Here is a 57671-nt window from a genome sequence, read left to right on the forward strand (position 1 = left end):
TGTCGTCTGAATTCGTGGAGGTCCGACATGACGGTCACACAGCCCTCGCCGACCGAGTCCGCCGGCGCGGTGATCTCGCACGCCGACGACGAGATCGAGCTCATCCCGCCGGACTCGCTGACCGCCGAGCTCACCGGGCGGTTCACCTTCTTGCCGGTCAACGGCGCGGCCTTCGTGATGCAGGTGATGCACCCGACCATCGGCGACATCGTCGGGAAGTACTCGGTGTTCCGGACAGATCCGCTCGGGCGCGCCGTTCGCTCGATCGATTCCGTGCTGCGCTGGGTCTACGGCGGCACCGAGGCGATCGAAGAGGGCAAGCGACTGCGGCGGATGCACCAGCCCCTCCAGATGCGGAACGCGCAGGGTGCTCACATCAGCGCCCTGAACCCCGAGGCCTACCAGTGGGTCATCGCCACGGCCTTTCCCACCTCGTGCAGCGCCGCGCCGCTGATCCTCGGGCGGGAGTTCACCGCTCCCGAACGCGACGAGGTCTTCCGGGACAACCGGCGGATCGCGAAGATCGTGCAGGTACCGATGCGCGGCTATCCCGAATCGATCGAGGAGTTCTGGCGGTATTACGACGACATGGTCGAGAACACCTTGGTCGCGCATCCGGTGGCCCTCGACCTGATCGCCCAGATGAAGGCGGCGCCGAGGCTCGACGGCGCAGTCCCGCCCCCCGTGCTCCGGCTGGCCAACACGGTCGCGCGGGTCGCCGCCGTCCCGGTCCAGAAGCTGAACTACCTGACCACCGTCGGCGTCATGGAGCCACGCGTACGCGAGATCCTCGGCTTGTCGTGGAGCGCCGACGAGCAGCGTGAACTGGAGCGGATCCACTCGGCCATCCGGTTGTCGTACCGAGTCCTGCCCGAGCGGCTCACCTACTTCCCGCTGGCCTATCACGCGCGCCGCCACCACGCCGCCATACAGGCGATGAAGCGCCGCGAAGGCGCCGGTGCCGCCTACAAGGTCGCAGACCGCGCAGGCGCCCCCGCCGCAGGCCAGGGGCCGCCCGCGAAGTTCTAAACTGGGCTGGTGCCGTTTTCCGACGATGACCTCGACGCGTTCTATCGGGACATCGAGGCGCGCACCGCCGCGTCACCTCCTCGACGCCGTCGACGAATCGGTGTCGAGCGGCGTCGTGCCCCAGTGTGCCCGACCCCGGAGAAGGACTCGTTCTCCGCGGAGATGTCTGCGCGCGACAGTATTGCGCGAATTCGCCACCGTGTCCCTCCCGACGTCACTCTGCGTTGCTATGAATGTGTTTGCGGCTCATGGCATATCACGAGCCGGTCGCCACGGTGACCCGACTCGCGGCCGCCGGCGCGGTGATCGATCTGGCCACCGTCGACACGGTGGCCACCGCCGACGCGTATGCCCGTTTGCTGGGCGGTGTGGCGTCGACGTCGTCGTCCGTGGGCAACGGGTCGATCCGATGGCATGCGGTGAACGCGAACGACACCCACCGAGTGTCGTTCGGCGTCGCTGACCGCGTCGCGGCCGAGAGACTGCTCGACCGCCGCGGGCTGTCGCGCGATGAGCCGGTCGCGGTCACCGACGACGTCGGCTTGGTGGAGGCAGGCGACGGCGAGCTCGAGGCCATCGATCATCTCGTCTTCACCGCGCACTCCCGCGATCACGCGCTGGCGGTTTTCGGGGCCTGTCTGGACCTCGATTTCCGGCTCGATCGGGAGATCGGCGACGGCGCACGCCAACTGTTCTTCCGGGCAGCCGATCTCGTGGTGGAGGTGGTGACCGACTCCGCGCCGGCGGGTGATCCGCAGCCCTGCGCATTGTGGGGTGTCGCGTGGCGATCGCGAGATGCCGCGGTGACGCACCGTCGGCTGGCCGATCTCGGAGTGCCGACGAGCGAGGTCAGGACCGGACGAAAGCCGGGCACGCGGCTGTTCACCGTCCGTGATCGCGCCCTCGCCACCCGGACCGTGGTGATCGAGACGGAATCACGTCACGCGGAGTAAGCACGGATCCTGTCGACCTGCGTGGACCGACCGTTCGGACGTTTGCGAGATCAGATGGAAGACTGGACCCATGACCACTCCGCCCGCCGAAGCGGGTCCACGTCCCGCCGTCGTCGTGGTGTCCGCCGATCATGCCGACACCCTCATGTCCGAGTTCGAGCGATATCGGCGCGACTACGACATCACCTGCGCGAGTTCGGCGATCGAGGCGATCGCTCTGCTCGGCAGGCTCCGGAGTGAAGGGCATCAGGTGGCCCTGATCGTCACCGAATCCGAACTCTCCGACATGAATCTCCTCGAGGCGCTCTCGACGTTCCGCAGTATCGTGCCGACCGCCCGGCGGGTCGTCGGGATCCACTGGAGCCGTTTCCTCCAGGACAGTGAGACGCTGCGGCCTGCCCTGCAGAAGGGCAAGTTCGATACGTTCCTCCTCATCCCGCGCGGACCGCGGGACGAGGAGTTTCATTACGCGATCACCGAACTCCTGTCGGACTGGGGCGCGACCGTCGCAGCGCCGGAGGTCGAGGTGCTCCGTATCATCAGCCCCGCCCTCACGCCACTGACGATGTCGATCCGGGACTTCCTCGAACGAATGGGCATGCCGTACCGGACATATCCTCCCGACAGCTCCGCGGGACGAGCCGCCATCGCGCTCTGGTCCGCCGACGGCAACCGGATCCCCGCCGAGAGCAACCTGTTTCCCGACGACGGCACCGCCGCGCCGGGTGGGTCACACACCTCGGTACCCACGCCGCTGGTGCATTCTCTCCGGGGCGCCGCCGACGCGGTCATCTCGCCGGACTCGGTGCGTGACGTCGCGGAGATGCTCTACGGCCGCCCCTCCGACATCGAGCTCGAGACCATCGTCGACCTGGCAGTGGTCGGGGCGGGACCGGCCGGCCTCGCTGCCGCCGTGTATGCGGCGTCGGAGGGACTGAGCACCGTCGTCATCGAGTCGGAGGCCATCGGCGGGCAGGCGGGCACGAGCTCGATGATCCGCAACTACCTCGGTTTCCCCAGGGGTATCTCGGGCATGCGGCTCGCCCAGCGGGCGCGTACCCAGGCCGTCCGCTTCGGTGCGCGGTTCTTCACGGGCTGGCCGGTGGAGAGTCTCGTCGTCGAGGACTCCTCCGCGCCCTACCGCCTGCGGACCGAGGGCGGCGAGGTCTGTGCTCGGTCCGTCCTGATCAGCACCGGCGTCGCCTACCGTCGCCTCGGCGTCGCCGATCTCGAGGATCTCGTCGGCCTCGGCGTCCATTACGGCGCGGCGATGAGCGCGGCCCGGGAAATGGACGGACACGATGTGTTCGTGGTCGGCGGCGGCAACTCGGCAGGCCAGGCGGCGATCCACCTCGCCCGGTACGCGCGTTCGGTCACGATCGTGGTCCGACGACCCGATCTCACCTCGACGATGTCGCAGTATCTGATCGGGGAGATCGCCTTCAACCCCCGCATCACGGTGCGCGGCTCGAGCGAGGTCGTCGACGGCGGCGGTGCCGGCCGTCTGGAATGGATTACGTTGCGCGACAGGATCACCGGGAATCAAGAGCGATGCGCGGCCGCAGGTCTGTTCCTGCTCCTCGGCGCATCGCCGCACTGCGACTGGCTGCCGGACGACGTGGAGCGCGACGACGACGGCTTCGTCCTGACCGGTCGGGAAGTTTCGCACGATCGCTGGCTCGGCGATGTGCCACCGGCCAACCTCGCCACCAGCGAACCCGGCCTGTTCGCCGCCGGTGACATCAGGGCGGGCTCGATGAAGCGGGTGGCCGCGGCCAGCGGTGAGGGGGCCAGTGTGGTACCCCTCGTGCACACGTGGCTGGAATCGTTGCGACAGGTCCAGCCCTCATGACGACGACTGCGTTCCCCGCCGCTCGGCACGCGGCCGATCAGTCGCGAATCCCCCGATAGATCCCACGGCGCACGATCCATGGCTGTAGCACCGAATCGATCGACCATGCCGGGAACCGGAAGGGCCTGCCATTGGGCGCGAAGACCTCGAGTCCATCGGGCTGGACGCCGACGACCGATCCCCAGCGTCGGCTCCGGGGCCGGTAGCTGCGCAGCGGTCGCCCGGCGAACGATGCCGTGACGTTGTGCGCCACGAGCCGATCGGCCCGGTTGCGTGCTGAGTTGCGCAGCGGGTCGGTGGCGGCGACGTCCCCGACCGCGAAGACGTTGTCCTGGCCGTGAACTCGGAGATCCGTGGTGACCCGGACGAAGCCGCGATCGTCGAGGAGATCGGCGGGGAGCCATTCGGTGTTGGGCCGGACCGCGCCGATCGCCCAGATGACCGCGTCGGCGCGCGTCGGCTGCTGACCGGTGGACCAGGTGACCGGCTCGGCGGTGATCCGATCGACGGCCCCTCCATCCGGGATCACCGCGCGGTGGCCGGGGTGCACTGTCACCCCGAGTCGATCGAGCCGCCGGCGCACGTGATGCCAGACCCGTGGATGATGCTGGGGGAGTGCGCGATCGCCCGGAAAGTACAGATCAACGGTCTTGCCGGGCCAGACGCCCGCGACGTTGGCCGCCGCGCTGACCGCGGCGGCCCCGCCACCGATCACCGCCACCGACGACACAGCCGACAGCCGCTCGTGCGTGGATTCGAGGTCTGCGTCGACCTCGTCGATCGACTGTAGCGTCGGCTGCCGCCAGAATCCGTTACGCACCCCGGTCGAGATGACAAGGGCGTCATAGCTCTCGACGACAACGTCACCGTCGCCACCACAGACCGCGACGGTGCGTGCGGCCGGGTCGAGACCGGTGAGGGTGCCGTGGACGACGCGCACACCGTCGAGCCCGCGGAACCTGGTGAACGGAATCCAATAGTCCCGGCGCCACGCTTCCGGCCGGGCGATCCGGCTGCCGACCTCCTGTCCGCTCACGAGTCCGGGTTTGACGGAGACCCCGACGACGTCGTGGTGGCGGGCCAGGTGGATCGCGGTGAGGATGCCGGTGTCGCCGAGCCCGGCGACCACGATCCGCCGGGCGGAGGTGCCGTCAGCCATGCGACGCCGCCCGTGGCGGTCGCGGCAGGAAGCGGGGCACCCGGTCGATGACCGCCTGGTATCCGGGACGGCGCTCGAGGCTGCGCTTCTCCATCATCGGGATACTCGCACCCTCGAACAGCGCGAGCATGATCACCGCCCCGGCGAACAGCCACCACGCGTCGGTCGGTGCTGCGGCGACTCCGAAGAGTGCCAGCGCGAACCAGAACGAGAACTCGCCGAAGTAGTTCGGATGCCGGGACCAGCTCCACACGCCCCGATCCATGACGTCACCGGGTCGGCGGTGATCGGCGAACACACGCAGTTGCCGATCGGCGACGGATTCGAGCAGAACCGCGCCGAGCCCGACCACGAACGCCACGACGACGAGCCAGAACGGCCCGTCGGACGGCCGGGTCACCGCCACGTACACGGGGAGCATGCCGACGAACACCTGGAGGGTGGGGATGACGTGGATCGCGAAGAGATCCGCCGGCCACGACCACCTTCCCGCGCTCTCGCGGATCATGCCGTAGCGCCAGTCCTCGTGATGGAGACCCGGGAAGGTACTCACCCAGTTCGCCGTGAGCCGGACCGCCCAGACCATCACCACGATCGTCAGCATCCACGATCGGAGATCATCGATGCCGAGATCGCCGCGCCACCACCAGAAGACCAACATCAAGGGCGGTATGACGCTCCAGTAGGCGTCGTAGAAACTCGAGTTCCGGTAGTGGCGACTGAATCCGAAGATCACCAGAGTGGCGAGGAGGTCGGCGATCAGCGTGTCCAGCCACAGCGCGGACGTGGCGGGTCCCCAGATCAGCCACAGCGCCGCCACGGCGACAGCGATCACATAGGCGATCGTGATACGGACGAGGCCGTGGGCTCGTCGGCTCGTTTCAAGGGTCGACATGGTGCGCGACGCTCGACCGTCAGATCAGGGTCGCGAGTTGTTCGACGTCGGCGACGCTGCCGGGCGACACCAGCATGGTCGTCACACCGGCGGACTCCCAGCGGGCGACCTGGTCGCGGACGTGTGCGATGTCCCCGACAATCGCGGAATCCTCCACCACCTCGTCCGGGATGATGCTGGCCGCCTCGTCCTTGCGTCCGGCGCGGAACAGCGCGGTGACCTCGTCGACCACCTCGGCAAATCCCATCCGGCGGTACACCTCGGCATGGAAGTTCGTGTCCTCGCTGCCCATGCCGCCCATGTAGAGCGCCAGGAACGGCTTGATCGCCTCGTAACTGGCGGATCGGTCATCGGTGATCACGATCTGGGCGGTCGCGCAGATCTCGAAATCCTCGCGGCTCCGTCGTGCCCCGGTGCGCGCGAAACCCTCGTCGAGCCATTCGTTGTACGTGTCAGCCAGGCGCGGCGTGTAGAAGAGTGGCAGCCAACCGTCGGCGATCTCGGCGGCCAACGCGATGTTCTTCGGCCCCTCGGCCCCGAGCATCACCGGGATGTCGGCGCGCAATGGATGCGTGATCGGTTTCAGTGGCTTGCCGAGCCCGGTGGTGTCGTCGCCGGCCAGCGGCAGCGGATAATGCGGTCCCGCGCTGGTCACGGGCGCCTCACGGGCCCAGACCTGTCGCATGATGTCCACGTACTCGCGCGTCCGCGCCAGCGGCTTGGCGAATCGCTGCCCGTACCATCCTTCGACGACCTGCGGGCCGGAGACACCGAGGCCGACGATGTGTCGTCCACCGGAGAGATGATCGAGGGTCAGGGCCGCCATCGCGCAGGCCGTCGGCGTTCGCGCGGACAGCTGGAGCACCGAGGTGCCGAGGCGTACGCGTTCGGTCGTCGAGCCCCACCAGGCGAGAGGAGTGTAGGCATCCGATCCCCAGGCCTCGGCGGTGAACACGCTGTCGAAGCCTGCCGATTCGGCGGCCGCCACCAGTTCGGCGTGGTTCTTCGCCGGCCGCGCGCCCCAATATCCCAGCTGTAGACCGAGTTTCATATCGCTCCCGTGTTGATCGTCGCCGGCCGGAGGGGCCGATTGTCCTCAGCCTAGAGTGTCGTCTCCCAGCATCTCGCGCACATCGCGCGCCAACGCGAGGCACGACGTCAGACCAGGCGATTCGATTCCGAACATGTTGACCAGGCCCGGCATGCCGTGCTCGGTGGGGCCCTGGAGGAGGAAGTCGGCGGCGGGCTCACCGGGACCGCTCAGCTTCGGCCGGACGCCGGCGTAGGCGGGCGCCAGCGCGTGGTCGGGCAGCTCTGGCCAATACCGACGGATCTCGGCGTAGAACCGATCGGCGCGGTCGGGATCGACCCGATAGTCCACCTGGTCGGTCCACTCGACGTCGGGTCCGAAGCGGGCTGCACCTCCCATATCCAGGGTCAGGTGGACCCCGAGGCCACCATCGGTGGGCACCGGGTAGATGAGTCGACGGAACGGCACCGGACCCGCGGACAGGGAGTAGTAGTTCCCCTTCGCCAGCCTGCGTGCCGGGATCCGGTCCGCCGGGAACCCGTCGAGCGAACCGGCGAGATCCCACGCTCCGAGACCCGCGCAATTGATCAGCGCCCGGCACCGGAGAGACCCGGCATCGGCGACGTCGAGCGTCATCGGTGAACCTTCCCGAACCGACCCTGAGACCACGCGGCTGCCGAGCGCGACACCTGCTCCGGCCGCCTCCGCGTCGGCCCGCAGCGCCCGCATGAGGCCGTGGCTGTCGACGATGCCGGTCGACGGCGACAACAGCCCTGCGACGCCGACGAGGTGCGGCTCGAGTCCGCGCAGCCCCGACGCATCGAGCTTCTGCAGATCCGTGACACCGTTCGCGGCCGCATGCGAAGCGATCTCGTCCAGCCGACCGATCTGGTCATGCGCCGTCGCGACGATGATCTTGCCCAGGCGACGATGCGGCACCCCGCGGTCGGCGCAGTATCGGTAGAGGAGCTCGCGTCCGCTGACACAGGCGGACGCCTTGCGGCTGCCCGTCGGATAGTAGATACCGGCGTGGATGACTTCGGAATTGTGCGAACTCGTCTGCGTGCCAACGGCACTCTCGGCCTCGAGGACGAGTACCTCGTGACCGGCGCGCGCCAGGTCACGGGCCACGGCAAGGCCGACGACACCGGCACCGACGACGACGGCATCGACAGTCTCCACCACGATGTCGAGGGTAGTGAGCCCCAGCGGCCCTGAGAAGACTAGATTGGGCGACACCTGCCATCGTCGCTCGAGGGGATCTCTGTGAACCGGTTTCAGCAGACAGCATCGATCGTCAACAAGCTCGTGACACCGGTGCTGCGGCTCCCGGGTCTCAGGTCGGTCCTCGGCCGGTCGATCATGGTCCTCCGATACACCGGGCGCACCTCGGGCAAAGCCTTCGAGCTCCCCGTCGGCTACCGCCGCGACGGCGGCGATATCGTCGTCGGGGTGGCGATGCCGGACAAGAAGAGTTGGTGGCGAAACTTCACCGGTGAGGGAGGCCGCGTCACCATGGTGATCGACGGGACGACACGCACCGGACACGCGATCAGTCGCCGCGACGACAAGGGCCAGGTGCTGGTCCGGATCGCCGTGGACACCGACAGCTGAGCCGCACAACTCCCGAAGGACCCCCGATGACAGTCATCGACACACTTCTCAGTTCGCTCGCCGACGGCTCGGTCTCGGTCGTCGACCTCACCGCGCCGCTGAGCCCGACCACACCGGTCCTGCAGCTGCCGCCGCCCTTCGCCAACACGATCTCGATGTCCCTGGAGACCGTGAGCGACTTCGACGACAACGGACCGTTCTGGGGCTGGCACAACATTCACACCGGCGAGCACACCGGTACCCACGTCGATGCCCCCAGCCACTGGGCGACCGGCCGCGAGGGTAGTTCCGTCGACCAGATCCCACCGGGTCGTCTGGTGCGTCCGGCGGTGCTCCTCGACTTCACCGACGCGGTTGCCGAAGATCCGGACTTCCTTTTGGAACCAGAGCATCTCGACGCCCATGTTGCGGAGAACGGACCGCTGCCGGACGGTGCCTGGCTGCTGTTCCGGACCGGATGGAGCCGATTCAACACCGACGCCGGCCGGTTTCTCAACGCCGACGACGACGGACCGCACAGCCCGGGAGTCTCGGTGGCCGCCGCGCAGTGGCTGGCGTCGTCGCCGATCACCGGATACGGCGTGGAGACGGTCGGCATCGACGCCGGACAGGCAGCGGCCATGGACCCGATCTTCCCGGCCCACCACCACCTGCTCGGCGCTGACAAATACGGGCTGACGCAGCTCCAGAATCTCGGAGCCGTTCCTCGTTCCGGCGCGATGCTGGTCGTCTCACCGTTGCCGATCGTCGGCGGAACCGGCTCGCCCGCACGAGTTCTCGCCCTCGTCCCGGCCTGATCGGCCGACACCATGGCGTGCGTGGCGGACGTCGTCGCCCAGACCCTCGTCGAACTGGGCGTCGGGACCTGCTTCGGGGTGGTCGGTAGCGGCAACTTCGTCCTCACCAACGCCCTTCGGGCACGCGGTGTGCCCTTCGTGGCGACGCGTCACGAAGGGGGCGCTGCGTCGATGGCCGACGGGTACGGTCGCGTTGCCGATGTGCCGGCGCTGGTGTCGGTGCACCAGGGCTGCGGACTGACGAACGCGATGACCGGCATCGCCGAGGCGGCCAAGAGTCGCACCCCGATGCTGGTGTTGGCCGCGGACTCCGCGGCCGGCGCGGTGCTCTCGAACTTCAACATCGATCAGGACGCTCTGGCCCGTAGTGTCGGTGCCGTCGCCGACCGTGTCCACGGGCCCGGTTCCGCCGTTGCCGACGTGACTCGCGCATATCGCACTGCCGTGCAGGGCAGGCGTACCGTCGTCCTGAGTCTGCCGCTCGACATCCAGGCCGCCGAGCTCGCCGCGCCGGATGCTGCCGCCACCCTGCTCACCTGCGATCCGGTTCGGCCGTCCGCGGATTCCGTTGCGGCACTGCAGGAGTTGATCGAGGCGGCGGAGCGGCCGGTGTTCGTGGCCGGACGTGGGGGTCGTGCCGCCGGGGCCCAGATCGCCGAGCTCGCCGCGCGTGCCGGTGCGCTCGTCGCGACATCTGCGGTCGCGAACGGGTTGTTCCGTGGCGACCACTTCGATCTCGGAATCTCCGGTGGCTTCTCCACCCCACTCACCGCTGAGCTGATCCGTTCCGCCGACCTGATCGTGGGGTGGGGTTGTGCGCTCAACATGTGGACGATGCGGCACGGGACACTCATCGGCGCACAGACTGCCGTCGTGCAGGTCGACGACGATCAGAGCGCCCTCGGGGCCCATCGCCCGATCACCATGGGAATCCATGGGGACTGCGGCGCGACCGCGGCCGATCTGATCGATGCGATCGTGGAGGAGCGCACCGGATACCGGACCGTGGAGGTGGCGCGACGCCTGGCGGCCGGGCGACGCTGGAACGACGTGACCACGACGGACATCTCGACGGCCGACCGCATCGATCCGCGGGTGTTCAGCGCCGTACTCGATGGCGCACTGCCGTCCGAGCGCGTCGTCGCGGTCGACTCCGGCAACTTCATGGGTTATCCCAGTGCCTATCTACGGGTTCCCGACGAGAACGGTTTCGTGTTCACCCAGGCCTTCCAGTCCATCGGACTCGGCCTGTCCAGCGGGATCGGCGCCATGCTCGCGCGACCCGACCGGCTCGCGGTGGTCGCCGCAGGCGACGGGGGATTCCTGATGGGCGTCGCGGAGTTGGAGACGGCTGTCCGGCTGGGTCGGCCGATGCTGATCGCCGTGTACGACGATGCCGCATACGGCGCCGAGGTGCACCACTTCGGCCCCGACACCGACCTCGGTTCGGTCACCTTCCCGGACACCGACATCGCCGCGCTGGCCCGCGGTTTCGGCGCTGCCGCGGTCACGGTCAGAAGCCGCGCCGACATGGAACACGTTGTGACGTGGCTCGATTCCCCCTCAGGGGTGCTGGTCGTCGATGTGAAGATCGCTTCCGACGGCGGGGCCTGGTGGCTGGCCGAAGCCTTCACAGGACATTGAAGCCGTTGACACGAGACGGATGCCGACGAGTCGGAACAACGGGCCGGTAGTAATTGCCGAAAAGCCAACGGATAATGGCGTGGTTGTTGGCCTTCATTCGGTCCGGTTAGGGCCGTAAACGATCGCTCGGGACGGGGCAGAGGTTGAATCGTGCTGACTTGTAGAACTCGTTCAACCATGCAGCGAGATCATTCACTCGCGCATGCTCGGCTACGCCAAGGGAATGCGGCGGCGGGTCGGACGCACTGCCACGCTTGACCCCGTGGGGCACTGAGGTGTGGCCATCTCATCTCAGGTGGCCGATGCGGAGGCGTGCCGATGGGTGGCGGGCTGGAACAGTTCGATCAGATTGCCGGCAGGGTCGGCGAGCAGGATCTGCCGGCCGCCCGGGCCGCTGACCGGATGGCTGCGGAATGCGACGCCGGCGTCGCGCAGGCGGGCGCTCTCGGCATCGAGGTCACTGACGATGAGGTGGATGCGGTTGCCGCCCGGGCCGGTGGTGTCTGCGGGTGTGGCGCGGGCGCCGGAACTGGCCGGGCCGGACAGCAGGAGGCGCAGGGAGCCCCGGATCACGTCGGCGAAGGCGGGGGCGGGATTGGTGTGCAGGGTGAAGCCGAGGTGGCGGGTGTAGAAGTCGATGGCGGCGGGCACGTCATCGACGAGGTACCGGACGCTGGCGTATTCGCTCGGTGTGGTCATCGGTCACTCCTTGTCACGGTTGGGTGGTGAGGATCGGCAGTAGGTATCGGATGCGGCCGTCGATCTCGGCCGCGGTGGCCTGGAAGGCCGGATAGTTGGTGTCCTCGTCGGTACCACCTGGTGTCGCTGGGTCGGGGATGCTCCAGTGGACCGAGCGGATGTCGGCGCCGAACTGAGGGCAGACTTCCCGGGCCTTGTCGCACAGGGTGACCACCTTGTCGAACCGGTGGTCGGCGAGGGTGTCGAGATCGCGGGGACGCCGGCCGGTGATGTCGATCCCGAACTCGTCTCGCAGCACCCGCACCGCGTTGGGATGCATGTCCGGTTTGGGGCAGGTGCCGGCGCTGATCGCGTCGACCCGACCGTTGCCGTAATGGTGCGCAAGCGCTTCCGCGATCACGGAGCGGGCACTGTTGCCGGTGCACACGAACAGCACCGCCACGGGTGTCTTCGGGTCGAAAAGTGGGGGTGGGGGGGTCCGGCCGAGTGCCGGGTGCAGTGCGGCGCCGGTGCCGCCCAGCATCTGGCTGCAGCGGTCCAGGTCGAGGTGGTAGTAGCTATCGCGGCCGTCGAAGCTGCTGCGTGTGGCCCTCACCAGCCCGCCGTCGCGCAGCAGTCGCAGGTGGTAGGAGATCAGGCTTTGCGGCTCACCGACCAGCGTCACCATCTCCCGGACTCGGTAGTCGCTGCCGGACAGCGTCGCCAACAGCTGCCACCGCAGCGGATGTGCGGCCAGCTGCACGAACGTCGGGACGGGTTGACGCAACGGCACCACTACACGAGAATAACACGAGATACATCAAATCAGTTTGATCTAACTGGCGACGGCGATGGATGCGAGTGGAGCAGGGTGTCGAAACAACGATGACTGGTACGCCGGGCGGGCTGCACCGGCGCTTGGGGCTCACCGATGCGGTCGTTATCGGTCTCGGGGCGATGCTCGGGGCTGGGATCTTCGTGGCCCTGGCGCCCGCGGCCGGTGCGGCGGGGTCGGGGTTACTGATCGGGCTCGCGGTCGCGGCGGTGGTGGCCTACTGCAATGCAACCTCGTCGGCGCGGCTGGCGGCACGATACCCGGTCTCCGGTGGCACGTATGTGTATGGGCGCGAACGACTCGGCGAGTTCTGGGGCTATCTGGCGGGCTGGTGTTTCGTGTTCGGCAAGACCGCCTCCTGTGCGGCCATGGCGTTGACCGTGGGCGCCTACGCCTGGCCCGAGCAGGCCCACGCCGTCGCGGTCGCGGCGGTCGTGGCGTTGACGGCGGTGGACTACCGCGGCGTTCAGAAGTCGGCCCTGCTGACCCGGGTGACCGTCGCCATCGTGCTGGCCGTGCTCGCTGCGGTCGTCGCCGCAGCGTCGACCTCCGAAACCACCGAGGTCGCCCGGCTTGCATGGGGTTCCGACATCACGGTGGGCGGGGTGCTGCAGGCGGCGGGGCTGTTGTTCTTCGCCTTCGCCGGGTACGCGCGGATCACGACCCTCGGTGAGGAGGTCCGCGATCCGGCGCGCACCATTCCCCGCGCGATCCCGCTGGCCCTGGGCATCACCCTGCTCGTCTACACGCTTGTCGCGGTCGCCGCGCTGCTGGTGCTGGGTCCGAACGGGCTGGCCGAGGCGACCGCACCGTTGTCGAGCGTGGTGGCCTCGGCCGGGGTCGGCTGGCTCGAGCCCGTCGTGCGCGTCGGGGCAGTAGTGGCCGCGCTGGGCTCGCTGCTGGCCCTGGTGCTGGGTGTCTCTCGTACCACCCTGGCGATGGCACGGGACCGGCATCTCCCGTATTTTCTGGCCTCGGTGCACCCCCGGTTCGGGGTGCCGCATCGCGCCGAACTCGCCGTCGGTGTGGTCGTGACCGTCGCCGCAGCAACCACCGATGTCCGTACCGCAATCGGATTCTCGTCCTTCGGCGTGCTCGTCTATTACGCCGTCGCCAACGCCTCCGCATGGACGCTCACGCAGACTGACGGACGGCGGCTCGGGCGTGCCATCCCGGCATTCGGGCTGGTCGGATGTCTGATACTGGCGTTCATTCTGCCTGGGCGGTCGGTCCTGGCCGGCACCGCTGTCTTAGCGGTGGGCGCAGTGATCTACGCCGTGCGCCGCCGACTCGGCGCTCCGCCCGCGCCGACATCAGACGTGCCGCAGCAGTAAGTCCACCACCAGAAAAGAGCTTCACCGAGCCGGCCACAACTGAGGTGCAGTAGTCCGGAACGAGGCCCGTGAGGTCTTCGTGAGGGATCCGATCCACTCGGGGAGTCTCGGTTCCGGGATTTCAGTCGTCAGGAGTTGTTCCGGTACTTCACCCTGCCCCGGCTGACGTCGCGTTCGCCGATCCTGGCCGGGCCGCGGGCCGGCGGACTGGTTGGGAGTGAGGGTGGCTCAGGCCCGCGGTCATTTCGTCCATCGCGGCGATGAGGTGCACAGGAATCACCCCGGGCGGGGTGATGGTGTCGATGCCTTGTTGTTTGAGCACGAACAGGTCGACGCTGCTTGAAACCGGGCGGCGAGGTCGGTTATGTGCCGCACCGATCGGAACGGCCGCGACAGACGGGTGATCACCAGTTCGGCAGGGTCACCGATGGGTTTGGTGATGTATCGCAGTGTCAGGGTGGTGCCGGGATAGGCACCGATCAGACCCGGCCACATGTCCAGAGTCCTGATTTCGGACAGATCGGTAACCATGGACTACACGACATCCGGTGGCATTTCGACGATTACTACCGAAACCTCAACGACCACCCTTGAGAGCGCGTCGCGGGCGCAGTTCGGAGCGAAGCCACGCATAGACACCGTCGTGGTTCAACAGCGTGAAATGGTGCGCGCTCCCGACATGGAAGCCGTCCGATGGCCGCAAACCGATTGTGCGGTGACGACTCTGTCCGCGCCCGCTCTCGGCCAGCACCAGACCATCGCCCAGCAGTCGCCCCAGCGGGTGATCGGCGCGTCGGGTCACCGACGCGGTCGCGAACAGATGACGGACGTTCGGCGGCAGCGGAGCGTCGTCGGGGAGCGGCTGTCGGAGCACATCGCGCTCGACGTCACGCCACCCCTCTTCGGTGAGCGTGCCGTGAAAGAGGTCCCGGACTCCCGCACTGCGCCGCCGGAGCAGGTTGCCGAACGGATTCGTCGCGGGAAACCCGCCGAGCGCGGCGGTGGCCGCATGCACGCCTTTCGCCATCGGTGCGCCGAGATGCGGCGTACCCAGATACACCGTATGTCTCAGCAGGGCGGCCCAATACAGGTCTTCGCGGACGGCTCGCTCGCAGGCACTCCGGATGACGAGCCCACCCATGGAATGGCCGATCAACGACAGGTCGGTCACCGGCACCGGCCACAGCAGGACGAGAGCCGACAGGACATCGGCGAGTTCACGGCCGTTGTCGCTCACGTGGCGACCGGAGTTGTAGCGGATCCGGATCTCGGTGCTGGCGATGTCGTCGCTGAGTCGTCGGCCGTAGGTGGGGCGGCCGCCGATCTCCCAGGCGTACTCGGATTCCATCAGGCCGTGGAGGAACACCGTGAGGTGGCTGCCGGCATCGGGAAACACCGCTCGCAGGGCTTCCGCGGTGGGCGCCACCTCCCGGCCGTCGACACGAATCGTCATCGCGGCGGCCAATGGGGAAGTGTCCTGCGACAATTCGTCGCCGATGAGGCCGTTGAGGATGCCGAGCGAGATTGCTCCGCGGGAGGTCTCAGAGGGGGCGCGGCCGGCCACCGGAACCGCCGCGACCATGCCGGCCAGTCTCGCGACGAGATCGGCGGAACCTCCGGCGGTGGTGTAGGCCGCCAGCGCGAGCGTGTTGTGGACCATGCGGACCGGGTCGACTCGGCGTCCGAACGCCATGCGTAACCCGCCGAACACGCCGTCGGCGATGGATGTATGGACCTTGGCGACGCCGGTGGTCGCCCGGCGGAGTTCGGTCCCCGCGAGCACGGCGAGGGCGTCGAGTTCCTCCTGGCGACAGTCGACGGAAGCGGTCACGGATGGAGTGTACATCTGTGCACCGAAGAGCCGTGGGACGCGAGTCCTCGCTGCTATTGGTCCCAGACGATCTTGGCCAGTGCTTCCCGATCGGCGACGTCGAGCTTGATGGACGCACGATAGATGTGTCCCTCGACGGTCCGCACGGACACCGTGAGGCGTTCGGCGATCTCGCGGTTGGTCAGTCCCTGGGCCACCAATGCCGTGATCTCCCGTTCCCGCGCGGTGACCGGCAAGGGTCGGGCGGCCAGACGGATCGCAGGGCTGGTCGCGCCGTCGCAGATCTTGGAGAGGCGCAGGGCCCGCGCGCTCGACTCCGCGCGCTTCCCGCGACGCCCGGCGTGCTCGTGCAAAGCCACCGCCTGGGCCGCGGCATCGGCTGCCGACAGGAGCAGTCCGGCATGTTCGAAATCCCGACTCACATCGTCGAGTGCCGCCGCGTCCGCCTCGGCGACCGCCATTGCGTGCCGTGCGTACAGGCGCGCCACCGCTCCTTGCAGCGCGGGCGCGACGGCGGCGAGGCGGTCGGCGACGGTTCGGTCGCCGAATCTCGCGGCGTGATGCAAGGCCTCAGCTTCGAGAGCGAACTGCCCACTGTCGTGGGCGACATCGGCCGCCGAACGCGCGAGCTCGACCGCCGAGCGGTCACTCCCTCCTGCGGCGGCAACCCAGGCGCGGGCGATGATGCGTTGCGGTTCGTGCAGCGCCACATGCGATCCGACGTGCTCCTCGGCGTCGCGGAGCACACGCTCGGCCTCTGCCACATGGTTGAGGGCCGCGTAGGCCCGGGCCAGCAGCAGTCGCGCGGGAAGCCGCCAGGGCAGCGACGTCTCCGCGTTGAGAGCGGCGAGTGCCTGCTCGATCGCCGAGATCGCCTCGCGGAAGCATCCGCGGTAGGTCGCCACCAGACCGGACATGATCTTGGCGATGGCCCATCCGAGGAACTGTCCCGACGACGAGAACTCGGTGTAGCCGGCCACCCGCTGTTCGGCTGTGACGAGGTCGCCGACCATCGTCAGCGCGAGCGCGTCGCAGTACCGCACCATGACGCGGATCATCCCGTCGGTGGCCTTCTGCTCGGCTCGACACCGCTCCGCGATCGGTTCGTAGTCGTGACCGCGACCGGCGACCGGCATGGCCAGCCCGGCGGCGAACGCTGCGAAGTCGATGGCCTGCTTCGGTACGTCCGGCTGGGCCAGCACCCGTTCGGCCTCGTCGATGCCCTCAGCGATCCGGTTCTCGTGCACAGCCATCGCGGCGCCTGCGGCGTCCACGACCAACATGATCGCGGGATAGTCGACCTTGTCTCGCATCAGATCGAGGAGCCGATGGCTCTGCGTGACGTCGCCGATCGACCAGAACAACAGACTCATGCGGGGCACGCCCCACTGCACGAGTTGCAGCTCGTCCAGATCATCGGGGTCGAAGCGGGCCAGGATGTCGTCGGCCTCCATCGGACGGCCCTGCCAGAGCAGTGCCCGCGACAGGAGCTCGCCTGCAGCGAGTCCGCCGTCACGGTCGAATGCCGCTCGGGCCAGACGTTCTCCCAGCGGGAGATTGGCAAGGAAGAGCGCATCCTTGGCAGCCGAGATCAGCAGACCGGCGTCGATCTCCTGGTCACTGTCGACGCACAGCCGGGCCAGCCGAATTCGGTCGGCGGCAGATGCTACCTCGCGATCGCGTAGTTGAGAGACGATGCGGGAGCGCAGCTTCCGGCCGGCCATCGTGCCGATACGCCGACGGATGACGTCGCCGTAGAGCGGGTGGACGAACCGGACGTTGGTGGTCGCGCCGTCGCGCGTGACCCGGATCAGATTCTGCACCTCGGCCGCATCCAGGGCATCGGCGCCGACCAGCTCGATAAGAGTGTCGATGTCGAGGGGTTCGCACAGCGCCAGCAACTTGAGCGCCTCCATCACCTGCTCACCCGCGCGATCGAGACGATCGTCGAGCAGCGCGACGAGGCCCGACGGCACCGCGGTCGGGCCGCGGAGCTGCCACACCCCGTTGGTCTCCGACAAGGTACCCGCGTCCACAGCGCCTTCGACCATGTTCCGCAGGAACAACGGGTTACCGCCGGACGACTCCCAGATCACGTCCGCACTCAGGCCTTCGAGGGTCCCGCCGAGCACACGTTCGACCAGGGTGGTGCAGTCGCCTTTGCCGAGCGGCTGCAGTTCGATGCGCGTCAGATAGCCGTCCTTCCACAACGACGTCACCGCATCGGGAACCGGTTCGCCGGTCCGCACCGTCGCGACGATGCGGGCCGACCGCTCGATGGCGATCTGATGGAGCAGTGTGGCCGAGAGCTGGTCGAGCAGATGCGCATCGTCGACCCCGACGATGGTGTCGGGCTCGGCCAGCAGGGCTTCCCGCGCCGACACGAGTGCCGCGATCGGGTCACGCGATGCGATCGGCTGCACCCAGGGCGCGAACGCACCGAGCGGAATCGCGTGCGACGATTCCGTGCAGGCCGCCCATTGGACGGGCACACCGAGTGCGCCGGCGACGGTCCGCGCCAACGTCGTCTTACCCACGCCCGCGGCGCCCACGAGCACCACACCGCGGCCATCAGAACTCGTCAGCGCGGTTCGAATGGCATGGTCTTCGGCCGGTCGACCGAGCAGCTGCCAGCGGCCTCCCATGGGGGCCGAGTATAGATCGGACGACCGGTCAGGTGTGACTGTTCGGCGCAGTCCCTCGTCCTCGTCTGGCATACCGGTGAGGATGCTCATTCGGGCAGATCGCCGGGGCCGCCGGGTTCGCTCATCGGCGCGTTGTTGACCTGGTGGCGAAACTGGCTCGAGGCGTCATACACCTTCCGCTTCAGCCGGTTGATCGAGCCCAGCGGCCGATGCGCGTCGAGCCCGCGCCACGAGTTGAACGACAACACGTCATCGCCGTAGGCCCGCCGCTCGGGCGTGTAGGGGTCCTGCCGGCCGAATCGGACGGTCGCGACCGTCCGGTGTGGCGACACCTCCTCCGGCCAGTCGAAGGTCGCATCCTCGATCCATCGGCGGTCACTGCTCGCACAGAGTTGGACCCGCAGCTCGTATTCGGCGCTGTGGCAGGAGAAGAAGTCGACCACCATGTCCTGGAACGCGTTGACCCCGGTGCCGTCGGCCACGGGCACCCCTGCCAGCGCACGTACCTCCGGCGATGACGGGACGAACGCCATCCGGGCCACGTACTCGCCGTAGCGCAAGGGAGCCGACGAATAGAACGTGTCGCCCAGGATGTGGGTGTTCGGCCGGACGAAGACCGCAAGACTCTCCGGCAGCGGACGGCCGATGGGGCGCAGGACGCGCTTGTCGATACCTGCCAGGAGTTCGCTGCCGATCTTGAGTGCGGGATCCGAGAGACGGGCCAGTGCCCAGGCGGTGGGCATACCCCGTTTGTAGTACGCCTCGGCGTCGGCGAACAGGAAGTCCCGGTGCGTCACCATGATGAGGTCCTGAGTCGTCGCGGTGTCGTCGGGCAGTGCGCGTTCTCCCTCCACCCCGAGGACCTTGATGCCGAGACCGCGCACACCTCGCATCTGATCACTGCGAATGGCACCAGACGTGCTGGACAACCTCGTGATGATGTCGAAACGTCGACCGCCATGCGCGAAGAGCCCCTGGGCCAGTTCATCGTCGAGGTCGTCGTGGACCTCGAGTGTCCCGCGCAGGATTCCGTGGCTCTTGGCATGGGCATCACGCAAACCGCGTTTGGTCTTGCGATATGCGCGTTCGTTGTTGCCTCGCAGGCTGCCCACGATCTTGTCGATGTAGGCGTCCTCGTCGGGTTTCGGGCGCTCCAGGTCGGGGTCGTAGCGCACGTAGGTCGTCGTGCTGGTCATCCTGCTGGTGTCCTCTCGGGTCATCGGCCCGGCCAGGGTGCGAACGGATTGTCGACACCCGCGAGAACCGGTGCCAGGGTGGGGAAGTGGCGCAGCAAGACCGACCGCATCGAATTGTCGCGCACCCAGGCCATCCCCACCTCGGTGTAGATCTCCTGACGAAAGTCGGTGGTGAAGAAGCGGTCGCTGGACAACCGCCGGGACGCCATCAGCACGAACACCCGAAAGGCGGTGTCACTGAAGCCGAATCCGGGGGGCTTGCGTTCCGCGTGCAGGCCGACCATCAGGTCGAGGTTGTCGATGTCACCATAGATGTCCTCGAGTTCTTCGGCCCACTCGGCGTTGTCGGTCAGAGCGGCGAACGAGGCGACGCGAGGGAGACGGAACAGACGGCGGAACTCGTTGTAGCGAGGCACCCCTCGTTCTCGATCCCGCAGGATGTCGACAGTCGCCAGGTCGATCGGCCGTCCATCCGGCCGGGCGAGCTCCTGCAGCGCGGCAGGGTAGTTGTGCAGGGTGAGTTCACCGGCTTTCGCACGGCCGAAGGAATAGAAGAGATCCGGCATCGAGGTCTCGGCGAGACGATCGCGGACATGATCCGCGAGCAGTTCGTCCAACGTGTGAACCGCTTGCGGGCGGTTGCCGTCGATGTCGCGGATCTTCAGCTCGTCGGGGAGCAGGGAGTGCATGCGGTAGACCGCGACGAACTCCTCGGTCAACGAGTACGGGACGCCGTGGTGGTTGGTCGTGCTGCCGGGGATACCGCACAACACCTCGCTCTCGGCCACCCTGCCGAACCTGCGGGCGAACCGCTCGCCGAGCAGTCCGAACCAGTTGCCGCGCATCGCGGAAACCGTCGTCGGGTGCGCGATGATCGCGGGAGTCCAGTCGATGGTGTGGATCTTGGCCATCAGGGCCGTGTTGACCAGCCGCGCGGTGTCGTAGAGCTGCTGATCGGTCATGAACGGATAGGCAGCAGCCAGCCGCCGGCAGATCGCGTTGTGTTCGCGCAGGAACAACGAATGCAGCAGGGCCAGGCCGACCCAGAAGTTCGCCACCGGCCCGTTGGGATCGAGCAGGGTGTCGGCCTCGGCGGGCGGGAGTCCGTTCTCCGCCAGGAGGATCTGCCCCCGATCGCCTGATCGGATCGCGTCCGCATAATCCTGTTGGCTTCCGTAGATTTGCGAGCCGTCCCACCAGTGGGTGTCGCGGTTCGCAAAGGTCGGTGGGGCATCTGGGTCCGCACCGGGGGCGAGCGTCGACCGATGGACGCTCATGGGACGGTGCTCTTCGGGCCAGTCATCCGAGGCGGGCAGGGGGATCTCCCGGCAGGGCGTCTGCTCGTCGTCCGGGTGACTGAACCAGTCGTGCACCTCGAACTGAATCCATGCCGCGGCAAGGAGGTTCAGCGAATCAACCGGCCGGAACTCGTCGCGGGTGAACAGGCGCTGACTGATCTCCCGCGGATTCGGGTCCAGGAGTCGCGCGGGGTCGGGAGACGAGTTCGCCGGGGGCACGTTGCGCCCGAATCTGCTCGACGCCGCCCCCATCAGCGGTGCGTCGAGGTCGTTGTGGGTCCCGCCGGGCAGGCGGGCGCGCAGCGCTCGGGAATCCCAGTGCGGTTGCCGCTCGTCGGGATCACGGCCGCTGTCATACAGGTTCAGGGCACGCAGTTGGCTGCGGAGGCCGACGAGGACGGCCAGGCCGACCGGGCGCCACAGGGTCGGCCATCCGGCTGCTCGATCCACCACTTCGGCGGCACGGGCGAGGTTTCGGGTGATCGGACCTCGCCGGTCCGGTGACGGTTCTCGATCTGCACCACTCGACGCCATCAACAGCGCCAACCACACCCACCGGGGCACGCCCACCTCCGCTTCGCGTCGCGACCACAACATCCGGACACCCGGAATGTTCTGCGACCAGTATGTGGTCCGATCACGAACTCGGCATGAGTAATCGACTACTCGTTGCCGACGACAGGGCGACCCGGGGGAGCGGCGCGACCACTGAGGAGGCGGGCGTTTCGGTACCTGAAATCAGGTAGTCGCCTACTCGCGTCGGCCGCGATCAGGGCAGACAGGATGGTCACGTGCCCGGGTCGATCATCACCCGTCGCGCTTCTGGCAGAGAAAGGCGGCAGGTGTGATCACACCGATCGACATCAAGGTGAACCTCGACGACCCATCTCCGGCACTATCCGCGCTGGACCTGACACATCAACAGGGCCGGCATCGCGAGATCTGGTTCGCCGAGGTCCGCCCAGGGGTCACAGAGTCGCCGTTTCCGCTGCTCAGCAACCATCTGATCATCCGTATCCGCAGCGGCGATGTCGATGACCTGACCGTGAAGCTACGGCCGTGCCGTCAGGATCAGCTCGCCGAACCCTGGACCCACCCCTTCCACACCGACGCGGTGAGCTACCGCCTGGGCTGGGACTGGAGCGGAACACACCGCGTGCTCACGGCATCAGCGGTCTGCGGACGGTCGCCGGGATCACTCGCCGCCGAGATGGCCGACGGAACGGACCCGTTGTCGGTGCTCGACCCTGCACAGCGTCAATTCGTCGTCACCTGTACACCCGTCGGGGTGCCCATCGACCATCTACGGGCGTTGGGGCCGATCTCATCGACCACCTGGTCGGACATCACCATCGACCAATGCACGGTGGACATCGAGAGGTGGACCGTCGGCGACGTCGATCTCCTCGAACTGTGCGAACAGATCCATCCGCACGACGGCGAGAGCCTCGACGAGTTCGAGGCCCGCGCCGCCGCACGACAACAGTCCCTGGAACGTTCGATCCGCAGACGCGGCCTTGAGCCTGCCGACACCGGGGCGAAGACCGAACGAGTGCTCACCAGCCTCACTCGTGCGTGACGTGTGACCCGGCTCGTGTTCGGTCGGCCATTTGATCAGCCCGCGCGCACCTTCTCCTGCATCGACGTGCGCGCCGGATTGCCCTGCTCATCGACCTTCGGGTCCGGTTCGTCGCGCTTCTCGGTCACGCCCGACTTGATCCGCGCACCGATGTCGGGGTCGACCCGCGACCAGTACTCGAACGCCCGTTCCAAGACCGGTTCGGAGACGCCGTTGAGCAGGTGCCCGACCACGTTGTCGACGAACCGCTCGCGGGCAGCGTCGTCGAACACCTCACGGACCATCGTGCCCGCCTGACCCCAGTCGTCGTCCTCCGGGTGGTCGACATATGCACTCCGGACGATCTCGCCGTCGGCGGCCCACTGGGGTTCTGGTTGCCCCGGATAGACGGCGGCCGGGCCACCCTTGGAATTCGGTGCGTAGACGGGGTCGGTCACCGGGCTGATCCGCATGTGGCCGTCCTTGGTGTAACTGTGCACAGCATTGCGCGGAGCGTTGACCGGGATCTCCTTGTAATTGCCACCCAACCGCGCCCGGTGGGCATCTGCATAGGAGAACACCCGTCCGAGCAGCATCCGGTCCGGGCTGAACCCGATACCGGGGACCACGTTGTTGGGTTCGAACGCCGCCTGCTCGATCTGCGCATGATTGTCGGTCGGATTGGTGTGCAGGGTCATCTTCCCGACCTCGTGCAGCGGATAGTCGCCGTGCGGCCACACCTTGGTCAGGTCGAACGGATTGAACCGATAACCGACCGCGTCGTCATACGGCATGAGTTGCACCTTGAGCGTCCAGCTCGGGTGATTGCCGCCGGCGATCGACTCGAAGAGGTCGCGGGTGTGGAAATCGGTGTCGGCTGCCGCCATCTGGTCGGCTTCGTGCTGCGTGAAGCACTCGACGCCCTGATCGGTGATGAAGTGGTATTTCACCCAATGTTTGACGCCCTGGGCGTTGACCCAGAGATATGTGTGCGAGGTGTAGCCGTTCATGTGCCGCCACGTCTTCGGGATTCCGCGATCGCCCATCAGCCAGGTGACCTGGTGGGCGCTCTCCGGTGAGAGGGTCCAGAAGTCCCACTGCATGTCGTGGTCACGAAGGTTGTTGTCGGCACGCCGTTTCTGCGAACGGATGAAGTGCTGGAACTTCATCGGGTCCTTGACGAAGAAGACCGGCGTGTTGTTGCCGACCATGTCGTAGATGCCCTCGTCCGTATAGAACTTCAGGGCGAACCCACGGGGATCGCGCCAGGTGTCCGGGCTGCCCCGCTCACCGGCCACGGTGGAGAACCGCGCCATCATCTCCGTCTTGACGCCCGGCTGGAACAACGCGGCACTCGTGAACTCCGAGACATCCTCGGTGGTCTCGAACGTGCCGAAGGCGCCACTACCCTTGGCATGTGGCTGCCGCTCCGGGATTCGCTCGCGGTTGAACTGCGCCATCTGCTCGATCAGGTAGTGATCGTGCAAGACGATGGGACCGCCTGCCCCGACGGTGAGCGAATGCTCATCGCTCCCGGCCGGCGCCCCCGAATCACGCGTCGTGTACACGGAATTTTTGTCGGACATGTCGCCTCCGAAAAGGTCGATCCGTTATGGGCTGTGGTACCCGAACTGCTTCAGGTCCTGCGGCGAGCCTACGCCGGTCGGGCGTAACAGGAAGGCGAATCGCGTCGTGGAACTCTCGTGGGCGAGCATGAATCATTGCTGCACAGCACTATTCGGGATATCTATGAATCAGGCGACCATCGCGTGGGCGTCCATCGCCGCAGTTGTCTACCCGGCGGCGGTGCGGAGTTTCTCGAGCAAGGGACCGGCTGCCTGCGCCAAGAAGGCGTCCTGCGACGCTCCGCCGATCTGGACGAGTGCGATATCGGTGAAACCGGCTTCCCGGTATGGCCGGACGGCGTCGACGATGGCATCGAGATCGGGCCCGCAAGGGATCGAATCCGCGACGTTCTCGGGAGTCACGAACTGGGTGGCCGCGGCGAACCCGGCAGTGGTGGGGAGATCGGCATTGACCTCCCAGCCACCGCTGAACCATCTGAACTGGTCGTGGGCGCGGGCGACCGCTGCATCACGGTCGGAGTCCCAGCAGATGGGGATCTGACCGATCGCCCGGCTCTCGGCACCTGTGTCCGGGGATTCGTATCGGTTCCACTGCTCGACGATGCCGGCGTCGGGTTCGACGGCGATGAGATGGTCGGCCAGCGGGCGGAACTCGCCGATTCCACGCTCCCCGGACACCGCGACGCCGATCGGCACCCGGTCGTCCGGAAGATCCCAGATCCGCGCCGAATCGACCTGGAAATACTCTCCACGAAAATCGACGAGTCCGCCGTCGTGCAGGTCCCGAATGATCTCGATGGCCTCGACCAGCATGGACTGTCGATCGGCGATACCCGGCCACCCCGTGCCGACGACGTGTTCGTTCAGGTTTTCCCCGCTTCCCAGCCCCAGGGTGAAGCGTCCGTCGGCGAGAATCTGCAGAGTGGCAGACTTCTGCGCGATGATCGCCGGGTGATAGCGGATGGTCGGGCACGTCACGTAGGTCATCAATCCGACTCTTTCGGTCGCGTGGGCGACCGCGCCGAGCACACTCCACGCGTACGGCGCGTGGCCCTGAGACGACAACCAGGGAAAGAAGTGATCGCTCGACACCTCGAAATCGAATCCGACACGCTCTGCGTCGATCGCGTACCGAACGAGGTCCTTGGGTCCTGCCTGCTCGGTCATCAAGGTGTATCCGAATTGTGTTGCCGAAGGCGTAGCGGTCACGGTCTCGCTCCTTTGCATGGGCGGTTGTCCGGGATTCCTGAGACTCTGGACGACGAGTACGTGATCGGCGGCCAAACCAGGAGGCTCACATGGACGGTTCGGACACTGCTTCACCGATCGGCACCGGTGCCACTGTCGACACCGTGCTACTCGATGTCGACGGTACCCTCGTCGATTCGACATATCTGCATGCTCTGGCATGGATGCGGGCCTTCGCCGCCCACCACCTCGTGCCGCCCTGGTGGCGGGTGCATCGCACCATCGGCATGGGCGGCGACCTCCTGGTTGGGGAGGTCTGCGGTGATGAGGTGGAGCACCGCCTCGGCAGCGCTCTGCGCGCGGAATGGGCCGACAGATATCGCGAGTTGTTGCCCGAGGTCCGGCCACTTCCGGGGGCCCGACAACTGGTCCACGCGCTCACCGACCGTGGCCTCAAGGTGGCCTTGGCCTCGTCGGGCGCCGCCGAGTTCACCGATGCCGCGATCGATTCCCTCGGTATGACCCGCGGCGAGTTCGCGGCGGTGACGTCGGCCGAGGACGTGGACAATTCGAAGCCCGAGCCCGACATCCTCGCCACCGCACTCGAACGCGCCGACGGTCGTCACGCTGTGGTCGTCGGGGACACGATCTGGGACATCGAGTCGGCACGCCGTCTGCAGGCGGGTTGCGTGGCGGTCCGCACCGGGGGGTTCGCCGAGTCGGAGCTGACCGACGCCGGCGCGATGCTGGTCGTCGATTCGATCGGCACCCTCGCTGAACAGGGTTGGACCCCTTGACAACTCGTGTCGGGACGTAGCGTACGGATCGTATGTCCGGCTGTCGTCCCTGATACGGCGTACTGCGCCGGTGTCGGAGGGCAGATCACGCGCACCGGCGGTGGTGGGCAATCACGGCCCGACGTGGCACGATCACATACGTGACCAGCACGTCCTCTGATGATCAGCGACTGCAAGACCTCGCCCGCCTCCGCCGGGTCCGCGATCGCATCGATCGGGAGTATGCGCAGCCATTGAACGTGGAATCGCTCGCACGCGGAGCGCATATGTCTGCCGGGCACCTCAGCCGAGAGTTCCGCCGGGTGTACGGCGAGTCCCCCTACTCGTACCTGATGACCCGGCGGATCGAACGAGCGATGGCGCTGCTACGCCGAGGCGACCTCAGTGTCACCGAGGTCTGCTTCGCGGTCGGATGTTCGTCGCTCGGAACCTTCAGCACGCGCTTCACCGAACTGGTGGGGCGCACGCCCAGCGCCTACAAGCGTCACGACGGAGACGCCATCGACGGCATACCGGCGTGCCTGGCGAAACAGGTCACGAGACCGATCAGGAATCGAGAAGCGCAGGGCACGCAGTCGCGCTTACGGTGAGTCCCATGAACATCACCATTCAGTACACCTTCCTGCCCCAGACCGATCCCGACGCGACGTTGGCCTTCTATCGGGACACGCTCGGCTTCGAACTCCGTAAGGATGTCGGCTACGAGGGCATGCGGTGGCTCACCGTCGGGCCGCCGAATCAGCCGGGCACATCGATCGTGCTCCATCCGCCCGCCGCGGACCCGGGCATCAGCGAAGAGGAGCGCCAGACGATCCTGGAACTGATCGCCAAGGGCAGCTATGGCGCGGTCACGTTGGCCACCGACGATCTCGACGGACTGTTCGAGCGGCTCGAGGCCAGCGGCGCCGAGGTCATCCAGGAACCGATGCAACAGCCATATGGTGTGCGCGACTGCGCATTCCGAGATCCATCCGGCAATCTGATCAGGATCGACGAGATCAGCTGATCGGCGGCGATCCGATGTGCAGATACCGCGAGGGACGCCTGACCGTCGACGAATTCGGGACATTGGTCCCGACATACCCGACAAATCGCGCCGGCATGGTTGGATCGACGCCGAACCCGTCACCCGCAGACGTCCAGACCGCAGCGACCAGATGGAGGCACGATGAGCACGGCCACGAAGGCGAAGAACAGGTCGCCTGCTGAACACCTCGCCGACACCCACGACCTGATCCGGGTGCACGGAGCGCGTGAGAACAACCTCAAAGATGTCAGTCTCGACATCCCCAAGCGCAGGCTGACCGTGTTCACCGGGGTGTCCGGATCGGGAAAGAGCTCGTTGGTGTTCAGCACGATCGCTGCCGAGTCGCAGCGGATGATCAACGAGACCTACAGCGCATTCGTGCAGGGCTTCATGCCGAACCTCGGCCGCCCCGACGTCGACGTCCTCGAGGGACTGACGACGGCGATCATCGTCGACCAGGAGCGGATGGGCGCCAATCCGCGCTCGACGGTCGGTACCGCCACCGACGCCAACGCGATGTTGCGCATTCTGTTCAGTCGTCTCGGCAAGCCCTACATCGGTTCGCCGCAGGCATTCTCGTTCAACGTGGCGTCCATCAGCGGTGCGGGCGCGGTGAGCATCGAGAAGGCCGGTCGCACGGTCAAGGAGCGCCGCAGCTTCTCGATCACCGGCGGCATGTGCCCGAGATGCGAGGGCCGTGGTGCGGTCTCGGACTTCGACCTGACGGCGCTCTACGACGAGTCCAAGTCGCTCAATGAGGGAGCCCTCACCATCCCCGGCTACAGCATGGAGGGCTGGTACGGCCGGATCTACCGGGGCTGTGGATGGTTCGATCCCGACAAGCCGATCAAGAAGTTCACCAAGCGTGAACTCAATGATCTGCTCTACAAGGAGTCGACGAAGATCAAGGTCGAGGGGATCAACCTGACCTACCTTGGCTTGATCCCGCAGATCCAGAAATCGTTCCTGTCCAAGGACCGTGAAGCGATGCAGCCCCACATCCGGGCCTTCGTCGATCGCGCGATCACGTTCACGACTTGTCCCGACTGCGACGGAACACGCCTCGCCGAGAGTGCACGCTCGTCGAAGATCAAGGGCAAGAACATCGCCGACCTCTGCGCGATGCAGATCAGCGACCTCGCCGACTGGGTTCGCGACCTCGACGAGCCATCGGTGGGACCGTTGCTGACCAGTCTGGGGGAGACCCTCGACTCGTTCGTCGACATCGGGCTCGGCTACCTGTCTCTCGAGCGTCCGGCAGGCACACTGTCCGGCGGTGAAGCGCAACGCACGAAGCTGATCCGTCATCTCGGTTCGTCGCTCACCGACGTCACGTATGTGTTCGACGAGCCCACGATCGGTCTTCACCCACATGACATCGACCGGATGAATGACCTGCTGCTACAGCTCCGAGACAAAGGCAACACCGTACTGGTCGTCGAACACAAACCGGAGGCGATCACCATCGCCGATCACGTCGTCGATCTCGGCCCTCGGGCCGGCCGGGACGGGGGTGAGGTGGTCTTCGAGGGCACCGTGGCTGAGCTCCGAAAGAGCAGCACCCTCACCGGCAAGCATCTCGACGATCGGGCCGCACTGAAGGAATCGGTGCGGACGTCTACGGGCGCACTGGAGATCCGTGGTGCGTCGACCCACAATCTGCAGAACGTAAACGTCGACATCCCCCTCGGCGTCCTCGTCGTCGTGACCGGCGTCGCCGGCTCGGGGAAGAGTTCACTGATCGACGGCTCGGTGGCCAGACGCGACGACGTCGTGTCGATCGATCAGGCGGCGATCAAAGGCTCCAGGCGCAGCAACCCCGCCACCTACACCGGTCTGCTCGATCCCATCCGGAAATCCTTCGCCAAGGCGAACGGTGTGAAACCTGCACTGTTCAGCGCGAATTCGGAGGGCGCATGCCCCAACTGCAAGGGGGCAGGGGTCATCTACTCCGATCTCGCGATGATGGCAGGTGTCGCCACCCCGTGTGAGGTCTGCGAGGGGAAGCGCTTCTCCGCAGAAGTGCTCGAGTACACCTTCGGCGGCCGTGACATCAGTGACGTCCTCACGATGTCGGTGGCCCAGGCCGAGGAGTTCTTCGGCTCCGGCGACGGGAAAATACCTGCGGCGCACAAGATCCTGGTCAGGTTGCGGGACGTGGGGCTCGGCTACCTCACCATCGGGCAGCCTCTCACCACGTTGTCCGGCGGAGAACGTCAGCGCCTGAAGCTCGCGTCGCAGATGGGCGACAAGGGCGACGTCTACGTGCTCGACGAGCCGACCACCGGACTTCACCTCGCCGACGTCGAGCAGTTGCTGGAACTTCTCGACCGGCTGGTCGACGCCGGGAAATCCGTCATCGTGATCGAGCACCATCAGGCCGTGATGGCACACGCCGACTGGATCATCGACCTCGGCCCGGGGGCCGGACACGACGGCGGACGCGTGGTCTTCGAGGGGACGCCGAGCGACCTGGTCGGCGGTCGGTCCACACTCACCGCGCACCATCTGGCCGATTATGTGGGAGCGCCTTCCTGATCCGACGCGCGGAAACGCGATTTCCGGGGACATGGGATCGCGGGCGGTCCTAGACTCCGGTTGGAACAGATGCAAGAATCCGTTCCAAGAAGGCACGGGCAGCCCATCGTCCGTGTCGACGTCGATCAGACGAGGGAGTGGACGTCGGTGCAATCCGCGAAGAAGAGGTTCCAAGCCGGTCTCGGCGCATTGTCCAAGGCATACCCGAGCACACCGAGAGCATTGGCCGAGCCGCCGGCCGGGTCGGACCTCAAGCCGGTGATGGGCGACGCCGGCATGCCGTACCTGGGCAACACCCTGGAAGCGCTGGCCGACCCGTTGGGCAGTGCGATGGCGCGGTACGACAGGTTCGGCCCGGTCTCCTGGTCGGGCTCGCTGAACATGAACATCGTCACGCTGGTCGGGCCGGAGGCGATCGAATGCGCCTGGATGAACCGGCAGAAGGCGTTCTCGAGCGAAGAGGGCTGGGAACCGATGATCGGCCCGTTCTTCCGCCGCGGCATCATGCTGATGGATTTCGACGAGCACATGCATCACCGCCGAATCCTGCAGCAGGCGTTCACGCGTCCGCGACTCAACGGCTACCTCGACATCATGACGCCCCACATCGAGAAGACGCTGTCCAACTGGCAGGTCGGCACGGGCTTCCCGATGTACTCCCGCACGAAGGACCTGACCTTGTCGCTCGCCACCGAGGTCTTCGTCGGTGCGTCGCTCACCGAGGGCGAGGCGCACCGACTCGAGAGTGCGTTCGAGGCGGCCGTCCGCGGCGGGCAGGCACTCGTGCGTGCCGACGTGCGGGACTGGACCTGGGCGCGGGGTCTGCGCGGGCGCGGGGATCTGCAGCACTACTTCCGATCTGAGATCGCCGCTCGGCGGGCCGGCGACGGTGATGACCTGTTCAGCGTCCTCTGCCACAGCGAGGACGAGGACGGCAACACCTTCAGCGACGAGGACGTCGTCAATCACATGATCTTCGTGATGATGGCCGCGCATGACACCAGCACCATCGCGTTGTCCATGCTCACGTACTTCCTCGGTCGGTACCCGCAATGGCAGGACAGGCTCCGGGAGGAATCCCTCGCGTTGGGGAAGTCGACGCTCGACTACGACGACATCGATTCGTTGCCGAGCCTCGACCTCGCGTTCAAGGAGACGCTGAGGATCAACGCCCCGGTGGGCATGCTCTTCCGGAAGACCATCGCGGACACCGACATCCTCGGTCATTACGTACCCAAGGACACGCTCGTCGCCATCCACCCCTGGGCCTCGATGCTGCGTGAGGAATGGTGGCCGAACCCGACGCATTGGGACCCCGACCGGTTCTCACCCGATCGTCGTGAGGACAAGGTGCACCGTTTCGCGTGGGCGCCGTTCGGCGGGGGCGCACACAAGTGCATCGGCCTCTACTTCGGTGGGATGGAGGTCAAGTCGATCATGCACCAGATGCTGCAGCGTTTCGAATGGTCGGTGCCCGCCGACTATCGGCTCGACCTCACCTACGGAACCGGCCCGACGCCCGCCGACGGCCTGCCGATCGATATGCGACGGCGCGTGAGTCCCTGACCCACTGCAGTCCACCCTGGAGGATCGACGCATGGATTTCGCGTTGCCCGAATCGTTGACCGACTACCTGGCCGAACTCGATGCGTTCATCGACGACGAGATAGTCCCCTTGGAGCAGGCCGACGACAACGTCCGATTCTTCGATCATCGACGCGAGGACTCGAGAACAGATTGGGGCCGGGACGGACTCCCGAGCGCCGACTGGGAGGCGCTCCTCGGCGAAGTACGTCGGCGCGCCGACGCTGCGGGCCATTTTCGCTACCCGTTCCCTTCGGAGTTCGGTGGACGTGATGGCTCCAACCTGGCCATGGCGGTCATCCGGGAGCATCTCGCAGGCAAGGGGCTCGGCCTGCACTGCGACCTCCAGAACGAGCACTGCATCGTGGGTAACAACATCGGCCTGCTGCTGATGCTGGAGTACGGCTCACCCGAGCAACGGGAGGAGTGGGTGGAAGATCTGGCAGCCGGACAGAAGTTCTTCGCCTTCGGCATCACCGAACCCGACCACGGCTCGGACGCCACGCATATGGAGACCACTGCGGTCCGCGACGGCGACACGTGGCTGATCAGCGGCGAGAAGACGTGGAACACCGGCATCCACGCCGCCCATCGGGACATCGTCTTCGCCCGAACGAGCGGCGATGCCGGTGACGCACGCGGCATCACGGCGTTCCTGGTGGACCCGAAGTCCGACGGATTCACGGTCGAGGAGTACCTGTGGACCTTCAACATGCCGACGGACCATGCCCACATCAGCCTGCGGGACGTACGTGTGCCGCACTCGGCCATCCTCGGCGAGGAGGGGCGCGGACTGCAGATCGTGCAACACTTCTTCAACGAGAATCGGATTCGCCAAGCGGCCTCGAGCCTCGGTGCCGCCCAATATTGCATCAACCGAGCTGTCGCGTACGCCAACGAGCGCTCGCCTTTCGGCCGGAAACTCTCCACCAATCAGGCGATCCAGTTTCCTCTCGTCGATCTGCACACCCGTGCTGCGATGCTGCGGGCGCTGGTTCGCGAAACGGCGTGGAAGATGGACACCGAGGGGCCCTTCGCGGCGTCCCAGGAGGTCTCCATGTGCAACTATCAGGCCAACCGATTGTGTTGCGACGCAGCGGACCAGGCCATGCAGACCTTCGGTGGGCGTGGTTACTCACGCCATGAACCCTTCGAACACATCTACCGCCATCACCGCCGGTATCGCATCACCGAGGGGGCCGACGAGATCCAGATGCGCCGGGTCGCCGGATACCTGTTCGGTTTCATGTCGGCTGGCGCGCCCAAAGGGGTCGGTCCGACTCAGGCCTGACGCGTCGAGGACGGGGTCTGCTCGCCCAGTTGTGAGCGCGCCCAGGCGAGCGCGTGGTCGGCGACCGCCTCCCATCCCGGCTCGGCGCACGTCCAGTGCGAGCGCCCCGGAAACTCGTGGAAGTCGGTGACGGCCGACGACTTCCGATAGTGGCGGGCGTTGGACTTGTTCACCGAGGGCGGCATGATGTGGTCGGCCCCGCCTGCGATGAACAGCAGCGGTGCGCGATCGTCTCGCGAATAGTCCACCGCGGTCTCGAGATGTCGCGGCGTCAGGTTCGCGAAGACACCGTACCGCCACACCCATGCTCCGGGAGCGGGGATCGCGTAGCGGTCGTAGGCCGCCCGCGACTCCTCGTCGCTCACGGTGTTGGTGAAGGCGTACTGGAACTCCTCATGCGTGAAACCCGCGGCCTTGTGGCGGTTGGAGGGGCGCTTGAGGATCGGGAACAACGACTTGAGCTGCGACGGCGGGTTCACGAGAACGCCCTCGGTCGGCGCGGAGTCGATCACCACCGCAGCGGCACCCAGCCCTCGATCGACCAGGAGCTGGGTCATGGTGCCGCCGAACGAGTGTCCGATGAGGATCGGCGCCGTGGGTAGCGATTCGATGATCCCCGCCAGATGGTCGACCGTGTCCTCGACGGTGAGGGAGGCGATCACGTCCGGGTTCTCCCGCAGCGCCTCGACCTCGATCTCGAAGCCGGGATAGGCGGGGGTCAGCACCTGCAGTCCCTTGTTCTCGTAGTAGGTCACCCAGTGTTCCCAACTCCGCGGTGTCATCCAGAGACCGTGGATCAGGACAACTGTGTCGGGAGAGGACGAGGAGGTCATAGTGTTCTCCGAAGATGTTCGCCGAGTGAGGGATTGGACGATGGCCGGCCATTGGACCGTGATGATATCGCCATCGCGCCCCGGCAACCTGGCCGATCGTGCACAGTTCTGTGCCCTGCGGGCACGCGTGGCGGTCGGTCGGCGTAACAGCGAGCGAACTCGGGCGGTGGCACTCACAATGAGACTGCGCGTCACTGCTCCGGCGTGTCCCGGTCCGGAGAGTCAGGTTCGCCCATCACGAAAGGTACTCAGGTCATGCCTTCCACCGTTCTTTCCGGTCGGTCGCAACGTGCGCTCCTCGCCAGGGTCGCGGCCGCCGTGATCATCGTCCTCGGCATTCTCGGATTGTCGGCCGGCCCTGCTGCCGCAGCGCCACCGCCGAAGCCGGCGATCGTACTGGTGCACGGCGCATTCGCCGATGCCAGCGGCTGGCGCGACGTCGCGACGACGCTCAGGGGTCAGGGCTACCCGGTCCAGACCTTCGACAATCCGCTGCGTGGGCCGGCCCACGATTCGGCGCTTCTCGAGAAGCAACTCGCGGGCATCAAGGGGCCGGTGGTGCTGGTGGGGCACTCCTACGGTGGCGCGGTCATCACCAACACGCATGACCCCGATGTGGTCGCCAACGTGTACATCGCCGCATTCGCGCCTGCACGAGGTGAGTTCGTCCAGGGACTGCTCAACCCGCTGACCTTTCCGGGCAGCCGATTGCTCCCGCCCGCGCTGCAATTGAAGGTCGTCGACGATCCCACCGGTCCGGGTGGCAAGAACCTCGACGGATACATCGCGCGGCCCTACTTCCGCGACATCTTCGCCCAGGACGTGAGTGTCGCGACGGCCGCCGACATGTTCGCCCATCAGAAGTCGGCCGCGCTCGTCGCGAACCTCGAACCGTCGGGCGATCCGTCGTGGCGCAATGTCCCGAGTTGGTACCTGGTGTCCCGGCAGGACCGTGTCATCCCGCCCGACCTGCAACGTTTCATGGCCTCCCGTGCCGCCAAGGGCCGCACCAGTGAGGTGGACGCGAGTCACGCGTCTCTGGTGTCACGTCCGGGCGCCGTGGCCGCTGTCGTACTGAAGGCGGCCCGCGCTTCGCAACGGTGACCACGGTGAGCCTGCTCCGCGGCTCGCTTGACGACTCGCGGAGCAGGCCCTGCCGGGAGGGATGACCATGGTCGTCGTCTTCGATACCGCCGACGTGGTTCCCGCCGAGCGGATGGACGCCACGATCGCGGAATTCCAACTGCAGTCTTTTCCGGCCCGCGTCACTTTCGACCCCTGCGACGACATCACAGCTGTGATGGAGCTGTGGCGGTACGGCGCCGTCAGCGTGTTCCGCGCACGAACCACCGGTCATCGCCTGTCGCGGACGTCAACGCATATTCGGCGGGGACCGACGGCCACGCTCGCGATCGCGGTACAGGAGAAGGGTGTCGGACACCTCGAACAGCACGGCGGCGAGGAGAGTTTTCGTCCGGGTGACCTGATGGTGGTCGATCTCGACGCCCCGTACGTCGCAGGGTGGGATGGCGCCGGGGCCGCGCGCAGCATCCGGGTACCGATACAGGACGCCGGAGTCCATCCCGATGAGCTGCCAGAACTGGTCCGACGTATCCGGGCGAGCCCTCTGCACGGAATCGTCGCGCGGCACATCTGGGAGCTCTGTGTTCCCGATTCCCCGGCGGATCGGCGGACACGGGGCCTGGTGGGAGAGGCGGGTTCGGCTCTGGTCCACGGATTGTTCGCGACCGTGCGCGATCCCGCCGATCAGATCCGATCGGATGCCTTGATGGCGATGGTCGCGGATTTCGTCCGCAGGCATCTGACTGATCCCGGCCTGTCGGCCGGCATGATCGCGGATAATCTGGGGGTGTCCGTCACCGAGCTACGGCAACTCGCGACCTCCGAGCAGTTCGACCTCGACCGATGGATGCTGGCCGAGCGCCTCCGGCTGGCCCGGTGCGTCATCGCCCGGCAAGGCTGTCAGTTGCGTGCCGACCAGTCCCGGTCGCTGGGTTTCGCGGATCGGGCACACTTCGCCGAAGAGTTCTCCGCCGCATACGGGCTCTCGCCACAGGAATGGCAACAGATCACGGCCGACCGCCGCGGCGCGGACGGCTGATCAGGAAACGATTCGGGGCCAGCCATGACAGTCGTGTTCAGCACAGAGGGGCTCGCCCCGGCCGATCGCGTGGAAGCGACCTGCGTTGCCATGCAGGAACAATCGGTGCCCTCGACCGTCCGGCTGGAGAATTCGATCGGGGTGCGGTCTCACATGGACGTCTGGACGTACGGGGACGCCAGCATCTTTCGGGCCGAGATGACCGGATTCCGACTCATCCGCACCCAGAAGCAGATCGACTCCGGTCCGGGCGAGATGCTGGCGATCGCGATTCACGAAGGCTGTGTCGGAAAGCAGGAGCAATACGGGACCCAACGCTCGGTGCGCCCGAACGAGTTGATGCTGATGGACCTCAACTCCCCGTACGACTATCGACTCAGCGGGATCGGCGCGTCCCGATGTCTCCATGTCCCGATCGACGCCGTCGGATTGCCCTACGAGGTGGTGAAATCGGCGGCCCTCCGGCTGCACGCCAGTCCCGTGGCGGCGATGACGGTCAACCACATCTCTCAGCTGACGGTGCAGGCCGAGACATTGACGTCGAGCGTGGCGGCCCGATCGCTGGGGGAAGCGAGTGTCGAACTCGCCCGGACCCTGATCGCGTCCGCGTACGACATCGATTACGCGCGGGGCGCGATGGCCGAGATGCTCCTGCCTCGCATCAGGTCCTACGTCAAACAGCATCTCGCGGATCCACACCTCTGCCCGCAATCTATCGCGGCCGCACACGGGATCTCGCCACGCCACCTCTTCAAGTTGTGCGCATCAGCGGAATTCAGCCTCGAACAGTGGATCATCGCCGAGCGCCTCGCGCGGGCACGTGAGGATCTGGCCAGACCCGAGTTGCGGTCATCCACGGTGTCGGCGATCGCGCACCACTGGGGCTTCACCAACGATTCGCACTTCAGCCGACGTTTTCGGATGATGTACGGCTTGTCGCCCCGTGCCTGGCGGCAGATGAGTTCGCTTGTCCCGGCTCCCAATCCGGACGCGTAGCAGCGGACCGCGGCATGGCGCTCCTCCTCGACACCGCCACCATCGATTCTCGAGCAGTCATCGCGGAGCTGCACAACGCTTTCCGGGTGGCCGGAACCGCTCCGGGTCTCACCGTCACCCCGTTGGTTCCACACCATGCGTTCCGGGCGCGGGTCAGCGGCTGGACCATCGGCGAGGGCACATCGCTCATGCATGTCGAATCGGATCCGATCACCCTGTCGGTCAGCAGTTCCCGTCTGAGGACCGGAGTCGCCGACCGCGTGGCGCTCGTCGCGGTCTCACCCGGGTCGTGGAGCCACCGTCAACATGGTGTCGTCACGCACGCAGATTCCCGGGAGTCCACCCTGTTGATGGTCGATCAGGCCGCCCCCTACGACTTTCGCCGAACCGACCGGGGCGCGTCGACCATCGTCCACGTCGATACCAACCTGCTCAACCTTCCACCGGCCGCGGTACGCCGGGCCATCCAGAGACTCCGGCCGTCCAGCCGCCTATATCAGCTCTACCTGTCATTCCTGGGCGAGTTGCAGGAGGTCGCGGATTCGAACCCACAGGTGTTGTCCGAGCTGAACGCGACAACGACCCTCCTCACGCATGCCCTGATCCTCGACGCCGCCGACGACACCTCCGGCAGTACGGGCGACGACATCCCCGACCTCGTGCGCAGGGTCCGGGCTCACATCGAACGGAACATCACCGACCCCGAGCTCTCGGCGGGTTCCATCGCGATGGCCCACAACATCTCGGTCCGAGGACTGTACAAAGCGTGGCAGATGACGGAAACAGGTCTGCAGGAGTACATCATCGGCCTGCGCCTCGACCGGGCGCGCGACTCACTTCTCGATCAGCCTCACCTGACGATCGCCGCAGTCGCCCGACAACACGGGTTCACCGATCCAACACATTTCACGCACCGCTTCCGCGACAGGTTCCAGCTCAGCCCGCGGGACTGGCGACGGATGAACCGGTGAGCGAGTGAAGCCGGAACGGTCACGCGCCGACGGCCCGACCGATGGGTTCCGGTGCGAGCGTTCGCACACCACGACGGATCCGCCGGGTGCGCACCAGTCGGAGATGGGCGTCTCCGGAGGTCGCGAACAGCGCGACGTCGTCCGGGAGAGCCTTCGCGATCCGACGTACCTGGCCAGTCGGCCGATCCTCTCGCATTCCGACCACCACGTGCGCCGCCTCCAACTCTCGTGCGGCCCGGGAGAGAACTCTCACCGGGTCGCCCTCTATCGCGACCACGGTTTCCGGTTCCAGTGAATGTGCGTGCAGCGCCTCGACGCCGCGGCGGAGCTGCTCGTCGATGGCTGCCCGGTCCGACAGGAGATACGCCTCGGATTTCAGGGCGTCGTGCATGAACGATGTCGATCGTGGTGGGCGGATCGGGTTGATCGCGCAGACCAGCGCTATTCGGGCATGTGCATCGGCCGCACGCAGTACGGACTCCAATGCCCGGGTCGACACCGGGGAACCGGTGTAGCCGACGACGATCATGCCGCGCACGGGCAGCCGGTCGATCGCTGTCGCGGTGCGCGCCTGGTTCGGGTGGAAGATCTCAGATATGGTCACGGCTCTCACCTCTTGTCGTCACGGACCTGCTCTGACCTCTGCATTCGACGGTAGGGATCAGAGCCCACGGGATCCGCATGCCGTAGACGGACCTGTCCTCCATCCGTGGGTGGAGCCGCGATTCCAACCACAGACAGACGACTGCACGCTGCGGCGGCCTATCCTTTTCTTGTGTCGGTGTCGTCAATGGCCGCGGTTGTCCGCCGCCGGATCGAGATGGCGGGCGACGGTTATCCGCCGCTCTACCCGGCCGTGACTCTCGCCGGCTCGGCCGGGTTGACCATCGGCGCCGTCGTGCAACGACTGCCCCTGGAACCGCCTTGGTGGGCGCTCCTCGGGGCCGCACTCGCCAGTTTGTCTCTGGTCGTGGATCTCTGGATTCCGAGCAAGGTGGTCTGTGCCGTCCTCGCCGCGGGAGGCGTGGCACTGATGCTGATGGATCCGGTGCCGGTGGACGTGGCACCGCTGCTGCTCGCGCTCACGACCGCGATAGCAGCGGCGATGGAGTCATTGCGCCGCGGCCTGGCCGTCGCGGCGCTGTCGGTGGCGGTCGTCCTGGTCGGCAGCCAGGCCGGGCATCTGCAATCTCCGGTGGTCTACGTCCTCGCGATCCTGTGCGGATGGCTCATCGGCTATATGATTCTGTATCAGAAGCTGTTGTCCCAGAACGAATTACGTGACCAACAGGCTCGATCTGAACGGTCCGCCAGCGAGGAGCGCCGCCGTATCGCCCGCGAGGTCCACGACGTCATCGCACATTCGTTGTCGATCACGATGTTGAATGTCACGGGCGCGCGGCGCGCACTCCAGGAAGGTGCACACGACGAGGCGCTCGAGGCACTCGAAGATGCCGAGCGCCTCGGTCGTCAGGCCATGACCGAGATCCGCTACATCGTGAAGGTCCTGGGTTCGTCTGATGATTCGGCGGCACCGACGCCCAGTGCCCGCGACATCGATCGACTGGTCGACGATTACCGAAAGGCGGGCGTCGCAGTGAGCTTCGATGTCGATGTCGACCTCGAGACGATTCCGGCCCCCCTCGGGGCGGCACTCTATCGAATCACCCAGGAGTCCCTGACCAACGTGGTGAAGCATTCGCGCAACCCCACCGCGACAGTCACCTTGACCGCGGATTCGGACATCGTCTTGTGCGTCCGCAACCCGCATTCTCCGGTGACGGGCCGTGCATCATCGGACGGTTCGGGCATCGACGGGATGAAACAACGGGCGCAGTTGCTCGGCGGGGTCGTCGACGCCGGAGGCCACCAGAAGGCATGGGTGGTCCGCGCGGCCTTTCCCGGCAACGCCGACGCCGTACGGCGGGCCGGCTGATGACGTCGACGCGATCGGTTCCGGTGAGCCCGTTCGGCATCCGCGTGCTGCTCGTCGACGACCAGGAGCTCGTCCGGACCGGACTACGTCGAATCCTGCGGGCCCGGGACGGATTCGACATCGTCGGCGAATGCGGCGATGGCGATGAGGTTGTCGAGAAGGTGGCCTCGTGCGCGCCGGACATCATCCTGATGGATCTGCGAATGCGCCACGTCGACGGCATCACCGCCACCGCCACCGTGCGGACGCTACGTGACCCTCCGCCGGTGCTCGTGTTGACCACCTTCGACGACGACCAGTTGCTGTCGGGCGCCCTGCGCGCGGGCGCGGCAGGTTTCATCCTGAAGGATTCGCCTGCCGAGGCGTTGATCTGGGCCGTGCGGGCCGTGGTGCGCGACGGCGCATTTCTCGACCCGGCAGTCACCGAACGGGTGCTCCGCGGATTCCGCCGCGCGACACCCGAACCGCGTGAACCCGCCGGCAGCGGACTGACCGAACGCGAACTCGATGTCCTGCGTCTGATGGCGCGAGGACTCACCAACGCCGAGATCGGCGCCGGTCTGTTCATCTCCGAGGTGACCGTGAAGAGCCACGTGAATCACATCTTCACCAAACTCGACCTGCGGGACCGGGCGGCGGCGATCATTTACGCCTTCGAGAACTCGCTCGTCACGCCCTTCGGCAACCAGGGGAGTTCGTCAGGCAGGGCTTGACAGATCGTGGCCTTGGCGTCAAGCTTAACCTGACAAGGAGGCGCAATGACGCTCATCGAACGGGCCTACGCCGTCGCGGTCGACGACGCAGCGCGGCAGGTGGTGACCGCGGCGGCCACCGAGGCGGGCCGCCACGCCGACGAGATCATCGGTACCGGTCCGCTACCGGGGACCGACGAGTGGGAGGCCGAGCAGGGGACGGCCGTTCCCCGCCAGCGCACCCTCGCGTGGCACCTGGTGAGTCTTCGGATCCAGCTCGGCGCGGGTCTCGATGGACTCGAGACCGTGCTCGTGTTGCGGACCCAGGGGGCGACGTGGGCGACGATCGGGCGGGCCGCCGGGATGACACGGCAGGCTGCCCATGAGCGATGGGGGACTCGGATACGAGCGGTGCTCGATCCGGTGGGCGAGGGCCTTCCGGACATCGTGCCCGACGACGATCCGCGGTGACCGGCCCGCAGCCGTCACCTTCGCCGATCTGGTCGAGTGGCCTGCGCCGCCGGGCTCCCGGCGACAGTACAGACGGCGCACGTTCGTCTGTCCCGACGATTGGCAAGTTGTCGTCGGTTCGCTAGCGTGAATCATGGCAAGAGAGCTGGTAGAGGGCATGACCTTCACAACACCCGACGTGATAGTCGTCGACGGTGAGCTCTTGGCCGGCTTCGCCGACGTCCTCGGCTCACACTCGGACGACTTCGGTTTGCCGGTCGTGTTTCGTGTCACGACCGAGTTGGCCCACCAGGCAATGGATTCCGGGACGGTACCCAGTGACGGCATCGTCCACACATCGGAATCGCTGCATCTGCGCCGCGAACCCCGGCTCGGCGACCACCTGAGCGGGCTGTTGACAGTGGAGCGGATCCATCGACGCGGCGGCGCCACCCAGCTCCTGGTCCGCAGCGACATCGTGGCGGACGGTGACACCTCGCCGATCGCGGTGACGACGTCGACCCTCACCTTCAGGAGCTAGGAGGCGAGCGACGATGCCCCAGGTGCCCACCCCCGTCGAACCGGTTGATCCAGGCCAACAGCTCTGGGTCGCGACCGAGGAGATCACCATGGACCGCGTCCGCCGCTACGCGCGAGTGTCCGGAGACACCAATGCCATTCACATTGACGCCGCCGCCGCAGCCGAGGCAGGGTTGTCCGCGCCGGTGGCGCACGGCCTGCTCATCCTGGGAATCGTGGTCCGCCATGCCGACGATTGGGTACGCAACCGCGGCGGTCGGATCACCGGCTGTGACACGCGATTCGTCCGTCCGGTGTACCTCGTCGACCACTCGGTCACGCTCTTCGTGACCGCGCACCTCGTCGGGGCCGGCCACATCGCCGCAACCGCGTCGGTCCTCGCCGACGACGGATCGACACACCTAGCCATCCTCCGCCCGGTCCGGATCTCATACTCGGATGGCCGCCCGGACGGTGCCCGAGCGGACGGTCACATCCGCCGCTGATCGGTGGTCAGGGCTGATCGGCTCCAGAAATCGATGATCGCCGACGCCGTCGCGCCCGGTTGTTCGAGAGCCGGTATCACTCGCGCACCGTGCACCGTGACCTCGTGGGCGTCAGGCATTCTCGATGCCATCGCACGCGCCTCGGCCGGCGTCCACTCGCCCCTGTCGTCGGTACTCACGAACAGTGTCGGGCATGCGGTGCGCAGGGCCGCCCATTCGAGATCGGTGCGATTGAGTATCCCCGTGCGGATGGCCGCGATCATCGAACGACCAGATGTGCGCAACGAGTCGTTCAGGAGTCCGAGAGCTTCGGCATCGTGGGCACGGGTGGCGTCGGTGAAGACCGCTGTCTCGATCGCGGAGCGGACGGGCCCCCGTGGGCCGATGACGCGGTAGAGCGGCAACAGCAACCCGACCTGGCGGCGTAGCGCGGCGTCGATCGGAAACGTCGGCGCACTGATCGCGACGAGGCTGCGGACCATCGAGGGCCGCGTGGCCGCGAGGTGTAGACCGACGTGACCACCCCAGGCGCAGCCGACCCAGTCGACACCGGACTCGTCGACGCCTGCTGCCTGGTCGAATCCGGCGCGAAGGTCTGTCACGAGTTCAACGGCAGCGTCGGCACAGGCCGCGATGTCGACGGAGCGATCGAGTCGGTCGCTGCGCCCGGACGACGGCCCGTCGACGATGACCAGCGTTCGGTGTTCGGCGAGCGCCGGCACCACCCGCTGCCACGATCGCCCATCGACGAACATGCTGTGCCAGAGAACGGTCACCGGCCCTTCGCCGACGATGGTGGCATGGAGCCTGCCGAGGTCGGTTCTCACAGTGTGCTCACGCATCAGGTCTCCTCGGTAAGGGTTCTGATTACCATTACACCGAGTAAACTCAATTATGTCTAGACTGAATCCGTGGCGCGCACCTACAACTCCGAACTCCGCGCCCGACGCGCGCTGGAGAACCGAGACCGGGTACTCGCGGTCGCCACCGAGATGTTCTGCGGCCGCGGGTGGGTTTCCACCACGATGGCCGACGTCGCGACCGACGCGGGTGTCACACGGCAGACCGTCTATCAGCAGTTCCCCAACAAGTTGGCCCTGCTCGACGCATGCATCGATCACGCGCTGACCGCGGGGGAGGGGATCCCGGTCCGCGAACTCGCCGAGTACCGGGCGATGGGGAACGGACCGCCCGAAGAGCGCCTCGCCGCGGGTGCGCGGTGGCTGTGTGCCGCGCACGTCAGGTCGGCGGCCATTCAGAACGTGCTGGATGAAGCTGCGGTGACCGATCCCGCCGCCGCACAGCGCCTCCAGGTGCGTGAGGCCAATCGATGGGACGAAGTGCAATGGGCGCTGACCGTGATCACCGGCGCTCGCCCCGCCGACGCGATCGTCGACGCGGTCTGGTTGCTGGCGGCCCGACGCAATTGGCTCCGGCTGATCGCCGAACGCGGGTGGACGCCCGGCGAATGGACCGAGTGGTTCATCGGCCACGCCCGCATCGACTTGTCCGGCGGCGGGTCTTCCCCCTCCGTCTCGTCGGCTCAGTAGTCTCCCACGATCGACGCCGCCAAATGCAGATCAGCACGTAATGCGGACGGCGCCAGCATTTTCAGTGCCAGAGCCGACGCTGCCAGGACCAGCGGGACGGTGAGGTACGCGCGAGCCCGCACCTCGGTGCGGCCATCCGGTAACGCAGAGACCGCAAGGCTCAGGCTCGCGTCGACGAACCACCATCGACCGATCTCGCGCCAGCGCAGCGGGGCCGCGCACTCGACGACCTCGAGATGAGGCCGTACCCACGGCACGAGGGTGATGTCCCTCCATGACGTACCCGTGCCCCCGGCACGGTCGCCCACCGGTGACAGATCCTCGATCCGACGCAGACTCGATTGCCAGCGCGGACGGTTCTCCGGATCGACCAGATAATCGAATGTCGTCGTCGGAGACGCTGCGAAAGGCACTGTCACATCTGCTATCAACACGCGGCGGGTCGGTGACATCTCGGCTCCTGATCGATTCCGCCAGTGTAGCCAGGCGTGCCGTCGAGCGCGGTGCGTGCGATCGCGCCACGCCGCGGACCACCCATGACAGGATCGAGGCATGTCGCGTGTGGCCACCGGAGAATCCGTCATCGCCCGTGCCGTACGCATCGTGGAGGCCTTCGGTCTCGACGAACCCTCACTCACGATCGGCGAGATCGCACGACGGGCAGAGTTGCACGTGGCAACGGCGTCACGCATGGTCGAGGAACTGGTACGGGCGGGCTGGCTCGAGCGTTCCGGCCGGGAGGTCCGTATCGGGATACGGTTGTGGGAGTTGTCGACTCGCGCATCGCCCGTGATGGGACTACGCGCCGCCGCACTCCCGTTCATGGAGGACCTGCACCAGGTCATCGGGAACGACACACAGTTGGCGGTTCTCGAAGGAACCGAGGTGTTGTTCCTCGAACGCCTGTGGTCACCGGGGCCGGTCGTCAACTACTCCCGGATCGCCGGCCGGTTGCCGGTACACGCGTCATCGTCGGGCCTCGTCTTGCTCGCACACGCCGCACATGATGTCCAGCAGTCGGTGATGGATTCCCCGATGAAGGTGTACACCGACCAGACGATCCAGACGGGTGCCGAGCTGCGCGCGATGCTCGCCCACATCCGCCGCGAGGGTTATGCGCTCTGTGCGGGGCATATCTATCCGGACACCACCGGCATCGCCGCGCCGGTGCGTGACGGTCGGGGAACGGTGGTCGCGGCCCTGGGGATCATCGCACCCAACGACGCCGCTTCCTACAGCAAGATTCCGGCAGTCCAGGCCGCAGCGCGCGGGATATCGAGGGTGATGACCCATGTTCGCGGACCGCATCAGTGATCCACGACACGATTCTTCTCTCAATCATTGAGAAGCTACTGGGGCAGGCGTAGTCCGCAGCGCGACCCTTGATCCACGCTTCACATGAGGAGAGTGGACATGGTTCAGGAGGCACACCCGGCACACGTCTTGCGGGTCCGCACAAAAGAGGTCGTGGCAGATGGCGTCGTCGTCCTCACGCTCGAGCATCCCGACGGACGACGACTTCCGGACTGGACGCCGGGTGCCCATGTCGACGTGGCGTTGCCCGGCGGCCTCACCCGCCAATACTCGCTCTGCGGCGACCGTTGGGACGCGCACACGTATCGAGTCGCGGTCCGACGCGACGTCGACGGCTCGGGCGGATCGGTGTACATCCACGACACGCTGCAGGTGGGCGACCACGTCCAGGTCGGCGGACCCCGCAACAACTTCGCGATGGCACCCGCATCGAGCTATCTGTTCGTCGCGGGCGGGATCGGTATCACACCGATCGTCCCGATGATCGTGCAAGCCGAGATGGTCGGTGCGGCATGGCATCTGCTCTATCTGGGGCGCAGCCGCTGCACGATGCCATTCCTCGACGCCCTCGCCGCGCACGCGGAGCGGGTCACCGTGTCCGCGCGTGACGAGAGCGCAAGGTTCGACGTGACCGGCCGGCTGGGCACCCTGGAACCCGGCACGCAGGTCTACGCATGCGGACCACGGAGCCTGCTGGAGGACCTGACGGCCTCGACATCTCACTGGCCGCCCGGACGGCTGCGCGTCGAACGCTTCTCCGCGACGCCGGTGGCACCTGCACGTACGGCGCCGTTCGAAGTACATCTCGCGCGTTCCCGACGCACGGTGACGGTCCGCCCGGAGCGCAGCGTCCTCGACACTCTCTCCGATGTCGGGATCACCGTTCTCTCGTCGTGCCGGGAGGGGCTTTGTGGCACATGCGAAACCGCTGTGATCGCCGGCGAACCCGATCATCGCGATTCCCTCCTCGACGACGACGAGCGTGCGGTCGGCGACTGCATGTTCGTCTGCGTGTCCCGCTCGCGTTCCGATCGCCTGGTCCTCGACCTGTGATCCACATCCAAGGAGATCAATCATGACAACCACGAGCTCGCCGCGCACCGCGATCCCTGTGTCGGACCTCGACCCGTTCGCGCTCGATGTGCTCGCCGACCCGCTGCCGGGTCAACAGGAGTTACGCGAGATCGGACCGGTTGTCCTCCTCGAGAGGTACGGCATCTACGGAATGGCCCGGTACGAGCAGGTGCATGCCGCCCTGACCGACTGGCAGTCCTTCCAGTCGTCGGCCGGGGTCGGACTGAGCAACTTCCGTCACGAGAAGCCGTGGCGCCCGCCCAGCGTGCTCCTCGAGGCAGATCCTCCGCATCACGATGCCCCGCGGTCGGTACTGAGCAAGATCCTCGGACCGCGCGCGTTGCGTCGGTTACGTGATGAATGGATGGCCGACGCCGACGACCTCGTCGCGTCGGTCTTGTCACGCTCGACCGAGTTCGACGCGGCAATCGAACTGGCCCAGGCCTTTCCGCTGCGCGTCTTCCCGGATGCGGTGGGCATCTCGACGACCGGCCGAGAGAATCTGCTCCCGTACGGCAATCACGCGTTCAACGCCTTCGGCCCGTCGAACAGCCTGGTCGCCGACGGCGCGCCCCACGTCGCCGGACTGTCCGCGTGGGTGGGTACGCAGTGCACGCGGGAGGCGCTGACCGACAACGGGTTCGGAGCGCAGATCTGGGCGGCGAGCGACCGCGGCGACATCACCGCCGAACAGGCCCCACTGGTGGTGCGGTCATTGCTGACCGCGGGCGTGGACACCACCGTCAACGGTCTCGCCGCAGTCCTCTATGCGTTCGCCACCAACCCGGTGCAATGGCAGCGACTTCGCTCCGATCCGGCGTCGATACGCAACGCTTTCGACGAGGCCGTGCGCTGGGAGTCCCCGGTGCAGACGTTCTTCCGCACCACCACGCGTGCCGTGGACTTCGCAGGCGTCACGATCCCGGACGGGTCGAAGATCCTGATGTTCCTCGGGGCCGCGAACCGTGATCCGCGACGTTGGGACCATCCCGATGCGTTCGATCTCGATCGTGATCCATCCGGTCACGTCGGATACGGAATGGGGCTCCACCAGTGCGTCGGCCAGCACGTTGCACGCCTGGAGTCCGAGGCCCTTCTCACGGCGCTGGTGCGCCGGGTCGAGAGCATCGAGCTCGCCGGGCCGACCCGTCGTCACCTCAACAACACGTTGAGGTCGTGGGCGTCGTTGCCGATCCGGGTCCGGCAGGCACGCTGAGCGCGCCCGGAGCGGCCCCGCCAGACCCCAAGACTAGAACGTGTTCTAGTCTTGGGGCGTGACGATGACAGGGAAATCTGTACTCATAACCGGTGGCGGCAGCGGAATCGGCGAGGGCATCGCCACCGTTCTGGTCGGCCTCGGCGCCAAGGTGACGATCGTCGGCCGGACCGCCGACCGACTGACCGCGGTGCAGGAACGGCTCGACCTGGATGCACCGGCGGGCGCAGGCGCGCACGCGCACGCCGCCGACGTCACCGATGAGGATCAGGTCGTCGCCGCGGTGGCCGCGGCGACCCGGTTCGGCGGCGGCCTCGACGGTGTGGTGGCGTGCGCAGGCGGCAGCGAGACGATCGGCCCGCTGACGCAGATGGACAGCGAGGCCTGGAAACGTACCGTCGATCTCAACGTCAACGGGACCATGTTCACTCTCAAGCACTCGGCCCGCGAGTTGGTGCGGGCCGGTGGGGGATCGTTTGTCGCGATCTCCTCGATCGCGGCCAGCAATACGCACCGCTGGTTCGGTGCCTACGGCGTGACCAAATCGGCGGTCGATCACATGGTCGCACTCGCGGCAGACGAACTAGGGCCGAGTCGGGTGCGGGTCAACGGCATCCGGCCGGGCCTGATCCGGACGGATCTGGTGACCGCTGTGCTGGATGATCCGCAGCTGACCGAGGACTATCGGGTGTCCACTCCGATACCCCGGATCGGCGAGGTCCAGGACATCGGCCACCTTGCGGCCTTCCTGCTGGGCGAGGGCTCCACGTGGATCACCGGCCAGGTCATCAACGTCGACGGTGGCCAGATGCTTCGTCGCGGACCGGATTTCAGCTCCATGCTCGAGCCGCTGTTCGGGGCCGACGGACTCCGGGGCGTCGTCGCGACCGAGGAGAGCCCGGCAGCAGCGCAAGCGTGACCGGCGCCGGCTCAGGATGGTGGGTGCTTCGCCACCTGTAGTGGTCCACCGGCGCTTCGCCAGTCGATGAGTCCTTTCGTCATGTTCTTTGCCTCGAAGCCCAACTCGATCAACATGTTCGCGGCACCGGCCGACCGCAGTCCGCCTGTGCAGAAGGTGATGAGGAGGCGGTCGTCGGGCAAGTCCACGCATCGATCGCGCAGTTCTTCGAGCGGAATGTGGACAGACCCCGGAATGTGGTTGCGGTTCCACTCGAAACGATGGCGCACATCGACGATCAGCGCACCGTCGGCCACCATGCCCATCGCTTCGACCGCGCTGACAGCCGGTGCGTGCCGGAGGTAGTGACGAATACCCATGGGTGGAAACCCTTTCGCGACCTCGGTCGGCAATGTCCAGTAGCCGCTGCCGACGACAGCTTCAGTTAGTCTGAAGGTGGCGATCAGGGATTGTCAAGATGACCGACGCCGACGCTGTCGGTGTGCACGTTCGGCGGAGCAGTCGCCCGGTCGTAGCAGCCGGCCGCGGCGCGCAGCGGAATGCGACCTTCGCGGTGCTCGCTGTTGCGGATCCCGATGGCCGACACGACACCGCCGGCGATGAACAGCACGGCCGTGATGAGAACGGTGCGGTGAAACCCGGCCGTGTCGAGTACTCCGCCCACGATGATGCCGGTGCACGCGACGGCCACCAGCCCGGAAACGCGCGAGATCGCGTTGTTGATGGCCGAACCGATGCCACTCTGCTCCCGACTCACGGCCGCGAGGACCGCAGACGTCAACGGCGTGACCGTCACCGACAACCCGAGACCGAAGAGTACGAGCCCTGGCAACATCTGCCACCAGAAGTTGAAATCGTCGTCGGTGGTGAGCATCAGCAGGTAGCCGCACCCGGCGAGGATCGGACCGGACGCCATGAACAGGCGTGGACCGTATCGCGCCGAGAGCGCGCCGACGGGGCGAGCTATGAAGAACGACAGCACCGGGACGGGCAATGTCGCGAGTCCGGCAGCAAGCGCCGAGAACCCGGCGACCTCCTGCAGGAAGATCGCGGTGATCAGTGAACCCATCGACAGGCCTGCGTACATGAAGGTCGTTGCGAGGTTGCCGACGCCGAAGTTGCGCACCCGGAACATCCGAAGCGGGATCATCGGATGGTCCGTGTGCAATTCCCGCCAGCCCAGGCCTGCCAGACACAGGACGCCGACGACGAGCGACACCGCCACAGCGGGACTCGACAATCCCAGACGTTGCTCCTCGATCAGGGCGTACACGGTCCCGGCGAGACCGAGGGCGGTGAGCACCGCCCCTGGCACGTCGATCTTGGTGCGTGCCGACGGCCGCGGCGCTTCGGCGAGCCGTGTAGACAGCACCAAGGTGACGACCACGGGGAGAACGTTCACGGCAAAGATCCAGCGCCAGTTCAACGCGTCGACGAGGACACCGCCGAGCAGCGGCCCCACCACGAACGCGGTGCCCGTCCACGCGGTCCAGGTCCCGATCGCCTTGGGCTGGTCGTCGGGAGAGAACGCCGAATTGATCAGGGCCAGCGAGCTGGGGACCAGCAGTGCGGCGCCGGCACCCTGGACGCCACGACCGATGATCAGGATCAGGTCGGTCGGAGCAAGCGCACACACCACCGACGACACGCCGAAGATCACCAATCCGGCTCGCAGAACAGGTAACCGGCCGAACGCGTCCGAGATGGAGCCGGCAACCAGGATCAGCGCACCCAAGGACAGCAGGTAGGCGTCCACGACCCACTGCTGTGTGGCCAGACCGCCGCCGAGATCGCCGGAGATCGCCGGTAGCGCCAGATTGACCACAGATCCGTCCAGGAACGCGACGAAGGATGCGAGAATCGCGACGGCCACAACAGGTCCCATGGAAGACCGATCTGTCGACACGCCGACGCCGGTCACGTCAGTGCGTCTGTTCCGCGTCGGGGTCGGGGGTGACGTAGCGGCCGGCCAGCTCGTGGAGGGCGCGGAACACGCGCCTCGACGATTCCGCCCAAGGCATCAGGATGGGGAACACGTGGAACATCCCACGCTCCTCCATCGCATGCACCCTCACCCCGGCGGCCTGCAGACCCTCGGCGAACTCACGAATCCCGTCCCGGAACATCTCATCGGCGCCCCAGCAGGCGAACGTCGGGGGAAACCACTCGGGATCGGGTGCCGCGTGCACCGCTGAGACACGTTCGTCGTTCGGCTGGACGCCATGGAGGTACGGCGTGACCGGGACGTTCCACGGGAGGATGTCGAACTGAGCGTTCTCGGTGATCGACGGATGGTCCAGATCGAGATCGACCTCCGGTGAGAAGAGAGCCAGCGCCGCAGGCCTCGGCTTGGAGTGACTGTGCAGGTAGGACACCAACGACGTCGCCAGTCCACCGCCTCCGGAGTCGCCCGCGATGACGAGGTGCTCCGGGTCGACCCCGCGGTCGAGTAGGCCTTGGTAGACATCGGCGGCGTCCAGCACCCCCGCAGGGAAGGGGAATTCCGGCGCCATCCGATAGTCGGCGATGAAGACCTCGTATCCCGTGATCCCGACGAGAGACGCAGCGAACGCGGAATACATGATCGGCGAGGTGCCGATGTAGCCACCGCCGTGCAGGTAGAGGATGGTGGCGCCGATCGTCTCCTTGTCGTCGGAGTCGTCGACGAATGCGTCCGAGCTGGCCTTCGCGCGACACCAGATCCCCGGCACGCCACCGATCGTGTCGTCGGTGATCTCCACGCCGTCGATGACGCCGACGAACGGCGGGATCACTGCCAGGCAGATGTCGTCGAGGATCTTCTCCATCGACCGGAACTCCTCGATGGGCAGCCCCATCGAGTAGCCCATGAACGACCTCACGACCTGGCGCGTGACCGACTGACCCACGTTGTCGAGCAGCCCGCCCGGGCCGTGCCAGGGTCGCCGGAACGGCACCCGCGCCAGCCCGTTGAGCATGCTCTCGGCGAGTCCCATCACGGTGAGTGCGGTCACCGGTCCTGACGCCGTCTGCACTTCCGGACGATCAGCCATCACCATGACGCCCATGCTAGTGGCCGGACGTGGTCGACTGCCGTGGACAACATGCCGACGGACTTGATAGGCAAGTGATGACTTGCCTATAGTGGCGAGCATGGTCGACGTGTTCCGAGCCCTCGACGACGAGACCAGACGTCTCATCCTCGATGAACTCGCCGCGAGCGACGGCCAGACGCTGTTCGAGATCTGCGCGCTGCTGACGACGCGACACGCACGTGGGCTCACCCGGCAGGCGATCTCACAACATCTCGCGGTTCTGGAATCCGCGGGGCTGGTCGTCACCGAGCGACGCGGACGATCCAAGTTCCACTACTTCACCCCGGAGCCACTCGAGCAGATCACGCATCGGTGGCCCACCACAGAAAGGCATGATCGATGCGAATCAACCTGACCAGTGTGTTCGTCGACGACCAGCGAGCCGCTCTCGCCTTCTACACCGACGTGCTCGGCTTCACGAAGCACCACGACATCCCGCTGGGCGGCGACGCCTCGTGGCTCACCGTGGTCTCGCCCGAGTCCCCGGACGGGCCCGAGTTGCTGTTGGAACCCTGCGGCCACCCCGCCGTCCAGCCGTATCGGAATGCATTGGTGGAGGACGGAATCCCGCTCGTCCAGTTCGCCGTAGACGATGTCGAGGCCGAACATGCACGACTCACCGCCGCGGGAGTGGTGTTCACGCAGCCGCCGACGGACATCGGCACCGCCGTCATCGCCGTCTTCGACGACACCTGCGGGAACCTGGTTCAGCTGGTGGCGGAGAAGCGCGACGGGGCGACCCCTTAGCCAGGGAGAGCGATCCCCCCGGGGCTGGCGAGCAGTCGCCGGGGGCCGGCGACTGCTCGCCAGGCCAGATTCACACTGGCTCAGCAAAATTCGACGGTCACCTCAGTGAGCCCGAGCGCCGGCGGGTTGAACTTCGCTCGCGCAGCGCTGTCATTCGGAAGGACGATTTCTCCGATAAGTATCCCCGGAACGGGAGACAATGATATCCGAGCCGACACTCGGAGGTCCCTATGACAGTGCGAAATCGAGCGGAACGTTCTCCGAGCGGTGTCGAGACTGCGGATCTGTGCATAGTCGGAGCCGGAATCGCCGGGATGAACGCACTTTTCGCAGCGACCCGCTACCTTGGTCGCGGCCACAAGGTGATTCTCGTCGACCGCCGCATACGGCCCGGCGGCATGTGGGTCGACACCTATCCTTATGTTCGCCTGCATCAGCCGCACGGCCTCTTCACGGCCGGGAATGTTGCGTGGACTCTCGACCGGGACCGGTCATATCTCGCGAATCGAAATGAGGTGCTCGACCACTTCGATCATCTCGTGTCCGTCCTCGGGGAGCGGGTGAGGGTCGACGAACACTACGGGTGGACACTCGAATCGACCACCGAGAGCGGCGGAACGATTCGATCGACATTCCGCGCCGGCGACGGTGACCACATGGTCGTTGAGACTCCGCGGCTGATCAAGGCGTACGGGCTCGCAGTACAGCCCAACGATCCGTTGGCCCTGTCCAGTCCTCACGTTCGATCCGTGTCGCCCAATTCCTGGGACGTCAATGGCGAGGAGATGCGGGCGTCCGATGCGCCGGTGTGGATCATCGGGAGCGGGAAGACTGCGATGGACACCGCCCACGCGATCATCAGCCGATATCCGGGACGTGAGGTGAACATGGTCTCCGGCGCCGGCACATTCTTCCTGTCACGAGACCGGTTCTATCCGTCCGGGACGCGACGATGGTGGGGAGGTGCGCGACCGAACGGCACCGCAGCGGCTGCCGCCCTCCGCTTCGACGGAACCAACGAGAAGGAGGTCACCGATTGGTTCCGTACCGCGTACGGAACCGGCCCGATTCCGGATGCCACCCACAACCTGTATGGAATTCTCTCCGAGGCGGAATCCACAACCATTGTCAACGGTCTCAACACGGTCATCCACGATCACCTAGTCGATGCCGTCGCGCGTGGCGGCGCAACACAACTCCGCCTCCGGAGCGGATCGTCGACCCCGGTGGATGCCGGGAGTTGGATCGTCAACTGCACCGGGTACGTCGCGCGCGGAGGACACCCGTACGAGCCGTACATGTCCGACACCGGGGGTGTGGTGACAGTAGACGACCGGTCCGCGGTCCTGCACTTGCCGACCTACATGGGCTACTTCCTCACGCACCTGATGTTTCTCGACAAGCTGCACGAGATCCCCCTGTACGAGCTGGACGTTCAGGAGCTCCGTGAGAAGGGCGCCGCAACGGTGCCCTACACACTGGCGGCCCTCGCCCAATACAACCTCAGCCTCATCGCGGACAGTGTTCCGAGGAAGGTCCTCGCGGAGGCCGGCTTCAGCCTCGATCTCTGGTATCCACTCCCACGCCAGATGGTCGGTCTCGTGGAGTTCGCACTCAGCCATCGGCGGCAACGGGAGCATCATCGTCGGACGCTGGATATCGTCAGAGACCGGTTCGACATCCGGTGCGGCCCGCTGGTCCGGGGTCCGCGTCGATCTGAGTGACTCCGGTCACCGGCGACGATGAACGGCTCGCGATCGGACCTGCACAGATTCCGCACGGCACCCGTCGACCACCCCGCAGCATCAGCGACGGCGATCAAACGTGGCACACTACCTCGGGTCCACCAGTCCCTGTGAAACCCGTGAGGCGGCGATGGAGAGTGCTGAGCAGCCGACACTGGCTGACGCGTGGGATGCCAATCGAGGGATCCAGAGGTCCGCAGCGGTCCGACTCTTCGCGGCGAACAACTCGGCCCTCTACGTGACGTTGATGGAACGTCACCTGGACTTCGGCACGAGATTGTCCGAGACCGATCTGGCCGTGCGACTCGAACGCGACATGGTCACTCTCGGCGTCGCCGACCAACCGAGCGGCCTGGAGCTTGTCAAACTGTGGGCCAGGCAGGGGTGGCTGCACCGGGTCACCGACGCGAGTGTCCGGACAGCCCAGAATCTCTGTTACCTGACCTCGGAGGCTCGCTCGGTTGTCGATTACGTCCGGCGTCTGAGACGTGAGGACAGTGTTGCGACCGGCGGCTCGATCAACGGCATCGCAGCCGGATTGCATCGCGTCGCCGGCCAGGTCACGAACGACCCACGTCAGATACGTGAGGAGATCGAGTACCAGATCTCCGAACTCGACGCCGAACTCGCCGACCTCGACGCGGGACGACGTCCCGAACCGGACCTCCGGGTCGCCGAGGACGAGGCGCGGGCGATCGCGTATCAGATGGAACAGATCATCTCCGACATCGGCCAGTACGGCAGCATGCTGGATCGGATCACGACCGCGCTGCTCGACGACCCGCACGACTCGGATCTCGCGTACCGGGATCGTCAACGACAGATGTTCGACGACTACGAGGCCCTGCTCGAGTCGTCCCAGAGTGCGTCCTATCATGCCTTCACCCACATGATCCAGGACCCGCAGCAGCGGGCCCGGCTCGTCGCCGACATCACCACGGTGACAAGACAACTCCCCGGCATCGACCACGGTCTCCGATCGGTGATGGACGACTTCTTCGGCCTCGTCACCCAGCAGATGGCAGAGGTCGGACGTACTCGCCAGCGTTGCGCGCGACGCATCCGCAGATTCGTCGCTTCGGGAACACTCGAGCAGAGCCGGGGGATCGCGCGACAACTCAACGACGCACTGGCAACGGCGAACGATCTGTTGAAGACCTCTCTGGCAGACCGCCGGATCGGTTACGAATTGCCCTTGGCGACACCATCGATCACGTCGGCAGGTCGGCTGGCGTTCGAGATCCGCGACCCTGCCCCTCCGGCACCGGCCCTGCCGGCGACCGGAAATGGCGATCTCACCACGTTCGCGTCGCTGTCCGGTCAGGTCGACACCGTCGAACTCACCGAAGTCGTGAACGCGGCTGTCGACGACGGCCCGATCGCCCTGTCGGATGTGATCGCACGGGTCGACGAGCCCTACCTCGCCCACGTCATCGTGCTGTGGTCCTGGGCTCTCAAACAGTCCGGTACTGCTGATCCGGAATCGGTCTTCGTCCGATTCCGATCCCTCGAAGGGGAGGATCGCATCATCGAGGTGCCGGCCCTGATGTTCACCGAACCGATTCCGACCGCGGAGGTCGACGCACTATGACCAGCAATCTCGACGTCACGGGCGAGCGAAGCGGCGGGGGAGTACCCGACGAGTTCGCCGGCTACGACGATCTCCCGGCAGTGCAGCGTGGCGGTCGCGACGACAGTCAAGGGCCACCGCGGTTCGACGGCGACGTCAGCGCTCTGCCCGATCGTGCCTGCTGGGCCCTGCAGAATCTCCTGACCCGCCGTTTCGTCAGTGGCGACCGTCAGCCGCAGCTGTGGGCCTGGGTTGCCGAATACCAGGACCAACTCAGGGTCCGGCTGTCCGAGCTGGACCTGCGTCTGCGTATCGTCGACGAACTCGAGGTCGCCTTCGTGGAGCAGGCGGGATACGAGTCTCGCTGGGGCAGAAGAATACTCAAGCGAGAAGCGATTCACACCTACGATGCGATCCTGGCGTTGCACCTCGCCAAATACCTGCGCGCGTCCCGCGACGAACGAGTGCTGATCACCCGGGAAGAGATCCACGAGTTGTTCGCCGGTGTCACCAACACCATCGACCGCGACCTGGCACTGTTCGACAAACGCATCGAGCACGCCATCGACAAGATGGACGAGCTGGAGTTCCTGCGGAGACATCGGGATGACCCGGACACCTTCACGGTCAGCCCGGTCATCTCGGCGGTGATGACCGCATCCGTGATCACCGACCTGCAAAAGCAGTTCGAGCAGTTCATCGGATCGGGGGAGACCGGTGACGACGCGCCACCGGCCGAAGCGTTCGAGTCGGCGGGCGTTGATGGCGACGACAGCGACGACGACGAAGGAGATGATTGGTGAGCGGACCGGTCGACCAATATCACCTGTCCCGACTGCAATTGATCAACTGGGGAGTCTTCGATGGCTACCATTCGATCCCGTTCAGTACCTCCGGATCGCTGATCACCGGATCGTCGGGAAGCGGCAAATCCTCATTGCTGGATGCGATCTCACTGGCTTTCCTCCCGGACCACCGACGCAACTTCAATGCCTCCGGCGACGCGACCGCGGCAGGATCATCGAGTGGCAAACGCACCGTCGGGAAGTACGTGCGCGGCGCCTGGGGCGAACGACGTGACGGGACCAATGCCCATCGCGAGATCATGTACCTGCGTGGGACCGGGCCGGCGTGGGCCGCCATCGCCGTCACCTATACCTCGAGTTCCGGATCCTCGATCACCGGCCTCGTGCTGAAATGGCTTGCGGCGGGCAAGATGACCGACGCGCACAGCTCGTACTTCGTTCACGACGGCGACGTCGACATCGTCGATGTGTGTAATGCGTGGGCAGGCAACAACTACAACTCGGCCAAGTTCCGCGAACAGGGCTGGCGGGGTGGGCCGGGCGAAGGCAAATACCTGGCGACCCTGTACTCGCTGATCGGAATCCGGGGCTCGGAGGCCGCCCAGCAGCTCCTCGGCAAGGCCAAGTCGCTCAAGAGCGTCGGTGGCCTGGCCCAGTTCGTCCGCGAATTCATGCTGGACGAGCCCACCAGTACCGCCGGGATCAAAGATGCGCTCGAGCAGATCGATCCGCTCGTCGAAGCGCGCGAACTCCTCGACGTGGCGCGACGCAAGCGCACGATTCTGGGCACCATCGAAACCCTCCAGGAGAGGTATGCGGCCGAGGCCGCCACGTTTACGGTCCTCGACACCATCGACACCGCCACGGTGCGCGCCTACCTGAACAACTTGCGCCTGCGCAATGCCGAGCCGGAGGTGGCCGACCTCGATGATCAGATCGCCCGCCTCGACGCCGATCTCGCCGCGCTGACCGGCCAGCACGACCAGCTCCGGCAAGATCACAGTCACCTGTTGTCGCGGATCGCGACCTCGACAGGCGATCTCGCCCCGCTGCAGGAGCAGCTCGCGACCGCGCAGAAGGTCAGCAACGAGGCCTCCATGCGACGCACGAGCTACGAGAACAAGATCTCGGCCCTCGGCGCCGACATCCCCGACGATGCCGAGGAGTTCTGGTCCCTACGCGCGAGCCTCCTGGAGGAGGCGACCCAGATCGACGGGCAGCTCGACGCGGGCAAGGCGCACTTCGCGGAGACACTGGCCCGCGAAGTCGCGGCGCGTACCCAGCGTGATGCCGCGCAGGAGGAGCTGAGTCGTGTGGAGCAGGCGGGTTCGGCACTCCCACGTGCCGAACACGAGATGCGCCGGGCCATCGCCAACTCGCTGCAGATCGACGAATCCGAACTGCGCTATGTCGCCGAGATGGTGGAGCTGCATCCCGACCAAGAGCGTTGGCGATCCGCGGTGGAAAAGGTCCTCCGTAACGCAGGCCTACGACTTCTGGTTCCCGACAAGCATTTCCGAGCCGCACTTCGTTTTGTGAACAGCCACGACATGCGCGGCCGGATTCAGCTGCATCACGCCGAGAACCGTGCGGCACCCGCCGCCGAACCCGCCACCTTGGGTGCGAAACTACGTGCCGTCGATCCGGATCACCCGTGCTCGGCCGAGGCGTTGTCCATCCTGTCCCGGCTGGGGAACTACGTCTGCGTCGATTCGCCCACCGACTTCGCCGATCACGCCAAGGCCGTGACCGACCAAGGTCTGCGCAAGGATTCGGCGAAACTGGCCATCAAGGACGATCGTCAAGCCCTGCGGCCGTCGCAACACATCTTCGTCGGAAACGTCGAATCCAAGATCGCGGCTCTGCGGGACGAGTTCGATCACGAGCAGGGTGCCTACGACGCGGCGCGGGAGGCCAGCGCCGAACTCGACCGCGACCGCACCGCGCGGCAGCAACGTCGTGACGACTATCGCCGGGTGTGTGAACAGTTCACCCAGTGGAGCGAGATCGACACCGATTCCGCCGACGACCGGGTCGACCAGCTCACCGAGCAGTACGAACTGCTGATGGAGGAACACCCGGACATCGAGGCGCTCCAACGCAAAGCCGAGGACATCTGGGAGCAGGTGCGATCGGCGATCTCGCAGGCCGCCCTGGTGCGGGACAAGATCGCCACGCACGACCGCCGCCGCACCCAGCTGCTCGACCTCGTCGATCGACTCAAACCCGAAGATGTTCCCGCACAGGCGGAGAAGACCCTCGACGGATTCCG

53 protein-coding genes (1 of these 53 only partly in view) are annotated in these 57671 nt (G+C 66.3%); 34 read left to right on the forward strand and 19 right to left on the reverse strand.

Going from position 1 to position 57671, the window contains the following annotated elements:
• Window positions 1-27 precede the first annotated feature (27 nt).
• The 3 genes from OVA31_RS23125 (at window position 28) to OVA31_RS23135 (ending at window position 3834) form a co-directional block, all read left to right on the forward strand.
• Window positions 28-1029 carry an oxygenase MpaB family protein gene (locus OVA31_RS23125; protein WP_267628859.1) on the forward strand — a complete coding sequence of 334 codons (1002 nt, stop codon included), beginning with the start codon at window positions 28-30 and terminating at the stop codon, window positions 1027-1029.
• A gap of 248 nt (window positions 1030-1277) precedes the next feature.
• The gene (locus OVA31_RS23130; protein ID WP_267628860.1) at window positions 1278-1982 is read left to right on the forward strand and encodes a VOC family protein; all 705 of its coding nucleotides are present in this window, start codon (window positions 1278-1280) and stop codon (window positions 1980-1982) included.
• Window positions 1983-2052: 70 nt separating this feature from the next.
• The gene (locus OVA31_RS23135) at window positions 2053-3834 is read left to right on the forward strand and encodes an FAD-dependent oxidoreductase (RefSeq protein WP_267628861.1); all 1782 of its coding nucleotides are present in this window, start codon (window positions 2053-2055) and stop codon (window positions 3832-3834) included.
• Between the two features lie 37 nt (window positions 3835-3871).
• Here the strand turns inward: OVA31_RS23135 and OVA31_RS23140 are convergent, their stop codons facing one another.
• From OVA31_RS23140 to OVA31_RS23155, 4 genes are read right to left on the reverse strand one after another with little or no spacing between them, the layout of a single operon-like run.
• The gene (locus OVA31_RS23140; protein ID WP_267628862.1) at window positions 3872-4993 is read right to left on the reverse strand and encodes an FAD-dependent oxidoreductase; all 1122 of its coding nucleotides are present in this window, start codon (window positions 4991-4993) and stop codon (window positions 3872-3874) included.
• Entirely contained in the window at window positions 4986-5888 is a 903-nt protein-coding gene (locus OVA31_RS23145) for a DUF1295 domain-containing protein (protein ID WP_267628864.1), read from the reverse strand. The genes OVA31_RS23140 and OVA31_RS23145 overlap by 8 nt, the downstream gene beginning before the upstream one ends.
• A gap of 19 nt (window positions 5889-5907) precedes the next feature.
• The gene (locus OVA31_RS23150; protein ID WP_267628865.1) at window positions 5908-6939 is read right to left on the reverse strand and encodes an LLM class F420-dependent oxidoreductase; all 1032 of its coding nucleotides are present in this window, start codon (window positions 6937-6939) and stop codon (window positions 5908-5910) included.
• Between the two features lie 45 nt (window positions 6940-6984).
• Window positions 6985-8103 (reverse strand): NAD(P)/FAD-dependent oxidoreductase, encoded by a 1119-nt coding sequence (locus OVA31_RS23155; RefSeq protein WP_267628866.1) that lies wholly within the window; start codon window positions 8101-8103, stop codon window positions 6985-6987.
• A gap of 81 nt (window positions 8104-8184) precedes the next feature.
• Between OVA31_RS23155 and OVA31_RS23160 the strand changes: the two genes are divergently transcribed.
• Genes OVA31_RS23160 through OVA31_RS23170 form a run of 3 tightly spaced genes read left to right on the forward strand, consistent with a single transcriptional unit; the run spans window position 8185 to window position 10973 of the window.
• On the forward strand, window positions 8185-8532 hold the full coding sequence (locus OVA31_RS23160) for a nitroreductase/quinone reductase family protein (RefSeq protein WP_267628868.1): 348 nt from the start codon (window positions 8185-8187) through the stop codon (window positions 8530-8532).
• A 26-nt stretch (window positions 8533-8558) separates the two neighbouring features.
• A complete protein-coding gene (locus OVA31_RS23165) occupies window positions 8559-9329 on the forward strand; it encodes a cyclase family protein (protein WP_267628869.1) in 771 nt (256 codons plus the stop codon).
• 12 nt (window positions 9330-9341) lie between these two features.
• Entirely contained in the window at window positions 9342-10973 is a 1632-nt protein-coding gene (locus tag OVA31_RS23170) for a thiamine pyrophosphate-binding protein (protein WP_267628870.1), read from the forward strand.
• Window positions 10974-11264: 291 nt separating this feature from the next.
• On the opposite strand, the gene OVA31_RS23175 is transcribed toward OVA31_RS23170, so the two are convergent.
• Both OVA31_RS23175 and OVA31_RS23180 read right to left on the reverse strand, forming a co-directional pair.
• A complete protein-coding gene (locus tag OVA31_RS23175; protein WP_267628871.1) occupies window positions 11265-11672 on the reverse strand; it encodes a VOC family protein in 408 nt (135 codons plus the stop codon).
• A gap of 13 nt (window positions 11673-11685) precedes the next feature.
• Complete coding sequence (locus OVA31_RS23180; RefSeq protein ID WP_267628873.1) at window positions 11686-12447, reverse strand: ArsR family transcriptional regulator; 762 nt, start codon at window positions 12445-12447, stop codon at window positions 11686-11688.
• Window positions 12448-12536: 89 nt separating this feature from the next.
• Here OVA31_RS23180 and OVA31_RS23185 point away from each other — a divergent pair, with 89 nt between their 5' ends.
• Window positions 12537-13820: an APC family permease gene (locus tag OVA31_RS23185; RefSeq protein ID WP_267628874.1), complete on the forward strand. Its 1284-nt coding sequence runs from the start codon at window positions 12537-12539 to the stop codon at window positions 13818-13820.
• A 577-nt stretch (window positions 13821-14397) separates the two neighbouring features.
• On the opposite strand, the gene OVA31_RS23190 is transcribed toward OVA31_RS23185, so the two are convergent.
• From OVA31_RS23190 to OVA31_RS23205, 4 genes are all read right to left on the reverse strand, one after another.
• Window positions 14398-15651 carry an alpha/beta hydrolase gene (locus tag OVA31_RS23190; protein ID WP_267628875.1) on the reverse strand — a complete coding sequence of 418 codons (1254 nt, stop codon included), beginning with the start codon at window positions 15649-15651 and terminating at the stop codon, window positions 14398-14400.
• A 53-nt stretch (window positions 15652-15704) separates the two neighbouring features.
• Window positions 15705-18296, reverse strand: a complete 2592-nt coding sequence (locus tag OVA31_RS23195) for a LuxR C-terminal-related transcriptional regulator (RefSeq protein ID WP_267628877.1) — start codon at window positions 18294-18296, stop codon at window positions 15705-15707.
• Window positions 18297-18382: 86 nt separating this feature from the next.
• Window positions 18383-19492 carry a catalase family protein gene (locus tag OVA31_RS23200; protein WP_267628879.1) on the reverse strand — a complete coding sequence of 370 codons (1110 nt, stop codon included), beginning with the start codon at window positions 19490-19492 and terminating at the stop codon, window positions 18383-18385.
• Window positions 19493-19512: 20 nt separating this feature from the next.
• Window positions 19513-21324 (reverse strand): peroxidase family protein, encoded by a 1812-nt coding sequence (locus OVA31_RS23205; protein WP_420714232.1) that lies wholly within the window; start codon window positions 21322-21324, stop codon window positions 19513-19515.
• Between the two features lie 310 nt (window positions 21325-21634).
• Between OVA31_RS23205 and OVA31_RS23210 the strand changes: the two genes are divergently transcribed.
• Entirely contained in the window at window positions 21635-22369 is a 735-nt protein-coding gene (locus OVA31_RS23210; RefSeq protein WP_267628881.1) for a hypothetical protein, read from the forward strand.
• Window positions 22370-22404: 35 nt separating this feature from the next.
• Here the strand turns inward: OVA31_RS23210 and OVA31_RS23215 are convergent, their stop codons facing one another.
• The gene (locus OVA31_RS23215; protein WP_267628883.1) at window positions 22405-23934 is read right to left on the reverse strand and encodes a catalase; all 1530 of its coding nucleotides are present in this window, start codon (window positions 23932-23934) and stop codon (window positions 22405-22407) included.
• 207 nt (window positions 23935-24141) lie between these two features.
• On the reverse strand, window positions 24142-25101 hold the full coding sequence (locus OVA31_RS23220) for a TIGR03557 family F420-dependent LLM class oxidoreductase (protein ID WP_420714233.1): 960 nt from the start codon (window positions 25099-25101) through the stop codon (window positions 24142-24144).
• Between the two features lie 131 nt (window positions 25102-25232).
• Between OVA31_RS23220 and OVA31_RS23225 the strand changes: the two genes are divergently transcribed.
• The 6 genes from OVA31_RS23225 (at window position 25233) to OVA31_RS23250 (ending at window position 32359) form a co-directional block, all read left to right on the forward strand.
• Window positions 25233-25919, forward strand: a complete 687-nt coding sequence (locus OVA31_RS23225) for an HAD family hydrolase (protein ID WP_267628886.1) — start codon at window positions 25233-25235, stop codon at window positions 25917-25919.
• Window positions 25920-26059: 140 nt separating this feature from the next.
• Window positions 26060-26509: a helix-turn-helix transcriptional regulator gene (locus OVA31_RS23230; protein ID WP_267628887.1), complete on the forward strand. Its 450-nt coding sequence runs from the start codon at window positions 26060-26062 to the stop codon at window positions 26507-26509.
• A 5-nt stretch (window positions 26510-26514) separates the two neighbouring features.
• Window positions 26515-26925, forward strand: coding sequence for a VOC family protein (locus OVA31_RS23235; protein ID WP_267628888.1), 411 nt, complete (start codon window positions 26515-26517; stop codon window positions 26923-26925).
• 162 nt (window positions 26926-27087) lie between these two features.
• Window positions 27088-29484: an excinuclease ABC subunit UvrA gene (locus OVA31_RS23240; protein WP_267628889.1), complete on the forward strand. Its 2397-nt coding sequence runs from the start codon at window positions 27088-27090 to the stop codon at window positions 29482-29484.
• A gap of 147 nt (window positions 29485-29631) precedes the next feature.
• Window positions 29632-31050 (forward strand): cytochrome P450, encoded by a 1419-nt coding sequence (locus tag OVA31_RS23245; RefSeq protein WP_267628890.1) that lies wholly within the window; start codon window positions 29632-29634, stop codon window positions 31048-31050.
• A 31-nt stretch (window positions 31051-31081) separates the two neighbouring features.
• On the forward strand, window positions 31082-32359 hold the full coding sequence (locus tag OVA31_RS23250; protein WP_267628891.1) for an acyl-CoA dehydrogenase family protein: 1278 nt from the start codon (window positions 31082-31084) through the stop codon (window positions 32357-32359).
• Here OVA31_RS23250 and OVA31_RS23255 read toward each other — a convergent pair.
• Window positions 32350-33192 (reverse strand): alpha/beta hydrolase, encoded by an 843-nt coding sequence (locus tag OVA31_RS23255; protein WP_267628892.1) that lies wholly within the window; start codon window positions 33190-33192, stop codon window positions 32350-32352. The genes OVA31_RS23250 and OVA31_RS23255 overlap by 10 nt on opposite strands.
• A 255-nt stretch (window positions 33193-33447) precedes the next feature.
• Between OVA31_RS23255 and OVA31_RS23260 the strand changes: the two genes are divergently transcribed.
• The 4 genes from OVA31_RS23260 to OVA31_RS23275 all read left to right on the forward strand — a co-directional run bounded on the left by OVA31_RS23260 (window position 33448) and on the right by OVA31_RS23275 (window position 37281).
• Window positions 33448-34296, forward strand: a complete 849-nt coding sequence (locus OVA31_RS23260) for an alpha/beta hydrolase (protein WP_267628893.1) — start codon at window positions 33448-33450, stop codon at window positions 34294-34296.
• Between the two features lie 61 nt (window positions 34297-34357).
• Window positions 34358-35314 carry a hypothetical protein gene (locus OVA31_RS23265; protein ID WP_267628894.1) on the forward strand — a complete coding sequence of 319 codons (957 nt, stop codon included), beginning with the start codon at window positions 34358-34360 and terminating at the stop codon, window positions 35312-35314.
• Window positions 35315-35347: 33 nt separating this feature from the next.
• Window positions 35348-36310, forward strand: a complete 963-nt coding sequence (locus tag OVA31_RS23270) for a helix-turn-helix domain-containing protein (protein WP_267628895.1) — start codon at window positions 35348-35350, stop codon at window positions 36308-36310.
• Between the two features lie 14 nt (window positions 36311-36324).
• A complete protein-coding gene (locus OVA31_RS23275) occupies window positions 36325-37281 on the forward strand; it encodes a helix-turn-helix domain-containing protein (RefSeq protein WP_267628896.1) in 957 nt (318 codons plus the stop codon).
• A 19-nt stretch (window positions 37282-37300) separates the two neighbouring features.
• On the opposite strand, the gene OVA31_RS23280 is transcribed toward OVA31_RS23275, so the two are convergent.
• Complete coding sequence (locus tag OVA31_RS23280; protein ID WP_267628899.1) at window positions 37301-37885, reverse strand: universal stress protein; 585 nt, start codon at window positions 37883-37885, stop codon at window positions 37301-37303.
• A 171-nt stretch (window positions 37886-38056) separates the two neighbouring features.
• Between OVA31_RS23280 and OVA31_RS23285 the strand changes: the two genes are divergently transcribed.
• The 5 genes from OVA31_RS23285 to OVA31_RS23305 all read left to right on the forward strand — a co-directional run bounded on the left by OVA31_RS23285 (window position 38057) and on the right by OVA31_RS23305 (window position 41384).
• The gene (locus OVA31_RS23285; RefSeq protein WP_267628900.1) at window positions 38057-39217 is read left to right on the forward strand and encodes a sensor histidine kinase; all 1161 of its coding nucleotides are present in this window, start codon (window positions 38057-38059) and stop codon (window positions 39215-39217) included.
• Window positions 39217-39930, forward strand: a complete 714-nt coding sequence (locus tag OVA31_RS23290; RefSeq protein WP_267628901.1) for a response regulator — start codon at window positions 39217-39219, stop codon at window positions 39928-39930. Before OVA31_RS23285 ends, OVA31_RS23290 begins: the two co-directional genes overlap by 1 nt.
• A 45-nt stretch (window positions 39931-39975) precedes the next feature.
• Window positions 39976-40380 carry a hypothetical protein gene (locus OVA31_RS23295; RefSeq protein WP_267628902.1) on the forward strand — a complete coding sequence of 135 codons (405 nt, stop codon included), beginning with the start codon at window positions 39976-39978 and terminating at the stop codon, window positions 40378-40380.
• 157 nt (window positions 40381-40537) lie between these two features.
• Complete coding sequence (locus OVA31_RS23300; RefSeq protein WP_267628903.1) at window positions 40538-40900, forward strand: hypothetical protein; 363 nt, start codon at window positions 40538-40540, stop codon at window positions 40898-40900.
• Window positions 40901-40922: 22 nt separating this feature from the next.
• Window positions 40923-41384: a MaoC family dehydratase gene (locus OVA31_RS23305; protein ID WP_267628905.1), complete on the forward strand. Its 462-nt coding sequence runs from the start codon at window positions 40923-40925 to the stop codon at window positions 41382-41384.
• On the opposite strand, the gene OVA31_RS23310 is transcribed toward OVA31_RS23305, so the two are convergent.
• Window positions 41369-42226, reverse strand: a complete 858-nt coding sequence (locus OVA31_RS23310) for an alpha/beta fold hydrolase (protein WP_267628907.1) — start codon at window positions 42224-42226, stop codon at window positions 41369-41371. The two genes, OVA31_RS23305 and OVA31_RS23310, sit on opposite strands and share 16 nt — an antisense overlap.
• Window positions 42227-42295: 69 nt before the next feature.
• Between OVA31_RS23310 and OVA31_RS23315 the strand changes: the two genes are divergently transcribed.
• Window positions 42296-42934: a TetR/AcrR family transcriptional regulator gene (locus OVA31_RS23315; protein ID WP_267628909.1), complete on the forward strand. Its 639-nt coding sequence runs from the start codon at window positions 42296-42298 to the stop codon at window positions 42932-42934.
• On the opposite strand, the gene OVA31_RS23320 is transcribed toward OVA31_RS23315, so the two are convergent.
• Complete coding sequence (locus tag OVA31_RS23320; RefSeq protein WP_324290148.1) at window positions 42928-43347, reverse strand: SRPBCC family protein; 420 nt, start codon at window positions 43345-43347, stop codon at window positions 42928-42930. The two genes, OVA31_RS23315 and OVA31_RS23320, sit on opposite strands and share 7 nt — an antisense overlap.
• 139 nt (window positions 43348-43486) lie before the next feature.
• On the opposite strand from OVA31_RS23320, the gene OVA31_RS23325 reads away from it, so the two are divergent.
• The 4 genes from OVA31_RS23325 (at window position 43487) to OVA31_RS23340 (ending at window position 47457) form a co-directional block, all read left to right on the forward strand.
• Window positions 43487-44248 carry an IclR family transcriptional regulator gene (locus OVA31_RS23325; protein ID WP_267628911.1) on the forward strand — a complete coding sequence of 254 codons (762 nt, stop codon included), beginning with the start codon at window positions 43487-43489 and terminating at the stop codon, window positions 44246-44248.
• A gap of 99 nt (window positions 44249-44347) precedes the next feature.
• The gene (locus tag OVA31_RS23330; RefSeq protein ID WP_267628912.1) at window positions 44348-45301 is read left to right on the forward strand and encodes a PDR/VanB family oxidoreductase; all 954 of its coding nucleotides are present in this window, start codon (window positions 44348-44350) and stop codon (window positions 45299-45301) included.
• A 22-nt stretch (window positions 45302-45323) separates the two neighbouring features.
• Window positions 45324-46538: a cytochrome P450 gene (locus tag OVA31_RS23335; RefSeq protein WP_267628913.1), complete on the forward strand. Its 1215-nt coding sequence runs from the start codon at window positions 45324-45326 to the stop codon at window positions 46536-46538.
• Between the two features lie 64 nt (window positions 46539-46602).
• Window positions 46603-47457: an SDR family oxidoreductase gene (locus OVA31_RS23340; protein ID WP_267631675.1), complete on the forward strand. Its 855-nt coding sequence runs from the start codon at window positions 46603-46605 to the stop codon at window positions 47455-47457.
• Window positions 47458-47468: 11 nt separating this feature from the next.
• Here the strand turns inward: OVA31_RS23340 and OVA31_RS23345 are convergent, their stop codons facing one another.
• From OVA31_RS23345 to OVA31_RS23355, 3 genes are all read right to left on the reverse strand, one after another.
• Complete coding sequence (locus OVA31_RS23345) at window positions 47469-47816, reverse strand: rhodanese-like domain-containing protein (RefSeq protein ID WP_267628914.1); 348 nt, start codon at window positions 47814-47816, stop codon at window positions 47469-47471.
• A gap of 83 nt (window positions 47817-47899) precedes the next feature.
• Entirely contained in the window at window positions 47900-49342 is a 1443-nt protein-coding gene (locus OVA31_RS23350; RefSeq protein ID WP_267628915.1) for an MFS transporter, read from the reverse strand.
• A 37-nt stretch (window positions 49343-49379) separates the two neighbouring features.
• Window positions 49380-50495 (reverse strand): alpha/beta hydrolase, encoded by a 1116-nt coding sequence (locus tag OVA31_RS23355; protein ID WP_267628916.1) that lies wholly within the window; start codon window positions 50493-50495, stop codon window positions 49380-49382.
• A gap of 94 nt (window positions 50496-50589) precedes the next feature.
• Here OVA31_RS23355 and OVA31_RS23360 point away from each other — a divergent pair, with 94 nt between their 5' ends.
• The 6 genes from OVA31_RS23360 to OVA31_RS23385 all read left to right on the forward strand — a co-directional run.
• Window positions 50590-50886 carry an ArsR/SmtB family transcription factor gene (locus tag OVA31_RS23360; protein WP_267628917.1) on the forward strand — a complete coding sequence of 99 codons (297 nt, stop codon included), beginning with the start codon at window positions 50590-50592 and terminating at the stop codon, window positions 50884-50886.
• Complete coding sequence (locus OVA31_RS23365; RefSeq protein WP_267628918.1) at window positions 50871-51278, forward strand: VOC family protein; 408 nt, start codon at window positions 50871-50873, stop codon at window positions 51276-51278. The genes OVA31_RS23360 and OVA31_RS23365 overlap by 16 nt, the downstream gene beginning before the upstream one ends.
• 230 nt (window positions 51279-51508) lie before the next feature.
• Complete coding sequence (locus OVA31_RS23370; RefSeq protein WP_267628919.1) at window positions 51509-53002, forward strand: FAD-dependent oxidoreductase; 1494 nt, start codon at window positions 51509-51511, stop codon at window positions 53000-53002.
• Between the two features lie 151 nt (window positions 53003-53153).
• The gene (locus OVA31_RS23375; RefSeq protein WP_267628920.1) at window positions 53154-54614 is read left to right on the forward strand and encodes a DUF3375 domain-containing protein; all 1461 of its coding nucleotides are present in this window, start codon (window positions 53154-53156) and stop codon (window positions 54612-54614) included.
• Window positions 54611-55396 carry a DUF4194 domain-containing protein gene (locus OVA31_RS23380; RefSeq protein ID WP_267628921.1) on the forward strand — a complete coding sequence of 262 codons (786 nt, stop codon included), beginning with the start codon at window positions 54611-54613 and terminating at the stop codon, window positions 55394-55396. The genes OVA31_RS23375 and OVA31_RS23380 overlap by 4 nt, the downstream gene beginning before the upstream one ends.
• Window positions 55393-57671, forward strand: partial view of an ATP-binding protein gene (locus OVA31_RS23385; RefSeq protein WP_267628922.1) — the 5' portion only. Its footprint extends 1066 nt past the window's final position; the window shows 2279 of its 3345 coding nt (coding positions 1-2279); it begins with the start codon at window positions 55393-55395; its stop codon lies beyond the right edge, outside the window. Before OVA31_RS23380 ends, OVA31_RS23385 begins: the two co-directional genes overlap by 4 nt.

The sequence above is a fragment of the Gordonia sp. SL306 genome, from assembly GCF_026625785.1.
GTDB lineage: Bacteria > Actinomycetota > Actinomycetes > Mycobacteriales > Mycobacteriaceae > Gordonia.

Excerpts from the sequence above, each read along its gene's own strand:
- OVA31_RS23220 (WP_420714233.1), bottom strand. The coding sequence starts at position 25,101 with ATGACCGAGCAGGCAGGACCCAAGGACCTCGTTCGGTACGCGATCGAC.
- OVA31_RS23150 (WP_267628865.1), bottom strand. The coding sequence starts at position 6,939 with ATGAAACTCGGTCTACAGCTGGGATATTGGGGCGCGCGGCCGGCGAAG.
- OVA31_RS23195 (WP_267628877.1), bottom strand. The coding sequence starts at position 18,296 with ATGGGAGGCCGCTGGCAGCTGCTCGGTCGACCGGCCGAAGACCATGCC.
- OVA31_RS23225 (WP_267628886.1), top strand. The coding sequence starts at position 25,233 with ATGGACGGTTCGGACACTGCTTCACCGATCGGCACCGGTGCCACTGTC.
- OVA31_RS23135 (WP_267628861.1), top strand. The coding sequence starts at position 2,053 with ATGACCACTCCGCCCGCCGAAGCGGGTCCACGTCCCGCCGTCGTCGTG.
- OVA31_RS23365 (WP_267628918.1), top strand. The coding sequence starts at position 50,871 with ATGCGAATCAACCTGACCAGTGTGTTCGTCGACGACCAGCGAGCCGCT.
- OVA31_RS23295 (WP_267628902.1), top strand. The coding sequence starts at position 39,976 with ATGACGCTCATCGAACGGGCCTACGCCGTCGCGGTCGACGACGCAGCG.
- OVA31_RS23185 (WP_267628874.1), top strand. The coding sequence starts at position 12,537 with ATGACTGGTACGCCGGGCGGGCTGCACCGGCGCTTGGGGCTCACCGAT.
- OVA31_RS23370 (WP_267628919.1), top strand. The coding sequence starts at position 51,509 with ATGACAGTGCGAAATCGAGCGGAACGTTCTCCGAGCGGTGTCGAGACT.
- OVA31_RS23140 (WP_267628862.1), bottom strand. The coding sequence starts at position 4,993 with ATGGCTGACGGCACCTCCGCCCGGCGGATCGTGGTCGCCGGGCTCGGC.
- OVA31_RS23175 (WP_267628871.1), bottom strand. The coding sequence starts at position 11,672 with ATGACCACACCGAGCGAATACGCCAGCGTCCGGTACCTCGTCGATGAC.
- OVA31_RS23290 (WP_267628901.1), top strand. The coding sequence starts at position 39,217 with ATGACGTCGACGCGATCGGTTCCGGTGAGCCCGTTCGGCATCCGCGTG.
- OVA31_RS23125 (WP_267628859.1), top strand. The coding sequence starts at position 28 with ATGACGGTCACACAGCCCTCGCCGACCGAGTCCGCCGGCGCGGTGATC.
- OVA31_RS23265 (WP_267628894.1), top strand. The coding sequence starts at position 34,358 with ATGACCATGGTCGTCGTCTTCGATACCGCCGACGTGGTTCCCGCCGAG.
- OVA31_RS23375 (WP_267628920.1), top strand. The coding sequence starts at position 53,154 with ATGGAGAGTGCTGAGCAGCCGACACTGGCTGACGCGTGGGATGCCAAT.
- OVA31_RS23240 (WP_267628889.1), top strand. The coding sequence starts at position 27,088 with ATGAGCACGGCCACGAAGGCGAAGAACAGGTCGCCTGCTGAACACCTC.
- OVA31_RS23250 (WP_267628891.1), top strand. The coding sequence starts at position 31,082 with ATGGATTTCGCGTTGCCCGAATCGTTGACCGACTACCTGGCCGAACTC.
- OVA31_RS23130 (WP_267628860.1), top strand. The coding sequence starts at position 1,278 with ATGGCATATCACGAGCCGGTCGCCACGGTGACCCGACTCGCGGCCGCC.
- OVA31_RS23235 (WP_267628888.1), top strand. The coding sequence starts at position 26,515 with ATGAACATCACCATTCAGTACACCTTCCTGCCCCAGACCGATCCCGAC.
- OVA31_RS23165 (WP_267628869.1), top strand. The coding sequence starts at position 8,559 with ATGACAGTCATCGACACACTTCTCAGTTCGCTCGCCGACGGCTCGGTC.
- OVA31_RS23200 (WP_267628879.1), bottom strand. The coding sequence starts at position 19,492 with ATGACCAGCACGACGACCTACGTGCGCTACGACCCCGACCTGGAGCGC.
- OVA31_RS23310 (WP_267628907.1), bottom strand. The coding sequence starts at position 42,226 with ATGCGTGAGCACACTGTGAGAACCGACCTCGGCAGGCTCCATGCCACC.
- OVA31_RS23205 (WP_420714232.1), bottom strand. The coding sequence starts at position 21,324 with ATGGCGTCGAGTGGTGCAGATCGAGAACCGTCACCGGACCGGCGAGGT.
- OVA31_RS23215 (WP_267628883.1), bottom strand. The coding sequence starts at position 23,934 with ATGTCCGACAAAAATTCCGTGTACACGACGCGTGATTCGGGGGCGCCG.
- OVA31_RS23330 (WP_267628912.1), top strand. The coding sequence starts at position 44,348 with ATGGTTCAGGAGGCACACCCGGCACACGTCTTGCGGGTCCGCACAAAA.
- OVA31_RS23325 (WP_267628911.1), top strand. The coding sequence starts at position 43,487 with ATGTCGCGTGTGGCCACCGGAGAATCCGTCATCGCCCGTGCCGTACGC.
- OVA31_RS23170 (WP_267628870.1), top strand. The coding sequence starts at position 9,342 with ATGGCGTGCGTGGCGGACGTCGTCGCCCAGACCCTCGTCGAACTGGGC.
- OVA31_RS23260 (WP_267628893.1), top strand. The coding sequence starts at position 33,448 with ATGCCTTCCACCGTTCTTTCCGGTCGGTCGCAACGTGCGCTCCTCGCC.
- OVA31_RS23300 (WP_267628903.1), top strand. The coding sequence starts at position 40,538 with ATGACCTTCACAACACCCGACGTGATAGTCGTCGACGGTGAGCTCTTG.
- OVA31_RS23145 (WP_267628864.1), bottom strand. The coding sequence starts at position 5,888 with ATGTCGACCCTTGAAACGAGCCGACGAGCCCACGGCCTCGTCCGTATC.
- OVA31_RS23355 (WP_267628916.1), bottom strand. The coding sequence starts at position 50,495 with ATGGTGATGGCTGATCGTCCGGAAGTGCAGACGGCGTCAGGACCGGTG.
- OVA31_RS23345 (WP_267628914.1), bottom strand. The coding sequence starts at position 47,816 with ATGGGTATTCGTCACTACCTCCGGCACGCACCGGCTGTCAGCGCGGTC.
- OVA31_RS23255 (WP_267628892.1), bottom strand. The coding sequence starts at position 33,192 with ATGACCTCCTCGTCCTCTCCCGACACAGTTGTCCTGATCCACGGTCTC.
- OVA31_RS23340 (WP_267631675.1), top strand. The coding sequence starts at position 46,603 with ATGACAGGGAAATCTGTACTCATAACCGGTGGCGGCAGCGGAATCGGC.
- OVA31_RS23275 (WP_267628896.1), top strand. The coding sequence starts at position 36,325 with ATGGCGCTCCTCCTCGACACCGCCACCATCGATTCTCGAGCAGTCATC.
- OVA31_RS23360 (WP_267628917.1), top strand. The coding sequence starts at position 50,590 with ATGGTCGACGTGTTCCGAGCCCTCGACGACGAGACCAGACGTCTCATC.
- OVA31_RS23380 (WP_267628921.1), top strand. The coding sequence starts at position 54,611 with ATGACCAGCAATCTCGACGTCACGGGCGAGCGAAGCGGCGGGGGAGTA.
- OVA31_RS23335 (WP_267628913.1), top strand. The coding sequence starts at position 45,324 with ATGACAACCACGAGCTCGCCGCGCACCGCGATCCCTGTGTCGGACCTC.
- OVA31_RS23350 (WP_267628915.1), bottom strand. The coding sequence starts at position 49,342 with ATGGGACCTGTTGTGGCCGTCGCGATTCTCGCATCCTTCGTCGCGTTC.